Origin of the sequence: Ligilactobacillus sp. MP3, from assembly GCF_024436335.1 — a bacterium.
In the GTDB taxonomy this organism is placed as follows: domain Bacteria; phylum Bacillota; class Bacilli; order Lactobacillales; family Lactobacillaceae; genus Ligilactobacillus; species Ligilactobacillus salivarius.
Window position 1 is genome coordinate 229849 of sequence record NZ_JANFQI010000001.1, and the last position, 57671, is coordinate 287519.

Annotated in this window: 44 protein-coding genes and 3 pseudogenes (1 of these 47 running past the window's edge); 36 read left to right on the plus strand and 11 right to left on the minus strand. The window is 32.2% G+C overall.

Going from position 1 to position 57671, the window contains the following annotated elements; genetic code table 11:
- On the plus strand, positions 1-2390 hold the 3' portion of the coding sequence (ileS, locus tag NOU10_RS01155) for an isoleucine--tRNA ligase (RefSeq protein ID WP_255905801.1). It extends 406 nt beyond the left edge of the window; the window shows 2390 of its 2796 coding nt (coding positions 407-2796); its start codon lies beyond the left edge, outside the window; its stop codon occupies positions 2388-2390.
- Positions 2391-2466: 76 nt separating this feature from the next.
- On the opposite strand, the gene NOU10_RS01160 is transcribed toward ileS, so the two are convergent.
- Both NOU10_RS01160 and NOU10_RS01165 read right to left on the minus strand, forming a co-directional pair.
- A complete protein-coding gene (locus NOU10_RS01160) occupies positions 2467-3306 on the minus strand; it encodes a YitT family protein (protein ID WP_255905802.1) in 840 nt (279 codons plus the stop codon).
- 193 nt (positions 3307-3499) lie between these two features.
- Positions 3500-4486, minus strand: coding sequence for an ADP-ribosylglycohydrolase family protein (locus tag NOU10_RS01165; protein ID WP_003707562.1), 987 nt, complete (start codon positions 4484-4486; stop codon positions 3500-3502).
- Between the two features lie 152 nt (positions 4487-4638).
- Here NOU10_RS01165 and NOU10_RS01170 point away from each other — a divergent pair, with 152 nt between their 5' ends.
- From NOU10_RS01170 to NOU10_RS01180, 3 genes are all read left to right on the plus strand, one after another.
- Positions 4639-5109 (plus strand): hypothetical protein, encoded by a 471-nt coding sequence (locus NOU10_RS01170; protein ID WP_255905844.1) that lies wholly within the window; start codon positions 4639-4641, stop codon positions 5107-5109.
- Between the two features lie 151 nt (positions 5110-5260).
- On the plus strand, positions 5261-6040 hold the full coding sequence (locus tag NOU10_RS01175; protein ID WP_255905803.1) for a DUF4931 domain-containing protein: 780 nt from the start codon (positions 5261-5263) through the stop codon (positions 6038-6040).
- 8 nt (positions 6041-6048) lie between these two features.
- Positions 6049-6906, plus strand: a complete 858-nt coding sequence (locus NOU10_RS01180; protein ID WP_255905804.1) for a metallophosphoesterase — start codon at positions 6049-6051, stop codon at positions 6904-6906.
- Between the two features lie 65 nt (positions 6907-6971).
- Here NOU10_RS01180 and NOU10_RS01185 read toward each other — a convergent pair whose 3' ends face one another.
- The 3 genes from NOU10_RS01185 to NOU10_RS01195 form a co-directional block, all read right to left on the minus strand.
- Positions 6972-7622 carry a LysM domain-containing protein gene (locus NOU10_RS01185; RefSeq protein ID WP_255905805.1) on the minus strand — a complete coding sequence of 217 codons (651 nt, stop codon included), beginning with the start codon at positions 7620-7622 and terminating at the stop codon, positions 6972-6974.
- A gap of 605 nt (positions 7623-8227) precedes the next feature.
- Positions 8228-8554 (minus strand): rhodanese-like domain-containing protein, encoded by a 327-nt coding sequence (locus NOU10_RS01190; RefSeq protein WP_161022312.1) that lies wholly within the window; start codon positions 8552-8554, stop codon positions 8228-8230.
- 110 nt (positions 8555-8664) lie between these two features.
- The gene (locus NOU10_RS01195; RefSeq protein WP_255905806.1) at positions 8665-9666 is read right to left on the minus strand and encodes a LysM domain-containing protein; all 1002 of its coding nucleotides are present in this window, start codon (positions 9664-9666) and stop codon (positions 8665-8667) included.
- Positions 9667-9952: 286 nt separating this feature from the next.
- Between NOU10_RS01195 and asnA the strand changes: the two genes are divergently transcribed.
- The 5 genes from asnA to cydC all read left to right on the plus strand — a co-directional run bounded on the left by asnA (position 9953) and on the right by cydC (position 17157).
- Entirely contained in the window at positions 9953-10963 is a 1011-nt protein-coding gene (gene asnA, locus NOU10_RS01200; protein WP_160944367.1) for an aspartate--ammonia ligase, read from the plus strand.
- A gap of 281 nt (positions 10964-11244) precedes the next feature.
- Positions 11245-12663, plus strand: coding sequence for a cytochrome ubiquinol oxidase subunit I (locus tag NOU10_RS01205; protein ID WP_034997978.1), 1419 nt, complete (start codon positions 11245-11247; stop codon positions 12661-12663).
- Complete coding sequence (gene cydB, locus NOU10_RS01210; protein ID WP_193524409.1) at positions 12664-13680, plus strand: cytochrome d ubiquinol oxidase subunit II; 1017 nt, start codon at positions 12664-12666, stop codon at positions 13678-13680.
- On the plus strand, positions 13680-15404 hold the full coding sequence (cydD, locus tag NOU10_RS01215) for a thiol reductant ABC exporter subunit CydD (protein WP_255905807.1): 1725 nt from the start codon (positions 13680-13682) through the stop codon (positions 15402-15404). Before cydB ends, cydD begins: the two co-directional genes overlap by 1 nt.
- On the plus strand, positions 15397-17157 hold the full coding sequence (cydC, locus tag NOU10_RS01220) for a thiol reductant ABC exporter subunit CydC (protein WP_003706420.1): 1761 nt from the start codon (positions 15397-15399) through the stop codon (positions 17155-17157). The genes cydD and cydC overlap by 8 nt, the downstream gene beginning before the upstream one ends.
- Positions 17158-17197: 40 nt before the next feature.
- Here the strand turns inward: cydC and NOU10_RS01225 are convergent, their stop codons facing one another.
- On the minus strand, positions 17198-18184 hold the full coding sequence (locus tag NOU10_RS01225) for a polyprenyl synthetase family protein (protein WP_255905808.1): 987 nt from the start codon (positions 18182-18184) through the stop codon (positions 17198-17200).
- Positions 18185-18409: 225 nt separating this feature from the next.
- On the opposite strand from NOU10_RS01225, the gene NOU10_RS01230 reads away from it, so the two are divergent.
- The 16 genes and pseudogenes from NOU10_RS01230 (at position 18410) to NOU10_RS01305 (ending at position 39294) form a co-directional block, all read left to right on the plus strand.
- The gene (locus tag NOU10_RS01230; protein ID WP_069469205.1) at positions 18410-19315 is read left to right on the plus strand and encodes a prenyltransferase; all 906 of its coding nucleotides are present in this window, start codon (positions 18410-18412) and stop codon (positions 19313-19315) included.
- A 13-nt stretch (positions 19316-19328) separates the two neighbouring features.
- On the plus strand, positions 19329-20534 hold the full coding sequence (locus NOU10_RS01235; protein WP_003707584.1) for an NAD(P)/FAD-dependent oxidoreductase: 1206 nt from the start codon (positions 19329-19331) through the stop codon (positions 20532-20534).
- Positions 20535-20658: 124 nt separating this feature from the next.
- Positions 20659-21951 (plus strand): NCS2 family permease, encoded by a 1293-nt coding sequence (locus tag NOU10_RS01240; protein ID WP_255905809.1) that lies wholly within the window; start codon positions 20659-20661, stop codon positions 21949-21951.
- 352 nt (positions 21952-22303) lie between these two features.
- Positions 22304-23479, plus strand: a complete 1176-nt coding sequence (locus NOU10_RS01245; RefSeq protein ID WP_255905810.1) for a GGDEF domain-containing protein — start codon at positions 22304-22306, stop codon at positions 23477-23479.
- A complete protein-coding gene (locus NOU10_RS01250) occupies positions 23424-24479 on the plus strand; it encodes a glycoside hydrolase family 8 (RefSeq protein WP_255905811.1) in 1056 nt (351 codons plus the stop codon). The genes NOU10_RS01245 and NOU10_RS01250 overlap by 56 nt, the downstream gene beginning before the upstream one ends.
- 11 nt (positions 24480-24490) lie before the next feature.
- Positions 24491-25951 carry a hypothetical protein gene (locus NOU10_RS01255; protein WP_204770779.1) on the plus strand — a complete coding sequence of 487 codons (1461 nt, stop codon included), beginning with the start codon at positions 24491-24493 and terminating at the stop codon, positions 25949-25951.
- Positions 25948-27519 (plus strand): hypothetical protein, encoded by a 1572-nt coding sequence (locus NOU10_RS01260; RefSeq protein WP_255905812.1) that lies wholly within the window; start codon positions 25948-25950, stop codon positions 27517-27519. Before NOU10_RS01255 ends, NOU10_RS01260 begins: the two co-directional genes overlap by 4 nt.
- Before the next feature lie 8 nt (positions 27520-27527).
- The gene (locus NOU10_RS01265; RefSeq protein WP_003707595.1) at positions 27528-28775 is read left to right on the plus strand and encodes a glycosyltransferase; all 1248 of its coding nucleotides are present in this window, start codon (positions 27528-27530) and stop codon (positions 28773-28775) included.
- Between the two features lies 1 nt (position 28776).
- Entirely contained in the window at positions 28777-30849 is a 2073-nt protein-coding gene (locus tag NOU10_RS01270; protein WP_255819473.1) for a cellulose biosynthesis cyclic di-GMP-binding regulatory protein BcsB, read from the plus strand.
- The gene (locus NOU10_RS01275) at positions 30836-31696 is read left to right on the plus strand and encodes a GGDEF domain-containing protein (protein ID WP_255905813.1); all 861 of its coding nucleotides are present in this window, start codon (positions 30836-30838) and stop codon (positions 31694-31696) included. Before NOU10_RS01270 ends, NOU10_RS01275 begins: the two co-directional genes overlap by 14 nt.
- Before the next feature lie 100 nt (positions 31697-31796).
- Entirely contained in the window at positions 31797-32543 is a 747-nt protein-coding gene (locus NOU10_RS01280; RefSeq protein ID WP_255905814.1) for an EAL domain-containing protein, read from the plus strand.
- Between the two features lie 213 nt (positions 32544-32756).
- A complete protein-coding gene (locus tag NOU10_RS01285; RefSeq protein ID WP_255905815.1) occupies positions 32757-33179 on the plus strand; it encodes a (deoxy)nucleoside triphosphate pyrophosphohydrolase in 423 nt (140 codons plus the stop codon).
- A gap of 22 nt (positions 33180-33201) precedes the next feature.
- Positions 33202-36126, plus strand: coding sequence for a DUF3427 domain-containing protein (locus NOU10_RS01290; RefSeq protein ID WP_255905816.1), 2925 nt, complete (start codon positions 33202-33204; stop codon positions 36124-36126).
- 57 nt (positions 36127-36183) lie between these two features.
- Positions 36184-36273: pseudogene (locus NOU10_RS01295) on the plus strand (GNAT family N-acetyltransferase); the annotation flags it as partial.
- 184 nt (positions 36274-36457) lie between these two features.
- Positions 36458-38695 carry an alpha-galactosidase gene (locus NOU10_RS01300; protein WP_255905817.1) on the plus strand — a complete coding sequence of 746 codons (2238 nt, stop codon included), beginning with the start codon at positions 36458-36460 and terminating at the stop codon, positions 38693-38695.
- Positions 38688-39294 (plus strand): annotated as a pseudogene (locus NOU10_RS01305) (YitT family protein). The gene NOU10_RS01300 and the pseudogene NOU10_RS01305 overlap by 8 nt, the downstream one beginning before the upstream one ends.
- Before the next feature lie 29 nt (positions 39295-39323).
- Here the strand turns inward: NOU10_RS01305 and NOU10_RS01310 are convergent.
- The 3 genes from NOU10_RS01310 to NOU10_RS01320 all read right to left on the minus strand — a co-directional run bounded on the left by NOU10_RS01310 (position 39324) and on the right by NOU10_RS01320 (position 42566).
- Entirely contained in the window at positions 39324-40160 is an 837-nt protein-coding gene (locus NOU10_RS01310; RefSeq protein ID WP_081561506.1) for an AraC family transcriptional regulator, read from the minus strand.
- Between the two features lie 72 nt (positions 40161-40232).
- A complete protein-coding gene (locus NOU10_RS01315) occupies positions 40233-41129 on the minus strand; it encodes a hypothetical protein (protein WP_255905819.1) in 897 nt (298 codons plus the stop codon).
- Positions 41130-41141: 12 nt separating this feature from the next.
- Positions 41142-42566 carry a C69 family dipeptidase gene (locus NOU10_RS01320; RefSeq protein ID WP_081538048.1) on the minus strand — a complete coding sequence of 475 codons (1425 nt, stop codon included), beginning with the start codon at positions 42564-42566 and terminating at the stop codon, positions 41142-41144.
- A gap of 129 nt (positions 42567-42695) precedes the next feature.
- On the opposite strand from NOU10_RS01320, the gene NOU10_RS01325 reads away from it, so the two are divergent.
- From NOU10_RS01325 to NOU10_RS01335, 3 genes are all read left to right on the plus strand, one after another.
- Positions 42696-42887 (plus strand): 2-hydroxymuconate tautomerase, encoded by a 192-nt coding sequence (locus tag NOU10_RS01325; RefSeq protein ID WP_255905845.1) that lies wholly within the window; start codon positions 42696-42698, stop codon positions 42885-42887.
- Positions 42888-43031: 144 nt separating this feature from the next.
- On the plus strand, positions 43032-44324 hold the full coding sequence (gene lysA, locus NOU10_RS01330) for a diaminopimelate decarboxylase (RefSeq protein WP_255905820.1): 1293 nt from the start codon (positions 43032-43034) through the stop codon (positions 44322-44324).
- A gap of 20 nt (positions 44325-44344) precedes the next feature.
- Positions 44345-44872: a GNAT family N-acetyltransferase gene (locus tag NOU10_RS01335; protein ID WP_081509457.1), complete on the plus strand. Its 528-nt coding sequence runs from the start codon at positions 44345-44347 to the stop codon at positions 44870-44872.
- Positions 44873-44912: 40 nt separating this feature from the next.
- On the opposite strand, the gene NOU10_RS01340 is transcribed toward NOU10_RS01335, so the two are convergent.
- Entirely contained in the window at positions 44913-45722 is an 810-nt protein-coding gene (locus NOU10_RS01340) for a Cof-type HAD-IIB family hydrolase (RefSeq protein WP_003710274.1), read from the minus strand.
- Between the two features lie 147 nt (positions 45723-45869).
- Here NOU10_RS01340 and NOU10_RS01345 point away from each other — a divergent pair, with 147 nt between their 5' ends.
- From NOU10_RS01345 to NOU10_RS01380, 8 genes and pseudogenes are all read left to right on the plus strand, one after another.
- Positions 45870-46643: a prolyl oligopeptidase family serine peptidase gene (locus NOU10_RS01345; protein WP_255905821.1), complete on the plus strand. Its 774-nt coding sequence runs from the start codon at positions 45870-45872 to the stop codon at positions 46641-46643.
- An 8-nt stretch (positions 46644-46651) separates the two neighbouring features.
- Entirely contained in the window at positions 46652-47629 is a 978-nt protein-coding gene (locus tag NOU10_RS01350) for an ABC transporter permease (protein WP_193524276.1), read from the plus strand.
- An 8-nt stretch (positions 47630-47637) separates the two neighbouring features.
- On the plus strand, positions 47638-49008 hold the full coding sequence (locus NOU10_RS01355; RefSeq protein WP_255905822.1) for an RsmB/NOP family class I SAM-dependent RNA methyltransferase: 1371 nt from the start codon (positions 47638-47640) through the stop codon (positions 49006-49008).
- 15 nt (positions 49009-49023) lie between these two features.
- Entirely contained in the window at positions 49024-49539 is a 516-nt protein-coding gene (locus tag NOU10_RS01360; RefSeq protein ID WP_098034487.1) for a GNAT family N-acetyltransferase, read from the plus strand.
- Positions 49540-49991: 452 nt separating this feature from the next.
- A complete protein-coding gene (locus NOU10_RS01365; protein ID WP_255905823.1) occupies positions 49992-50837 on the plus strand; it encodes an SDR family oxidoreductase in 846 nt (281 codons plus the stop codon).
- Between the two features lie 62 nt (positions 50838-50899).
- The gene (locus NOU10_RS01370; RefSeq protein ID WP_255905824.1) at positions 50900-51361 is read left to right on the plus strand and encodes an Rrf2 family transcriptional regulator; all 462 of its coding nucleotides are present in this window, start codon (positions 50900-50902) and stop codon (positions 51359-51361) included.
- Positions 51342-51650: a CHY zinc finger protein gene (locus NOU10_RS01375; protein ID WP_147767886.1), complete on the plus strand. Its 309-nt coding sequence runs from the start codon at positions 51342-51344 to the stop codon at positions 51648-51650. The genes NOU10_RS01370 and NOU10_RS01375 overlap by 20 nt, the downstream gene beginning before the upstream one ends.
- A 527-nt stretch (positions 51651-52177) precedes the next feature.
- Positions 52178-56879 (plus strand): annotated as a pseudogene (locus tag NOU10_RS01380) (type ISP restriction/modification enzyme).
- Between the two features lie 64 nt (positions 56880-56943).
- On the opposite strand, the gene NOU10_RS01385 reads toward NOU10_RS01380, so the two are convergent.
- Positions 56944-57528: a hypothetical protein gene (locus NOU10_RS01385; RefSeq protein WP_255905825.1), complete on the minus strand. Its 585-nt coding sequence runs from the start codon at positions 57526-57528 to the stop codon at positions 56944-56946.
- Positions 57529-57671 lie beyond the last annotated feature (143 nt).

Here is a 57671-nt window from a genome sequence, read left to right on the forward strand (position 1 = left end):
GAAAAGACTTTAAGCGTTTAGGTGTTGCTGGTGAATGGGATAACCCATATTTAACGTTGAAACCAGAATATGAAGCACAACAAATTCGTGTCTTTGGTAAGATGGCAGAAAAGGGCTTAATTTATAAAGGTAAAAAGCCAGTATTTTGGTCATGGTCATCTGAATCAGCTCTTGCTGAAGCTGAAGTTGAATATCATGATGTAACATCACCATCTGCATTCTACGGTGAACAAGTTGTTGATGGTAAAGGTGTATTAGATGAAAATACATATATGGTTGTTTGGACTACAACACCATGGACTATTCCTGCTTCTGAAGGTATTACAATTGATGCTACATTCGACTACGCAGTTGTACAACATGACGATGATGAACGTAAGTATGTTTTAGCTGCTGATTTAGTAAATGCTGATGCTGAATTATTTGGTTGGAATGATGTTAAGATTGTAAAAACTGTTAAGGGTGCAGAATTAGAAAATGTTTTATGTCAACACCCATTCTATCCAGAAAGAAAACTTGTAACTATGTTAGGCGACTTCGTTACAACTGATGCTGGTACAGGTCTTGTCCATACAGCTCCTGGCTTTGGTGAAGATGACTTTAATATTGGTGTTAAGTATGGTTTGGATGTATATGTTCCTGTTGATGATAAGGGATATATGACAGAAGATACTGGTGAAGATTTTGCAGGTTTATTCTATGAAGACGCAAATGAAGTTTCTTTGAAGAAATTGGAAGAAGCTGGTGTACTTTTGAAACAAATGGATTACGAACATAGTTACCCATTTGACTGGCGTACAAAGAAACCTATTATCTTCCGTGCTACACCACAATGGTTTGCTTCTGTTGATAAGATTCGTGACCAAATTTTAGGTGCAATTAATGAAGTTCAATTTTTCCCAGATTGGGGTCAAAAACGTCTTTACAACATGATTCGTGATCGTGGTGACTGGGTAATTTCCCGTCAAAGAGTTTGGGGTGTTCCATTGCCAATCTTCTACGGTGAAGATGGTGAAGCTATCATGACTAAGGAAACAATCGAACATGTTGCAAAATTAGTTGAAGAACACGGCTCAAATATTTGGTTCCAACGTGAAGCTAAGGACTTGTTACCTGAAGGCTTTACAAGTGAACATTCTCCAAATGGTAAATTTACTAAGGAAACAGATATCATGGATGTTTGGTTCGATTCTGGTTCCTCACATCAAGGTGTATGTGCTGAACGTGATTACTTGACATACCCAGCTGATCTATACTTGGAAGGTTCTGACCAATACCGTGGTTGGTTCAACTCTAGTTTGATTACATCTGTTGCTTACTCTGGCCATGCACCATACAAGCAAATTCTTTCTCAAGGATTTACACTTGATGGTAAGGGACGTAAAATGAGTAAATCATTGGGTAACACAATTGTTCCTAGTGAAGTTATCGATAAGATGGGTGCTGAAATTATCCGTCTATGGGTATTGAGTGTTGATACATCTGCTGACGTTCGTGTATCTATGGAAAGTTTCCAACAAATCGCTGAAAGTTACCGTAAATTTAGAAACACAGTTCGTTTCTTACTTGCAAATACAACAGATTTTGATCCTGCTAAAGATGCTGTTGCTTTCGATGAAATGGAATCCATTGATAAATACATGACAGTTCTTGTAAACAAATTTACTAAGGAAATTCTAGATGCATATGCAAACTATGAATTTATGGAAATTTACAAGAAGTTAATTAACTTCATTACAACAGATCTTTCCGCATTCTATATGGACGTTGCTAAGGATGTTGTTTATATTGAAGCTCCTGATAGCAAGAAACGTCGTTCAATGCAAACAGTATTGTATGATGTAGTAGTACGTCTAACTAAGTTAATGACTCCAATTTTACCTCATACAACAGAAGAAATTTGGAAGTATTTGAAGGAAGACGAAGAATACGCACAATTATCCGAAATGCCTGAAGTTAAACATTTCAATAATGAAGAAAAACTCGTTGATTTATGGAATAGATTCATGAATTTACGTTCAGGTGTATTTAAAGCTCTTGAAGAAGCAAGAAATGAAAAATTAATCGGTAAGTCCTTCGAAGCACATGTAGACTTATATGTATCTAATGGTGTACAAGCTGATTTAGATGCATTAAATGCTAATGTTCGCCAAGCATTGATTGTTTCTGCATTAGATGTTCATCCATTATCTGAAGCACCAGAAAATGCTTTGAAGTTCAATGATGAATATGCTGTTGTAGTTGAACATGCTGAAGGTGAAGTTTGTCCTCGTTGTCGTATGATCAAGACAGATATCGGTAGTGATGCTGACTTACCAACACTATGTGCAAGTTGTGCTGAAATTGTTCGTGAAAACTATCCTGAAGCTTTAACAGAAGGTTTAGAATAATTTAATTAATAGTTAAAAGAGATTCAAAGATAAATTTTCTTTGAATCTCTTTTTTACATACAAAGGTATGAGAAAGCTATAATCCCCATTTACCACCATGAACTTTAGTTACATTAGATGTAACAATAAAAGCTTCTGGATCAATTTCATGAATTTTAGCAATTAAATAACCGTAATCTTGGCGATCTACGATTAATAAAATTTGTTGCTTTTGTGTTTGACTATAACCACCAACTACATCATAAAGAGTCAGACTACTATTATCTTTTAGAAGAGTTTCTTTAATTTCATCAAGCAAATCGTTACTTAAAATTTGAACTTGGTATTTTAAGTCAAAGCCTGCCTCGGAATAACGCATAACTAAGGCAGTTATAACTTGAGAAAAGGCTGCTAAAAAGAAAGCATTGGGTCCAGCAACAAATATATTCATAAAAATAACAAGTAAGTCGATAAACATTAATGTTAGGGCTGAATCCAGATAAAAGTATTTCTTCAAAATCATTGGTGGAACAGTTGTCCCTCCACTTGAAGCATTGATTCGATAAAGAAGTGAAACTCCGAAGCCCATCAAGCCACCACCAATAATAACAGCTAATAATTCATTATCAGTAACCTGGAAACTAGGAGTTAATTGCATAAATACAGGTAACAATAAACTACCTAAAGTAATATTTTTAACAACTTTTCTTTCTAAAAAAATCCAAGCTAAGCCAATCATAGCTAGATTACAGATTAAAACTGTTAAAGGTCGTTCTACATGCCAAACAGCCTCTACTAAGATGGCAATTCCAGTCGTTCCTCCGGCTGCGATATCAATTGGAGCATAAAAGAAGTTAATACTTAAAGTAATAATTTCTAGAGCAACTAGAAATACTAGCCAACGTCCCCAGCGATATCTACGTATATTTCTTGTCATCTAAACATCCTTTCGTTTGATAGTAGTTCAAACTATGATTTTATTATTATAATTATCATAACAATAAAGTTGATTTTATGTAAAGAAAGTAATAATAATAAGTAATATTTTTAGTATAATTTTATAAAAAAATTAAGATTATGGGGAGAAGAATATATATAATAATAGGATAAAAAATATATTTTATATGTTATCATGCATTGAATTTTTGACTTAATTTTTTACCAAGAGATATAATTACATCTCGTAATTCTAATTTATTTAGATAAGAAGCTGGAAGCCAGAGTGAGTTACTTTGTTGAACACCCACAATTTGTCCGGTTATTGAACCGGTTGAATCAGAATCTCCATCATGGTTAACAGAAATTTCGATAGCACGGCATGGATCTTTTTGATATTTCAAAGAACAATAGAGGGCAATAGCTAGTGTTTCTTCAGCAACCCATCCCTTTCCTAAGCGTTGAAAATTTATAAAATCGCTATCTGGTGTTTGACTTAAATTTGTTGCTAATTTAATTATTTCTGTAAAATCGGATAAATAATCCATAGTACTGAATTTTGACTTTATAAAATTAAGAGTATCTAATACAAGTTGGGGAGAAATATTAGATGTAAGTAAACGATGAATAAGTACTGCTAAATAAGCAGAAGAAAGACTACTTAGTGGATGACCATGAGTCAAAGCAGAGCTTTCAGCTCCAAGTTGAGCAATTATATTTTCATCTTCATCAATAAATCCAATTGGAGCTACACGCATAATACCACCACATCCTTTGCTATTATTAATTGGATGTTGTAAATTTCCTGGTTTTTGTTGTGCTAGTGTCATTAAGCAAGTCCTGCCTGGTTCACGAGAATTAAATAGTTCCTGAAAATCTACCAATTTACTAACAGGCTTATGGGTCATACTTTGTTTGTCAGTTTTCCATTGAGTTTCTAACCAATCTTGATAACAATCCCAAAGATTAGTCAGATAATTATCCGATATTAATAAGGCAGAAGCTGTAAATAGAGACATTTGTGTGTCATCTGAAATTAAAACTGGTTCAGAAAAATTAATAAAAGTGATGCCACTGGGATTATTTTGTTGAATTTCTCGATAGCTAGAAAATTCCACTGGGTATCCTAATGAATCGCCTAAAGCACCACCTAATAAGCAATTAGTAGGTTTATTTGTCATTTTTATCTTCCTCCAATAAATTTTAGATAAATATTAAAGTAAATGATGTTCAACTTTCAAGTCAGTATAGCATAAATTAGTTATAAAATTATGACAACTCTTATAAAATTAAGATATAATAGCTATAAATAGTAGGGAAGTGAATTAAGTTGATGAACAAAAAATTACCTTACATATATTTTAAAACAAAATCGTTTCATGTATATTTACGATTATGGAAATTAGATGATGAATGGATAGGAGTATCTTATAGTGTAAGAACTTATAATTCAGAAGAAATTTATCAAGGTGGAAGTCCCTTAAGTGATTGGTATCATGATGATCTAACAGTACTGTTAAATGGAATAGATGAATTAATGATAACGGATGAATATGCAAATACTTTTGAACCTTTAGATGATCCTTATTTGGATATAGTATTAAAAAGTAAATCTGGTAAAAAATATCTAAGAATTGACTTTTATTGGGATCCAACAGAGAGTAGAGATCATTTGTCAGTATATTTAAATAGTAAACAAATTGAAAATCTAAATATGTATCTCTCACTAGCAACTGGAAAAATAGCAAAAGATAATGATCAAATTAAGATATTGTATGATCAAGGTATTTTACAAGGAGATTAATTGAAAAATTTTATAAAATAATTTTCCAATCCTCTTTTTTGGTTCTTAATTAAAGATAGACTTATAATGATAGTATAAGGAAATTTTAGTATGAGAGTAGGGGATTTGTGCTAAAATAGTTAAAGTAATCATTATTAAGGACGTGAACTAATTGAGTAATGAAGAGCCATTAATTTTTCATTTACAAGTTGCACGTAAAAAGCCAGAAAATATCAGACACCCTAAAGGTTATTGCCCTTTCTGTGATAGAAAGAACTTAACTAATATATTAGATAAGGATGGAGATTGCATCTGGCTTGTAAATAAGTTTCGTACACTCCAAGATACAATGCAGACAATTATTATTGAATCTAAAGATCATCTTGGAGATCAAAGTAATTACAGTCAACTTGAAAATCGTAAAATTATTAAATATGTTTTAGAATGTTGGCAAAAGATGATTAATCAAAATAAGTATAAGAGTGTTTTGCTATATAAGAATTTTGGACCACGATCTGGTGGTAGTTTGAGGCATCCGCATTTTCAAATTGTAGGATTAGATAAAAAGGATGGATATGCTAATATTTCATCAAAAAACTTCCAGGGAGTAGATGTCGTTTCTAAAAATAATGTTCAACTTAACATTTCTTGCCATCCTTTAAAGGGATTTGTTGAGTTTAATGTTCAAATGTCACAAGATGGCGATGTTGCAACTTTTGCTGATTATATCCAATCAACTGTTAAATTTATTTTGAGCGATGACTTTTATCATGGACACTATGACTCCTATAATTTATTTTTCTATAATATAGATCAAAAAATTGAGTGTAAAATAATGCCACGTTATGTAGCTAGTCCATATTTCATAGGTTACCAAATTTCTCAGGTTAATAATGAGGAAAGTCTTATGCAAATTGCAGAAGCATTACAAAAAAGAATTTTAGCAGAGTAGGTGATTAAATGGGTGAAAGAATTGCCGTCTTTTCAGATGTGCACGGGAATACGACTGCATTAGAGGCAGTTTATCAAGATTCAATCAAACAAAAGGTTGATAAGTACTGGTTTTTAGGAGATTTATTTTCTCCTGGACCAGGTGCTCAGGACTTATGGGATCTATTTAAACAGATAAATCCTGAAATATGTATTCGTGGAAATTGGGATGATTTGTTTTTAAATGCTCTAAGAGGAGTAGTTGATACTGATAGAACAAGTTTAGTTTATATCTCTAAATTGGCACAAACATTGTCTGAAAGATTAGACGCTAATGAAGTAACGTCTACTATAAAAAAATGGCCTATAAGGGAAGAAACAAGGGTTAGAGATATTAGGATAGGATTGACACACAATTTACCTGATTTAAATTATGGACAGGCTTTATATCCTACTGAGAAACAGCGTAATTTCAATGAATTGTTTGATGGAAATCAAAATCTTGATTTAGCTATTTATGCCCATGTTCATCACCCACTAATGAGATATAGTAGCGATGAGCAATTCGTTTTAAATCCCGGGTCTGTAGGGCAGCCGTTTTTTGCATGGGATAAATTTCAAAAAGATATGCGTGCCGAATATTTGATTTTAGAAATTGATAAACATGGAATTCAAGAAACGAACTTTAGAAAAGTCTATTATGATAGAGATTTAGAATATAAGCGGGCTGAATTAGCTAATTTACCTTATTTAGACATTTATAAGTTACAACTTGTGACAGGAAAAGTACATACACATGATCATGAATTGATGAAGAAAATTAATGATGAACGTGGTTACTTAAAAGATGTAATAAAATTTAATGAAAAGGTACGAAAAAAAGGATAAAGAAAAAAGCAAGTAAATCTGACTAGAGCCAGAATTACTTGCTTTTGTTATATTATGGTCTTATTTTAGTACCAACCATGTGATTGCCAGAATTGTTGAGCAGCAACCCATGAACCATAACGTGATGTTACATATTGGTTAGCAACTCTTTCTTGGTTAGCAGCAGAGTAGTCACCATTTAAATATGATGCAGATAATTGATACTTGCCAATGTATTGACCATTAGTAGCTGTATAACTACCACCAGATTCCTTATTAGCAATCCATGCTTTAGCAGTTTCTTCACTTGAGCTACCAGAAGCTTGATAGTTGTAACCAGAGTTAGCAGCTTGAGTATTAGTATTAGCGTTATAGCTATAGTTATTATTGTTATTGTAGCTATAGCTAGGTGTTGTAGCTGCTTGGTAATTATAGTTATAAGTTTGAGCTGGTAATTGGTAGTTATTTGTTGTAGTACTTGTTGTAGTTGTATTAGCAGAAACTGTTGCTTGACCATTTTCACCTACTTCAAGTGTTTGACCAGCATAAATTAAGTTTACGTTTGCTAAGTTATTTAATTGTTGGATACTATCAACTGTTGTATTGTGCTCTTGAGCAATCTTAGAAACTGTGTCACCAGGTTGTACGGTAACTTGGTCCGCATTTGCTGCAATAGTTCCAACTGCGAGTAAACCTGCTGCGGCTGTAACTGACAATAAAGCTTTGTTGAATTTCATATAAAAAATATTCACTCCTGTAAATTAAATCTATTATTTGTGTATCTACTTAATTCGCCTGTTATGCGAATCAACGGTTAGAAGTATACGGAAAGAATATAACAGTGAAATTCCAGAAAGGTTACTAAAATCAGATTTAATGTAATAATTATTACAGTTTGTAGTATTCAGAAACATAAAATCGTCATTTTTTAATAAGAACATTGCTATAATAGCAATTCAAGAGTGGAAATTATATGACAAAAATCGGCTTTTTTTGTCAAGCATTTTGTTTATTAGAAAATATTTAATGATAAAAAGTAGGAATTTTTGCTAATTTTTCTTGAAAAACACTAGAATTTGGACAAAATACCTTTTTTTGTAAAATTACTGTTATTTTGAAATAAAAAATAGAAGGGCTTTTCCTTGTTTTTTTACCCTTAATAATAAAATAACATTTTATTTTTAACTAAAAAAGAAGATAATACATTGAAATTATTATTAAAATAGATTATTTTCGTAAGTTTTAAAATAAAAGCTCCCATAATTAGACGACAAATTTTAACTAGGGGAACTTCAGATAGAAATTTATGTAATAAAAAAGCAAGGACGAATCCTTGCCAAAATTATTTATCATGTTCTAGTTTACCAGTCCAACTATTTAAGCCACCTTTAACATTAATGGCTTTATATCCTTTGTTTCGCAAAATCTTAGCAGCTTCTTCACTACGTTTACCAGATTGACTGATAAGATATATTCTATTTTTCTTACTATTAGAATAGCTATCAATTTGAACTAAAGGATAATTTCTAACATTAGGTAGATGTGCAGTGTGGAATTCGGGTGGAGTTCGCACATCTAAAACTGTTATCGGAGTCTTTTTAGCTAATAATTCAGCTAATTTATCAGTTGTAATAGTAGGAGTCTTACTAAAAAAATTAGTAAAAAACATTTTTAATCACCTTTATAATTTGTATATCTAATAGACAATTTTAAGTTAAAATTGCAAAGAATACAATAAAAAAATAGGAAGATAAAAACTTCCTATATATAGTAATTATATTAATACCAGTTATTTGCTTCCCAATGAGCTTTAGCAGCAGTCCATGAACCGTAACGAGAAGCTACATATTCATTAGCAACTTTTTCTTGGTTTTCAGCAGAATAGTCACCATTTAAGTAAGTTGCAGTTAATTGATACTTACCATAGTAGATACCATTCTTAGCTGTGTAACTACCACCAGATTCCTTATTAGCAATCCATTCTCTAGCAGCATCTTCATCGCTAGAAGTAGAGCTAGTAGTAGTATTTTGAGTAGCTGTTGTAGTAGCAGCAGGTGTAGTACTTGCTGAAGAATAGTTAGAGTTAGTATTATCTACAATATTATTTACAGAACTAGTAGTATCTGTCCAAGTTGTAGTAGGAGTTTCAGCAGGTGTATTTTCTACATATGTTGTAGTAGCAGGTGCTTGAACTTCTGTTTGTGTTGTTGTAGTTTCTGTTTCTACAGGATCTGCTGTTTGATCAGTAGTATTTGTGGAAACTGTATCATTTGTTGTAGTAGCTGCTTGATCAGTATTTGTAGCATCAACTTGTGCTTCAGAAGTTGTAATATCGCTAGCAACATTAGTTTGAGCATCTTGAGTAGTTGTGTCTGCAGGAGTAGCTGTTTGGTCAACAGTAGTTGTAGTATCTTGAACTTGATCTGTTGCAGCAGGTACATTATTTTGAGCAGCACTATAATCAGTTTGAGTATAGTTAGCTTGTGCATCTGTATTTTGAGCGTAATTTTGTTGGTATTGGGAGGCAGTTTGATATGTAGTTGTAGTATAACTACCATCACCCATTTCAAGAGTTTGACCAACAAAGATCAAATCAACATTTTCAAGATTATTTAATTGTTGTACGTTATCAACGGTAGTAGCGTGGTCTAAAGCAAGTTGAGAAACAGTATCACCGGATTTTACAGTGATTTTGTCAGCTTTAGCACCATTAGCAGCTGCACCAGTTGCGATAATACCAGTAGCGGCAGTTAAGGATAATAAAGTCTTGTTTAATTTCATATACTAAGTTCACTCCAAATTAAATAGATTTTCTGTCTATACTTATATAGTATAACTAAAAATCGTTTACATTAAAATAGTAAAAATATTACTAAGATATTAATTTTTTGTAATCTTAGCTTTTTTTAATTATTTTTTTGAAAGGGGAGAAGAAATAATAAAGTTGGGTAAAGGTTGATAAATAGCTAATAGTAAGTAGAAATTTATTTTAAATAAAGTATTGTAATTTACTGATGCTTAGTGTAGTATTAATGACATATTAATTAATAGAAAAGAAGTGATTAGATTGGATTTAATTATTCCAAAGGATTATGATCCTAAATTATCAATCCGCGAAACCCAAGAAGCAATTCGTTATATTCGCGAAACATTCCAAGATGAATTTGGCAAGGAAATGGGCTTAAATCGTGTTTCAGCTCCAATGTATGTCGAAAAGAGTTCAGGGATTAATGATAATTTGAATGGATATGAAAAACCAGTATCTTTTACTATGAAAGACATGCCTGGCGAAACCATCGAAGTTGTCCATTCTTTGGCTAAATGGAAGCGTATGGCCTTGAAGAAATATGGCTTCGGCTTACATGAAGGTTTATATACTAATATGAACGCTATTCGCAAGGATGAAGATTTGGATAATTTCCATTCTAGTTACGTTGATCAATGGGATTGGGAAAAAGTCATTTCCAAAGATGAACGCAATGAAAAAACATTAAAAGAAACAGTTGAATTAATCTTTAAAGTTGTCAAGCATATGGAACACGAAGTATGGTACAAATTCCCTAATGCTGTTTACCATTTGCCTGATAAGATTCATTTTATAACTTCACAAGAATTGGAAGATAAATATCCAGAGTTAGAAGATGCTAAAGATCGTGAAAATGCCATCTGTAAAGAACTAGGTTGCGTTTTTGTAATGCAAATTGGTGATGTTCTAAAGAGTGGTAAGCGTCACGATGGTAGAGCTCCTGACTATGATGATTGGAAATTAAATGGTGACATTTTATTCTGGTATGAACCATTGCAATGTGCTTTAGAGTTATCAAGTATGGGGATCCGTGTTGATGAAGATTCTATGGTAGAGCAATTAAAGAAAACAGGCGATGAAGAACGCTTGAAGTTGCAATATCATAAGATGATTTTAAACAAAGAATTACCATATACTATTGGTGGAGGAATTGGGCAATCTCGTCTATGTATGTTGCTATTAGGTAAAGCACATGTTGGTGAAGTACAAGCAAGTATTTGGCCAGATGAAATGCTTAAAAAATGTGAAGAAAATGGCATTCACATTTTATAGTATTAAATAATAATTATCATTAGCTAAAGTTAATGTACATAATTTTAAATATGATACAAAATATTTTATTTGAAATACTAGTAATTATTTAATTACTAGTATTTTTTGTACATTTAAATGAATAATCTAAATTAATTAAAATTATATTGAAAACATTTTCAAATAAAAATGGTATAAAATATTGAAAACAATTAATAAAAAGGCTACAATAAAAAATGTAAAGAATTATTTAAGATTAGTGGTATACTGATTTTTTTAAATTTGAATGGAGGTTTATCGTTATGAGTATTTTAAGTTTGGCTCGTTTCCAATTTGCCATGACGACCATATTCCATTTCTTCTTCGTTCCATTTTCAATCGGAATGGTTTTTATGGTTGCATTGATGGAAACATGCTATGTTCGTACAAAGAACGAAGCTTATAAGAAAATGACAAAGTTCTGGGGGAATATTTTCTTGTTGAGCTTCGCTGTTGGTGTTGTAACCGGGCTTATTCAAGAGTTCCAATTTGGTATGAACTGGTCAGATTACTCTAGATTCATGGGGGATATCTTTGGTGCTCCACTTGCTATGGAAGCTTTACTATCTTTCTTCATTGAATCTACATTTATTGGTTTATGGATGTTTACTTGGGATAGAGTGAAACCAGGTTTGCACTTATTCTTTGTTTGGATGGTTGTAATTGGTACAATGACATCTGCTCTTTGGATTTTGACTGCTAACTCATTTATGCAACATCCAGTAGGTTACACAATCCGTAATGGACGTGCTGAAATGACAAGCTTTTCTGCTCTATTAAGAAACCCACAAGTTTGGTATGAATGGGGACACGTTATTTCTGGTGCTATCATGATGGGTGGTGTAGTTGTAGCTGGTATGGCTGCATTTAGACTTTTGAAGAGAAAGTCTCTATCTGAAGTAAGTAAGGATATTTTCAAACGTTCAATGCGTTTAGGTATGATCGTAAGTTTACTAGGTTCCTTATCTGTAATGGGTGTAGGTGACCTTCAAATGAAAGACTTACTTCACACACAACCAATGAAATTTAGCGCAATGGAAGCATTGTACAAAGATACTGGTAAATCAGCAGGTTGGACAGTTGTCGGAATTGCTGATACCAAGAATCATAAGACAAATTATACAATTGAAATTCCAGGTATGTTGAGTGTTCTTTCCTATGGTAAGACAACTGGTTCAGTTAAAGGTATGGACACAATCAACAAAGAATTACAAGCAAAATACGGAACTAAGAATAATTACTACGTTCCAGTTAACACATTATTCTGGAGTTTCCGTGTAATGGCAGGTTTTGGTGCTTTAACATTCCTTGTATCTGCTTTAGGATTGTTCTTCACACGTAAGAAGAAGGCAAGCTTATTTAATACTAATTGGATGTTGTGGGTTGTAGCTTTAATGACATTTACACCATTCTTGGCAAATACATGTGGTTGGTTAATTACAGAATTGGGTCGTTATCCATGGACTGTATACGGATTATTTACAATCGCACAAAGTGTATCACCAAGTGTTTCTGCAACGTCATTATTGATTTCAAATATCTTGTATTTTGCAATTTTTACAATTTTAGCTATTGTAATGGTTGGCTTTGTAGTTAAGGAACTTCGTAAAGGACCTGATGAAGCAAGTGAGCCAGAATTTGCTAAACATGGCTTAGATCCTTTTGATAAGGAGGCGTTTTAGATGACTGCTTTACAATTTTTATGGTTCATTTTAATTGGAGTATTATTTGCAGGTTTCTTCTTCCTTGATGGATTTGATTATGGTGTAGGAATGGCAACTAAGACTTTAGCACAAAATGATGCTGAAAGAACCCAATTAATTAGAACAATTGGACCAGTTTGGGATGGAAATGAAGTTTGGCTCATCACTGCTGGTGGGGCAATGTTTGCTTCTTTCCCTTACTGGTATGCATCCTTATTCTCAGGATACTACTTAATTTTATTAATTATCCTATTAGGTTTAATTATTCGTGGAGTATCATTTGAATTTAGACATCATGCTGAAGGTGCTAAGAAGAAAACATGGGATTGGACTTTAGCAATCGGTAGTTTCATCGTACCATTCTTTTTTGGTATTTTATTCATCAGTATGGTTCAAGGCATGCCAATTGATGCTAATGGTAATATGCATGCTGGTTTCTTTGATTACATCAATGTCTTTTCAGTTGTTGGTGGTGTAGCTTTAACTTTATTAGTTTACTTACATGGTTTGAACTACATTGCATTGAAGACAGAAGGTGCTATCAGAGATAGAGCTAAGAACTATGCTCAATTCTTATATTGGGTACTATATGTAGGTTTGGTTGTATTTGCACTATTGTTAATTTTCCAAACAGACTTCTTGAAAGTACATCCAATTAGCACATTAGCTATTTTAGTTGTAATTGTACTTTTAACTGTTTTAGCACATGTATCAGTATTTAAAGGTAAGGAAATTAATTCTTTCATTTATAGTGGATTGACTTTAGTAGCTTTAGTGGCATTACTATTCTCAGGTTTATTCCCACGTTTGATGATTTCCTCTATCAGTGCTAAATACAATTTAGTAATTTCAACAGCATCTTCAACACCTTATACTTTGAAGATCATGACAATTGCAACATTCTGTCTTTTACCTTTTGTATTGGCATACACAATTTGGGCATACTACATCTTCAGAAGAAGAATTAAAATGCCTACTATAACGGAGGGTGAATAATGTTTGATAAGGGTTTATTAACCCTGACAGACATTAAAAAAACTATGAGAGGGCTTGTAGGACTTTATATCCTACAAGCTTTTCTTATAGTTGGTCAAGCTGTCAGTCTAGGGTTAGTGATTACACATTTATGGAATGGAAAACCACTTAAGGAACAATTTATTTATATTATTGGTTTTATAATTTCTTTTGCTGGAAGAGAAGGGCTACAATGGTGGAGCAATCGCTGGTTAGACGATTATGCACGTGTAGAAGCAAAGAAATTACGTAAAACTTTATTAGAAAAAGTCTTCATTTTAGGTCCAGAATTGGTACAGAAACAAGGAACTGGACACATGGTCACTTTGACTTTAGATGGTATTTCTGAAGTTGAAGATTATATTCAACTAACACTTAGCAAAATGATTAGTATGATGATTGTGCCAATTGTAGTTTTAGCGATGGCCTTTTATCTGGATTGGGTATCAGGAGTAATCTTATTCTTCATCTATCCTTTAATTGTATTGTTTATGATTATTTTAGGATATGCAGCTAAGGCTAAGGCAGATAAACAATTTGTTTCTTTTCAACGTTTATCCAATCATTTTATTGATTCTTTACGAGGAATTGATACATTAAAATACTTTGGTTTAAGTAAACGATACGCCAACAGTATTTATAAGACAAGTGAACGTTTTAGAAAGACTACAATGAGTGTATTACGCGTTGCAATTCTTTCAACATTTGCGTTAGACTTTTTTACAACTTTATCAATCGCGGTAGTAGCTGTATTTTTGGGATTACGTTTGATCAATGGTGAAATTACATTATTTCCAGCTTTAACAGTATTGATTTTATCGCCGGAATACTTTTTACCAATTAGAGCATTCGCTAATGATTATCATGCAACTTTAAATGGGAAAAATTCCTTCCACTCAATTCAAGAAATTATCAATAGTGCTGAAGTTAAAGAAAGTAAGTTAGAGCTTCATCAATGGCAACCTACAGATAGTTTGAAACTAGATAATATTGAGTTTACTTATGATGATAATGCAGAGCCAGTTAAGTTTAATACAGAGTTTACAGGCTATCAAAAAGTTGGAATTATTGGAATGAGTGGGGCTGGTAAGACAACTCTAATTAATTTGTTAAGCGGCTTTTTACCTTTGAAAAATGGAAAATTTGAAATTCAAGGTAAAGAAACTACTGATTTAAATGAAGATGCATGGCGAAATCAAATTATCTATATTCCACAAAGTCCATATATCTTTGATAATACTTTGCGTTACAATATTGCTTTCTATACACCTGATGCTAGCGATGAAGAAATTATTAAAGCAATTAAAGCAGTAGGATTGGAAGATTTATTAGAAGAACTTCCAGATAAACTTGATACATTAATTGGTAATGGGCAAAGAACTTTAAGTGGTGGACAAGCTCAACGAATTGCTTTAGCTAGAGCATTTTTAGATAAGCAAAGAAAAGTATTGATTTTTGATGAACCAACAGCTCACTTAGATATTGAGACTGAATTGGAATTAAAGGAAAGAATGTTACCTTTAATGAAGGATAGATTGGTAATTTTTGCTACACATCGTCTACATTGGATGAAAGATATGGATAAAATCGTCGTCTTAAAGGATGGAAAAATTGCCGAAGAAGGACAATATGATGAATTGTTAGCTCATCAAGCATATTTCTATGAATTATTAAATCGAGCAAAAGGTGGTGAAAAGAATGTTTAAGAAAATTCCATTATTACAAGAATTGAAAAAAGATACTTGGGTTAAGCCTTTCTTAAAAAAATACAAGAAAACTTTGGTACTAGCAATTTTCTTAGGAATTTTAACATTCTTTTGTGCAGGAGCCTTGATGTTTAATTCTGGTTATCTAATTAGTCGTTCAGCTACACGTCCAGAAAATATTTTGCTAGTTTATGTTCCAATTGTTTTGACACGTGCATTTGGTGTAGGTAGACCGGTATTCCATTATCTTGAAAGATTAACAAGTCATAACTGGGTTTTTAAAATGACTTCTGATTTACGTGTTAAGTTGTATAAGGCTTTGGAAAAAGATGCGGTATTCTTTAAGAGTAAGTATCAACTCGGCGATGTTTTAGGATTATTATCAGAAGATATTAATCACATCCAAAATTTATATTTAAGAACCATTTTCCCAACCTTTGTTGCATGGGGACTTTATGTATTTGTTGTTATTGGAGTTGGTATTTTTTCAATTTGGATGGGACTTTTGATGCTATTAATGATAGGTATTATGTTAGTAGCATTTCCAATTTGGTCAGTTATCGTAAATGGTGCTAGACAAGAATATGAAAAGAAAATAAAGAATGAATTATACCTAGACTTAACTGATAATATTGTTGGGATTACAGATTGGATTTTTGCTCAACGTGGTCGTGATTACGTTAAGCTACATGAACAAAATGAGGAAAAATTGATGGATGTTCAAGAAAAACTACATCATTTTGATCAAATCAGAGATTATCTCTTACAGTTAGTATTTATGTTGGTAGTTGTGAGTCTTATTTTATGGGGCGGTACATACCTAGGTGGCAGTAATGGAGTATATACAGGTCTAGCTAACTGGATTGCTGCTTTTGTTTTGTGTCTTTTCCCTGTGGTTGATGCATTTGCAGTAATTCCAGCTGCTTCACAAGAAACTAATGTATATAAGGATTCTTTAGTTAGATTAAATAGACTACAAGATAATTCATTTGAAGAAGAAAAATCAGAAATTAAATTAATTGCACCTTATGATATTAAATTAGATAATGTGCATTTTAGATATGAAAATGGTAGTCGTGAAATCCTTAAGGGTATTAACTTAGATATATCTTCTGGCGATAAGTTAGCAATTTTAGGTCGAAGTGGTTCAGGTAAAAGTACGTTAGCTAACTTGATTAGAGGGGATAGAGTTGCTACTGAAGGTGCGATTACTATAAATGGTATTGACGTAAGCAAAGTTGGCGATCAAATTTCCAATTATATTGGAGTAATACATCAGACTCCATATTTATTTAATACTACTATTTTAAATAATCTTAGAATCGGAAATGAAGAGGCTACTATCGAGCAAGTATGGCAAGTGCTGGAACGTGTAGGCTTGAAAGATATGGTTAAAGCTTTACCACAAGGACTGGAAACAATGGTGGACGAAGCCGGAATGCGTTTTTCTGGTGGTGAAAGACATCGAATGGCATTGGCAAGAATTTTGTTAAAAGATGCTCCAATTATCATTTTAGATGAACCAACTGTGGGCTTAGATCCATTAACTGAACAAGAAGTAATTTCAATTTTTAATCGTGAATTGAAAGATAAAACTTTAATTTGGATAACTCATCACTTACAAGGTGTTGAAGCAATGGATCAAGTTATCTTTATTGAAGATGGAACTATTGAAATGCAGGGTAGTCCTGATTATTTGAGAAAAACAAACGAACGTTATCAAAAGCTTAAAGCAATTGATGAAGGACGATAAAATAAAAGTCATCATTCTAAAAAATTAGAGTGATGACTTTTTAATTTGTACGTTTTAATAAGACTTTAGTAAGTTTAGCAAGTTTCTTTTTAGCTGTAGAATCAGGTAATTTATTGATATCAATAAGTGCTTTATTAGTAAATTTAGCAGCTAAATCTTTAGCTTTTTCTACACCACCTAATTCAACGACTAAAGCTTGGATACGTTGAATTTCAGGTAAAGTTAGGTCTTGCTTTTTAGCTAATAAAGTATGTAATTCTTCCGAGTCTTCGTTGAGGACCAATAATAATGGCAAAGAATAAACACCAGTAGCTAAATCTTCAAGAGTAGGTTTGTTTAGCCTTGAAGCATCAGAGTAGTCAAGAATATCATCTAAAATTTGAAAACTAATACCAATATTTTGACCAATTCTAGTAGCTAAACTGACAGTTTGAGGAGAAGCACCACCAAAATATGCTCCTTCAGCACTTGCTAATCTAAAAAGATAAGCAGTTTTTCCATTTACATTACGCAAATAATTTAAGAAAGTCTGTTGAGTATTATAGCGATGTTTCATTTGATTTAATTCACCTAATAAAATTTTCTTCATGGTTCTTGAATTGATTTTGAAAAAAGGTGTATCCAAAACATTATCAGTAATTAAATCGAAGAATACAGTAAATAGGTAATCACCAGCATAGACAGCAATATCTTTACCAAATTGACTTTGAATACTAACTTCACCACGTCGTTTAGGAGAATCGTCAATGATGTCATCATGAATAAGTGTGGACATATGTAAAACTTCAAGTGAAGTAGCTATATCAATGAGTTTTTTATCGTCTACACGATTTTGTGAGTCTGCTGTTAATTTGGTAAATAGTAAGAAAAAGGCTGGACGTAAAAATTTACCGCCATTGCTTGCCATTCTGGATAGAGCTGCTTGCAAGTCTGGATAATCAACAGAAATTTTAGCTTGAAGATTATATTTAACTTTTTCGATATCTTTTGCTAGTTCAGGGTACTGTAACCATAAATTAAATGTCATTTTCTCACCTCCTTAATGACAGTTTATGTTTCTATTTTACCCTAAAATAGCTTGTTCAACTACTTTGAATTAAAATTTATTTTGAAATTCATGAGTAAATGTAAAAGAACAAAATAATTTTGCTAAATATGAATTTTTTGAGAGAATATGGTAACCAATTACATAAGAATATGGTAATATATTATATAGAAGGTAATATATTTTATTTTACTAGGAGGCAGAGTTTTGTCTTTAAAAGTCTTCCTAGAACTTGTTGAAATCAAAGCTAAGACAGCAAGTATCTTGCCATTTTTGATAGGAATTTGCTTTAGTTATTATTACTATAACTCAGTTCATTTAGGACTATCAGTGGTATTTTTTATTGCGATGCTTTTATTTAATATGGCAGTTGATGCATTGGATAATTACAATGACTATCATCATGCAGTTGATAAACTAGAATATAAGCGTAAAACGAATATTATTGGGAGAGAAGGACTTTCTCCTAGATTGGTATTTGTAATTTTAGCCGTTATGACAGTGATTGCTGCGATTATGGGATTGTATTTAGTATATGTGACAGGTTTGCCATTACTTTGGATGGGGTTGTTTTGCTTTGCTGTGGGAATTTTCTATTCCTCAGGTCCACGTCCTTTATCTAGTTTACCTTTAGGAGAATTTTTCTCCGGTATTACAATGGGTTTTGTAATAAGCTTAATCTGTGTTTATCTTAATTCATACCAAATATTTTCATGGCATTGGGAGAATCTAGCTAAGGTATTTTTGATTTCTTTACCAAATATTTTATGGATCTCTAATCTAATGTTAGCTAATAATATTTGTGATTATGACGAGGATGAAAGAAATAATCGACATACAATTGTTCATTTTATTGGTGTGAAAAATGCTTTATTTGCATTTAGCTTGAAGAATGTTTTAGCATTTGCTGCAATTATTCTATCTTTTTATCTCAAGCTAGCACCGTGGACGAGTTTGTTAGCTTTGTTGGCAATACCATTTGTATATAAACAAGATAGGATGTTGATGAAAGAACAAGTTAAATCCAAAACATTTAAGTGTGCAGTTAAGATTTTAGCTTTTGGTTCATTTATACAAGTTCTAACCTATTCTATTGGATTATTATTTTTGTAGGAGGTTTTAAACCATGAAAGAAGTTTTAGTTTTAGGTGCTGGCTATGCAGGCTTAAAAGCAGTTAGAAATCTTCAAAAAGAAGTAGGGGACAACGCTCATATTACTTTAGTTGATATGAATGATTATCATTATGAAGCTACAGAATTGCACGAAGTTGCTGCAGGTTCTGTAGACAAGAGCAAGATTACATATCCAATTAAAGATGTTTTGAATAACAAGGTTAAATTTATTCAAGATGAAGTAGTTAAAGTAGATGCTGATAAGAAGACTGTTGAATTGAAGAATTCAGGTCAATTACGCTATGACTACTGTGTATTAGCTTTAGGTTTTGTATCTGAAACATTTGGCATTAAAGGTGCTTTAGATAATGCTTTACAAATGACAGATATTGACCAAGCTGTTGCTATTCATGAACACATCGTTGAAACTATGAAGAAGTATCGTGAAACACAAGACAAGGAATACTTGAACATTGTTGTTTGTGGTGCTGGTTTCACAGGTATCGAATTAGCAGGTGCTTTAGTTGATGAACGTCCAAAATATGCTAAGCTTGCAGGTGTAGACGAATCTGAAATTTCTATCACAATTGTTGAAGCTGCAACTAAGTTATTACCAATGTTTAGTGAAAATCTTGCAAACTACGGTGTATCATTAGTTAAGAGTTTAGGTGTTAAGATCATGACAGGTTGCATGATTAAGGAAATCCAAGATGGTCGTGTAATGTACGCAACACAAGATAACGAAGAACTTCAAGCAGTTCCAGGTAAGACAATTATTTGGACAACTGGTGTTAGTGGTAGTCCCGTTATGGGTGAATCTGGTTTCAAGGAACGTCGTGGTCGTGTAATTGTTAATGATAACTTACTTGATCCAGATCATGATGATTTATACATCATTGGTGACGTATCTGCTCTTATGGATAAGGCAACAGATCGTCCATACCCAACAACAGCTCAAATTGCTACACGTATGGGTGCTTATGTTGGACATGCAATTGCTCAACGTTTGAAGGGGGAAGTTCCAGAACCATTTAGTTACAACTCCTTAGGTACAGTTGCTTCTGTTGGTAACACACATGCCTTTGGTCTTGTAGGTAAGAAAGAATACAAAGGTTTCCCAGCTTCATTCGTCAAGAAGATGATTATGAACAAATCATTAGCTGATATTGGTGGGGCAAAAGAATTATTTGCTAAGGGTCGTTTTGATCTATATCACTAGAATTAATGACAAGAGAGCTATCTCACTTAGGTGAGGTGGCTCTTTTTTATGGGCTATCCCTTGACTATGAAACATATTTCCGCTACATTAAAATAGTTGCACTTTTAAGAGAAAGGGCGAAAGTATGGAAAATAAAATAAAAAGATCTTGGCAACCCAAGAAAACACCAATTCAGAAGGAAATTTTAGTAGGGATTACAGGATTCTTTGCAATCTCTTATATTATTATTGTTAATCCGATAATTTTAACTGATGCAGGAATTCCAGCTAATTTAAGTGTCTTTGCAACAATTTTTTCTTCATTTATAGGTTCATTAATAATGGGTATTTGGGCTGATGCGCCAATTATCATTACTCCAGGAATGGGGGTTAATGCATTTTTTACCTATACTTTAGTTGTAGGGATGGATTTAACTTGGGAACAAGCTGTTGCGATCTCAATAATTAGTAGCTTTTTATACATGGTAATAGCGTTTACTCCAATTAGTGAGTATTTAGCACAAAAGATACCACAAAATTTAAAGATAGGGATAACAGCTGGAATTGGAATGTTCCTAGTAGTTTTAGGATTAGAAAAAGCTGGCATTGTTAAGTCAGGTGGCAGTCGATCTTTACTAGCTATGGGTAACTTATTAGCACCTGAAGTTATCCTATCCTTATTAGGAATAATGTTAACTTTGATCTTATTTTTACGTAGAGTTCCAGGTGATTTTATAATAGGAATAATTGTGATTAGTATTTTAGGGAATATCATCGGAGTGAAGGGCTCGAACGTACCTAATATTAGATTGACCGAGATTAGTAAGTACAGTGAAATTGTTGCTCAAGGTGATTTTAGTCAGCTATTTACGTTAAAATTTTTAATAGCAATCTTTTCTATGACAATGATCTTAGTTTTTGAATCGATGGGGATTTTAGAAGGGTTACTGCCAGTTAAATCACAGTTCAAAAAGGCATTTCAAGCAAGTTCAATTGCAGCTTTTCTTTCAGGATTTTTAGGAACTAGTCCAACAGTAGCAGCAGCTGAAAGTGCTTCTGGTATTCAAAGTGGTGGTCGTAGAGGGGTAATGGCAATTACTTCAGGGGTATTGTTTTTAGCAGCAATTTTCTTGATTCCATTATTATCATTTATACCTGAATCAGCGATTGCACCAGTAATAATTATTACAGGAGCCATTATGATGCAACAATTAAGATTTGTGAAATTTGCTGATTTTAGTGAATGGTTCCCAACATTCTTAATTTTAGTTTTAATTCCTTTAACTAGTTCGATATCAACAGGTCTAGCTTTTGGATTCATCGTGTATCCGATCTGTAAATTAGTAGTAGGAAATTATAAAGATGTTTCTAAAGTCATGTATGTTTTAAGTTTCTTATTTTTGATTCAACTTATTTGTGAATCTATCATAGGACAGTAGATTAACGTTTGCGTGAGTACGCAGACGCTTTTTTTATAGAAAAATATAAATTTTAGATGATATAAAAATAGTATTTTTATCATAATTAACATTATAAAATATTAGAAAATTTACGGATATACGTAAATATATTTCGATTACTTACTTTAATAACATAAATTATTTATAATGATATTATTATATAATGTTCAGAAAAATTGGTAAAAATCCTAGGAAATAATTATTAATGCTTATTATATCGCTAAAAAATGATGATTGACAATTAAAGCAAATATTTATATTATTTAATAGTACGAGTAATAATTTGAAAATGAAAGATAATTTATTTTAGTATTTAGGTGGTGAAATACTATTGTACAAGGCGATTATTTTGTCTTTAGTGATGCCTCTGGTGATAGTTAGCTTATTATACAGTCAGTGGACTTTTTATAAAAATTATATTGAGGAACGTTTAAGTAAGGTTCAAAGTTATATTGCTGTATTACTAACCTTTTGCTTATATCAATTCTTTATTATAGAATTTTGTCGCTCCACAATTGATGGCTTGTATTATCAATATTCAATGGCGATTTTGAACTTTTATTTATCAAATTACATGCGTGAAAAGTATTTAGGACATGTAATGTTAGCGTTTGCGCCATTATTTGATAATTTCTTTCTATATACTATCAACGATATTCCTGCGGCAGCGATGTTCAATTTTGCTTGGGAAGGTGCACTATTAATCATTGTATGTGAAATCTTCATTAGAATTGAAGCACTGCCATTGATCTACCGATGTATATTAGAATTCCTAATTGTTAATCAAATTCCACCATTGGTTTATTTTGTGTTACCTGGTAAATATCATGCGATGAGTGCAACATATTTTACATTTGCATCAATAATAGATGTAACTTTAGGGACGTTGTTAATGTTTGCTGTGGCAAATGTTTACGTTAACTTCTTAACTAAGCAATATGAAGAATTGAGAATGGCAAGATATGATGGATCTCATGATGGATTAACAAACTTGTTAAATTATAATTCATTTCATAGTCATATGAATGAATTATCACAAAAAAGTAGTAAACATCAAATAATATGCATCTTGGATATTGATGATTTCAAAAAGCTTAATGATACCTATGGTCATCTTGAGGGTAATGATGTATTAGTTTATTTTACTAAACGTTTATTTACTGAAGTTAAGGCTCATTTCGGTGAGTTAGCTTCAGTATATCGTTTTGGTGGAGAAGAATTTTGTATTTCTGTACATGGAGTAACAGTTGAAGATTGTCTAGAGATGATAGATAAACTAGCTGAAGAATTACGAACTAAAGATTATGTAACAGCAACCGGTGATAAAATTACAGTCACATTTTCTGGAGGAATTGCCCTAGGATGTGATAAGAAAGATATCAAAACTGTTTTAAGAGAGGCCGATAGAGCACTCTATTACAGTAAACGACATAAAAAGGGGAGTGTAACCTGTGCTAAAGATTTGGAAAAGAAGTCTACTGATACTGATATGCCTCTTAGCTACTAATTTTTCAAATTTAGTTAAGGCAGATACAGTTACTTCTAGTGATGCACTGGTTCATTTCATAGATAATAAGCTAACAGGAAAATATGGAATATATACTAATTATTTAGTAAAAATAGGCAATGATGATACTTTAGCAACAGGTCATCAATATTTAAGTGAATCATCTGGATATTATCTGCAATATTTAGCTGAAACAAAGCAAAATAAAAAGTTTAGAGCATTTTATGCGTTAACGAAGAAAACTTTTTATCGCCAAGGAGTATTCTTATATCGTTTTGATGCCAAACATCCAGATAAATATCAAGTTAATGCAACAGTGGATGATTTGCGTATTATATCTGCATTAGTGACTTATGATAAAGTTAATCACACAAAAAAGTACCAGTCTGAAGTTAAAGATCTATACAAGAAATTAAGTGTAAGAGTGAAACAAGCAGGCTTATTGACTGATATGTATAGTCTTGATAGTAAGACACATAATCAGTTGGTTACTTTGTGCTACCAAGATTTATCTGTTTTGAAGAAATTAGATTCAAGGAGTTATCACAAAGCTTTACGAGTAGTGGAAGAGGGTAAAATTAGTCGTGAAGTGCCATTATATTATCAAAGTTATAACTTAAAGGATAAAAAATATGCTAAAGATAAGTTGGTAACTCCTCAGCTTTTAATAACATTTTTACATTTAGCTGAGATAGATAAGTTACCTAAAGATAGTTTGAATTGGGTAAAACAAAAAGTAGACACACAAACTTTATACAATGCTTATTCTGTTACAGGAAAGGCAGAAGATAAGTCTACTTCAGCAGCTAATTATGCAATTGCGATGATGATAGGGAATGCAGTTCATGATGACCAATTGTATGATGCTGCAAAAAAAGTTTTACTATCGATGCAAGTTACAGATAAGAAATCTGAAATTTACGGAAGTTTTGGAGATAGTAAGACTAAACAGGTATATTCATTTAATGAATTAAATGCTTTAGTAGCATTAAATCAATAGGAATGTGAGTAATGATAGAAAAATTTAGGAAAAATATTTCTCCGCCCCTATTAGCCTGTGTTTTAGCAGCAGTGATAGTGGGGTATTTGTTATTTGTATCTCCAATTAATGGATATGCAGATAACGGGGATTTTGCCAGGGTAATTTATATCAATGGAATCTACCCATTAGATACGAAGAATTACCAGTATACAACTTATTTAACGCAACATTATGGTTTATTTAAATACTACAATGAACATATTGCGATGTTGTTTTCTTCGCAAGGTATTTTTGTAAAAACAGCAGTATTATTAAATAAGTTATTCTACAGCAAAACAGTGTTTGATATTAGGTTTATGGGATTAGTTTATTACGTCTTTTATTTAGGGGCAATTTACTTACTAACTCTAGCTGTGACAAACTCAAACAAGCGAAAAAATGTAGATTATGTAATAGCGTTAATTGTAGTTTTTATGTTTGCTGATTCATCGCTGACATTATATTTTAACTCTTTTTTCGCTGAACCAGTTATGATAATAGCAATGATGTATATTACAGCTTCCTTATTATTACTGATGAAAAAACATTTTGCTCGTAGTTGGTATATGCTAGCAGTGTATTTTTTAGCATCATTAGCATTGGTAACTGTTAAACAGCAAAATGCACCATTAGCATTGAGTTTAGTTGTGGTTACGATCGGAATTTATTTTGTATATAGAAACAAACTTTATAGATTAATAATTCCGATTTCTTGTTTAATCTTGCTGGGATCAGGGATTGCGACTTATGTAATGATTACAGATCAATTCAGTAATATTAATAGTTACCAATCAATGACTCGAGGAGTAATGTTAAAAGAACAAGATCCTGGTAATTCTCTAGAAAAAGGTGGAATATCTCGTCAATATGGATTGTTGAAAGGAGATATTTATACTCAAACTTATGCCGCAACATCTATTAAATCCAAAAACATAACCAAGGACTTTATTCCAAAATATAATTTTGCTTGGATTTTGAAATATTATCTAACACATGAACAACAATTTAATGAAATGTTAGACGTAGCTGCACGCGATGGCTACCTGGTACAAATTAAAGCGGTCGGTGATTTTACTAAAAAATCTGGTGCAAAGCCGCATCAACAAGTACAATACTTTACTTTATATGGAGCGATGATGAAAGCTTTCTTTCCTAAAAAGTTTGCTTTCTATATGACATTATGTGTAGTTTTAGTTGCTTTATATATAGTAATTTTTGTTATTAGCGTAAAAAGTAATGAAATGGAATCTGCAATTAAAGTTTTTATGGTAATTGGATATACAACAATGGTAATAGGGACCTTTATTACAGCGGTTGTTGGTGACGGTGATGCTGATTTAGCCAAGCATTTATTGATGGTACCTTTATCATTAAACTTAATTTTCTTGCAGATAATTTCAGATGTCTTACATCATAATTTTTGGCATCCTTTGAGGGAGGGTGAATATTGAAAAGATATTTATTATTAATTTGTTTGTCAATCCTCAGCATCTTGAGTATACATATTCCAGTACAGGCGGATGATAACCGACCAGTTTTGTTAGTGTATGATAGTGAAAATGTCTATTATAACGGTTCTAAAAAAATCGATTCTGTGCAAAGAATGTTAACGGCAGACGGATTAAAGGTAAAAACAGTTATGTTAGAAAATTACCGAAGTGGAGAATTGAGCGACAACAAATATCGGGGAGTAGTAACTCTGATTAATTGGCAGGAAGCTGATTTAAGTAATGATAGCTTTACACATGATAGAGCTAAATTCTCAGGTACTAAATTGCATATTGGGCCTAATTTACAAGATGATGAATTAGAAGGATTACATGCAAAAAAAGGTATGATTATTAAGCAGCAGTTAACACTGTCAGATGATGGAATAACAGAACAGATACCATATACTAATCGAATGGAATATTTGGTAGACGTTGCTGGTAGTGACAAATATGGTGTTTTGAATACGCAAAATGTAGGAAATCAAAAAACTTTACCATATGGGGTCAAAGTAGATAGTAATGCCTTCCTACCATTTTGGAATACTAGTGGTTTAGCAATTAATTGTGAAGAGAAATTAATTGCTGATTTGTTTAATACGAAGACAGATAGTAGGCCATTATTAGTAATTAATAATGTTACACCAACAAGTAATCTAGAATATCTTGATAAGTTAGTTGATGATTTATATCGTAATAATATTCCTTTTGCAGTCAGTGCAACTAATGTCGAAGGTAATACCAATCAATTTGCTTATAAGAAATATATGTATTCTTTAAGAATGATTGAATTGAAAAATGGAATTATTTTTATGCGAGTACCATATTTATATTCCTATACTGGCAAAGAAATTAATGCGCAGAATTTAAAGGCAACAATGAGTGAACGTCTGCAATTAATGGTAAGAAGTGGTGTTTATCCAACTGGTTTATCTACGCCTAATCATTGGAATCAGGATGCAGTTTTAGGAAAAGTCGGATTAAAATCAGCTTCTAATGTTTTGCTACTGCCAGATCCTAAAACATATCCAAAAGTTAAGCAAACGGATTATAGTCAAGAATTTGATAAGGCATATTATGTAATGTCTTTAAAAGATTTGGATAAGGCTAAAACGACGGTATCTTTGACTAAAGCAAATAATTTAAATTACACTTTACCGACAGCCTTGAATATAAAAATGCCACGAACATTGTCGGAATTACGTAAGGTTGAGAAGAGTGTCTCGAGATCAGAATTAAATTGGGAAAATCCAGCTGCAGAAGATAATTCAAGAGAAATGAATTTTGCAAAAATGAAGTTGGAATACCATGCTGGAACGTATTTTGTTAATGGTAATGAACAAAATATTAGTGATACTGCTCCAGTTCAAAAGAAACATAAACACAAAGAATACCAAGAAACTGGTTTGAATTTGATCTTATCTTATCAAGGTAAATTCTTAACAGTCTTCATTTTAGTAACTTTGATAGGCTTTGTCTTACTTATTTATAAAGGTCGCAAAGTTTATTGGGATAAATTTAAAAGAAAGTAGGAAAGTAGTTGTCATTACTTGATATATTATTATTTATCAGTATTTTTTCAATTTGGACAATTTTAGCGGTTAATGTTGTCTTGATTTTTGCTGGTTATATGAATTATTTAACAATGAAAGTTCATGATAAATTACCAGCAGATGCACCATTTGTAACAATTATGGTTCCTGCACATAATGAAGGTATTGTAATTGTTAGAACGGTAAAATCATTGCTAGCATTGGATTATCCTCAAGATAAATATGAAATTATTGTAATTAATGATAATTCATCTGACAATTCAGCCGAGCTTTTAGCACAAGTGCAAAGTAAGTATCCCAACCGAAATCTTAAAATTATCAATACTGATAATATAACTGGGGGAAAAGGAAAGTCTAATGCTTTAAATATTGGCTTAAAAGAGGCCAAAGGATCTATTATCGCAGTTTATGATGCTGATAATACTCCTGAAAAACAGGCATTACGTATTTTAGTATCTGAATTATTAGCTGATGATAAAGCTGGAGCAGTAATTGGAAAATTCAGAACACGTAATAAGAATGCTAGCTTATTAACACGATTTATTAATATTGAGACTTTGTCATTTCAATGGATGGCACAAGCAGGTAGAAAAAAACTATTTAATTTATGTACAATACCAGGAACTAATTTTGTTATTCGTCGTAGTTTACTGGAGAAAATTGGTGGTTGGGACGTAAAAGCCCTAGCTGAAGATACAGAAATAAGTTTTAGAACTTATTTAATGGGTTATCACATTAATTTTCAACCGGCAGCTGTTACCTGGGAACAAGAGCCACAAACTTTTGTGGTTTGGTTTAGACAAAGAACGAGATGGGTTAAAGGTAATATTTATGTGATTTTAAAAAATTTGAAATTACTATTTAATCCTAAGAGTAAGGCTATTCGCTTTGATTTGATATACTTTTTATCAATTTATTTTCTATTAATGACATCTTTAGTTATTTCAGATACGGTTTTTGTTTTATCAGTATCTGGATTAGTTCATACATCAATTAATGGTTTTAGTAATTGGTTATGGTTCTTTGCGGTTATCTTATTTGTATTAGGAACTTTTATAACTATTACAACGGAAAAGGGTGAGATGACGCTCCAAAATTTATTGATCATTGTTTTGATGTATCTAGTCTATAGTCAAATGTGGTTAATAGTAGCCTTTTATGGCATGATCATGTATGTTCAAGAACAAATTTTTCATAAAAAAGCTAAATGGTATAAAACACAGAGGTATGAATAGAATGAAGAAAAAATTATTCATTACGATTTTATCAATGTTAGTTTTGATAATTTCGTGGTGTACACAAGTTAAGGCAGATGACATGAAGAGTTATACGCAACCATTTCAAAATTCAACACAAACTCTTTCAGGAAAATCTGTATCAGATAATACATATTTTACAAAAATTGATTACTGGGATGTTAAGAAAGCAACTTTAAACTTGAGTTACCAAGTTTCACAAATTGCTGATGATCAAACATCTGACATTACAGTATCAATTAATGGGGTTAAATTTTACTCATTTAGACCTGAAATAAAAGATGGTGTTCAAACTAAGCAAATTGATATTCCTCTAAATTTAATTAAAGGGGCAAATAATCTTAAAATTTACGGACAAATTTTAAATAAGTCTGACAAATCAACGGTTAGTGTACAGACACCTGCTAATTGGTTAACAATTTATGAAGAGTCAAATGTTAACTTCCAATATAATTTAAAGCAACCAGATTATTATTTGAAGTCTTTCTATAATCATTTTTCAGGGGCAGATACTATTTCATTTGGACAATCTGTTATTGCAGTTCCTCAACAACCTAGTGATGCTGAATTGTCAGCTGCAACTTATGCTTTAACAGGGGTAACTAGAACAATCGCAACAGATACAGACAAGGTTAGAATCTTGCCATACAATGATGGTAGAGTTAAGGACGCGGATTATCGCGTTATTATCGCTAAATATGATAATTTACCTAAGAATTATAAGAGTAAGTTCTCGGTAGATAAATTGAAAAATCGTGGTTGTTTAAGATTAGTGTATAGTAAGAATAAATACACATTGATAATAACAGCTTTAGATGATGAAATGTTGCAAAAAGCAACTCGTTTTATGGCTAATACAGAATTGATGACAGAAACTAAAAAGCCAGTTAAGTATGTAAGCTCTAAGACAGCAACTTATATGTCAAGCTTACATTACGATGACAGTTACCAATTGACTAATCAAGGAGCAACTTTAACTGGAAGTGGACATCACGAAGAAACATTCTTTGTTGCTTTACCAGCTAGTCAAAGCAACTCCTATGGTAGTAAGGTAAAATTGAGTTTGAAGTATTCAAAAAACTTGAATTTTAACAACTCTTTAGCAACTGTATATATCAATAACCGCAACATTGGCAGCTATAAGTTAACTAAAGATAATGCTGATAATGATGAGCTAACCTTCAATATTCCTAATAATATGAAAATAGGTAGTGGTTTTTCTGTCAGAGTAGCTTTTGATTTAGAACCAAGTCAAATTACTAAGTCAGATAATAGTGAAACACCTTGGGCAGCAATCAATACTAACTCAAAGATTTTTGTTAAGTCTATTGAAAAGAACGACATCCTATTTTCAAATTATCCAAGTTTATTCATTAGAAACAATACTTATAGTAACTTAGCAGTTGTTAAGCCTAGAAAGATGACAACAAATGATTTTGAAGCATTATCTAATATTTTCAATTTGATTGGTATCTATGCTAAGAGCAATACTGGAAAAATTGAATTCTATAGTCAACAACCTGATGATGAAACATTAAAGAACAGTAATGTAATCGTATTGGGAACACCTAGTCAAAATTCTATGATTAAGAACTTAAATGACAAACTTTATTTCCAATATAATAAAAAATATACAAGCTTTATCTCTAATGAAAAATTGAGTATCGAATATGATTATGGTAAGACAATGGGTACAGCTCAATTATTGCGCTCTCCTTACAATGATAAGAGAGGTATGTTAGTTGTAACAGGTATTACATCTAAAGACGTTTATCTAGCATCAACACAAATTAATTATCAAAAGACCATTGTTGAACATGGTGGCGATGCAATTGTGGTGGATAATGATAATAATATTTATAATTATCGTTTCAAGAAGAAAGCTGATTTAGATAAAAAGGTATCTTTGAAGCAAACAATTCACAAAAATACCAAGTTGATCATTTACTTAGTAATTGCTTTAATCTTTGTTGCTTTGCTAGCTGCAGCAATCTTTATGGTTTTATGGAAAAATAATCTGTTAAGAAAGGATAAAAATAATGAGAAGAAATAAGAATTATAGTTTAAATACTGATATTTATATTATCTCGTTGTTAGTTTGTTCAATCATGACAGCTATTTTCGTTGGAATTTCATCTAATTTGATGATTTTGAATTGTGTTTTCTTAGCAATTACTTGTTTCTTAGTATTGATTACTTATTTTCTCGGCCTATTAGCTGGATTAATCTTTAATTTACTGTTTGTCTTTATTCAGGGAAGTTATGTTTTATATGCAGATGTGGTCTTAGGAAAAGAACTAGATTTATGGTTAATTGTTTGGATTTTCTTACCATTGATTTGGTCATTATTAGTAAGCTTTATAACACGAAATCTTCAAAAACTACAAGAAGAAAATCTAAGTCTTAGAGAAAGTAATGCACGTAATCTGGGATATAATAGTGAAACAGACTTGCGTACCATGAGATCTTATCGTCAAGACGCAGAAGTATTTATTGAAACTCATAAACGTTTTGATATTCCTGTTTCAACGGGAATAATTTCAATTCGTTACTTCCATCAAATTATGAATATTTTAACTGAAGAACAACAACATCATTTGATCAAAAGATTATCAGATATTTTATCTGAGAGTTTTAGAAATAATGACATTGTTTACAGTATTGATGGTGTAGGTGGTGTACCTCAATGGGGAGTTCTATTATTCGCGGATTATGATGGAGCGATGGTAGCGATGGATAGAATTAAGCAAAGAGTAACTACTTTACTGCGTGAAGATAAGGAATTAGGAAAGTATGATATTCAAATATCTATTGGAGTTGTTGAATACAATGAAGATAAGATAAAGAGTGTCAGCCAATTTATTGACTCTGCTCAGCATGTACTTCAATACGACGTTTAGTTATATAAGTTGAATTGTATATTGAAATTATTTACATAATGATAATATAAGTATATAATTTAGATAGTGGGATTAGATTTGACTAGAGGGGGGAGATGGAATGAATTCTACTTTAAACATAGCACCGGATAATCTAACTTTAGCATTTCAACCTATAGTCAGAATAGTTAATGAAGATACATTTGAAATATCTGATTACGAGGTATTGTTGCGGTCGAAGGACAAGAAGAGTTTCCCTGCTGCAATATTTGAAAAGATTGTAAATAATGAAAGTTGTAATCAAATGTTTTGGGAATGGTTTACTCTTGAAATAAAGAAAGTTTTAACAGACAAAAAAGTTAGAGTAGATATAAATATTGATCCACATCAATTTTTGTATCAATCAACCTGGGATTTTTTGGATAAAATGGTTGAGTACAACCAGCAAATTACAATTGAAATTACAGAGCGTGTATCGCAAGAATTAAACTTGAAAAAGGGTTTAATTGATACAGTTAAGCATATAAAAGATTTAGGCTATCGTGTAGCTTTAGATGATATTAGTTCTGGACAATATAGTTTTAAAGTTGTTCAAGAAAATATCAAAGGTATTGATAGGGTTAAGTTATCCTTGTTGATTTTTAATGACGATAGCACAGACTCGAAGACGAAAAATTTCTTCATTATGTCTTGGATAAATTTTGCTAAGGCCAATAATGTTGAATTAGTAATTGAAGGTATTGAAGATGATGTTGCAGCTAAGGAAATGCTGTGCCATAATATTAAGCTACAACAAGGTTTTTTCTGGCAAGTACCCCAAGATTATATAAGTCCTAAAGAAGTACATAATTTTAAAGAATTTGAATAAGTAACAGAAAGAAACAAGAAAATAGTTTCTAAATGAAAATATAAATTCGACTCTTAGTTTTGTGAATGCAAGATTGAGAGTCGAATTTTTTATTTTTGTAATGTATATGTATGGTAACTAATGGTAGAGAGCAAAAATTAATCCTAGTATTAACTTTTTAAAATAAAGCTGGTATTCTTAGAATAGATTAATAATTGGATTAGGAGAAAGTTTATGAAGAATATTTATGTTGTTGGAGCTGCGCTAATAGAAGATGGTAAATTATTAGTTACTAAGAGAAATAGTGATCGTATATTAGGAGATTTATGGGAATTTCCTGGTGGCAAAATTGAACAAGGTGAGCTACCGCAAGAAAGTCTTAAGCGTGAGTTAAAAGAAGAGTTTAATGATGAGATTATTGTAGGAGAAAAAGTTACCGAAACAGCAAGCTATGAATATGAATTTGGAACAGTACATTTGACAGTTTATTATGCTAAATTTTTGTCAAAGAATTTCGATTTAATTGCCCATAGTGAGGTAAAATGGATTGATCCGGCAGAAGTTTCAAAATTAACTTGGGCTCCAGCAGATATTCCTGCTGCTAAAGTAATAAGTAAAATAAATTTAAATGGGGTAAAATTCGATGTAGTCGACTAACCAAAAAATAAAGAATGCAATTTTGAATTCTTTTTTGGACAAAAATACATTTGAACAAAATGATGAATATGCTGCCAAATTAATTGCTAATACCAAAGATGAAACAATGTATAATCGTATCTTGGATGAAGTTCAACATTGTAAATCTTTTACATTTGCGGTGGCTTTTATTGAGAGTGGTATTCTTAATTCTTTAAAGACAGTTTTGAAAGATCTGAATGTTCAAGGAAGAATATTGACATCTACATATCTATACTTTAATAAACCTCAGATGTTTAGAGAATTATTAAAGCTACCAAATGTTGAAATAAGAGTCTATGAACAGAATCATGGTAAATTTCATGCGAAAGGCTATCTATTTCAACATGAAGGTTATCAGTCTGCGCTAGTGGGAAGTTCTAATTTTACTGCTGGTGCTTTAAAAGTAAATAAGGAATGGAATTTACTTTTTACTTCTCATAATAACGGAAAACTCACAGAAGACATAGCTTCAGAAATAGAGGAACAATGGAAAGGAGCTAGCAAATTATCTCCTGAGTGGATTGATGAGTATGAGAAAAAATACAAGATTCAAAATAAACCTGCGATAAAAGTTGTTTCTCAATCGGTAGATGAAGATAACAGTAATTACTCTATAATTAAACCAAATAAGATGCAAAAAGAGGCATTGAAAAATCTACAAAAACTAAGACTTTTGAGAGAAACAAAAGGTCTGATCATCTCTGCAACAGGAACTGGGAAAACATATTTAGCTGCGTTAGATGTAAAAAATTATAACCCTAAACGCTTTTTATTTGTAGCTCATAGAGAACAAATACTAAAGAAATCCTTAGATAGTTTCCATAAAGTACTAGGTGGAGATAAAAAGACAAATTATGGAATATTATCTGGAAATACTAAAAATACTGATGCAAAATATTTATTTGCAACAGTTCAAACTTTGAGTAAAGCTGAAAATTTGAACCAGTTTAAAAGAGATGAATTTGATTATATTTTAATTGATGAAGCTCACCATGTTGGAAGTAAAATATATGGGAAATTACTAGACTATTTTACTCCAGATTTCTTGTTAGGAATGACAGCCACACCTGAACGAAGTGATGATAAGAATATTTATGAATTATTTGACTATAATGTTCCTTATGAGATTAGATTACAAGAAGCATTGGAAGAAGAAATGTTAGTACCCTTTCACTATATAGGTGTATCTGATTATACATATAACGGCGAAGTTATTGATGATAATACTAATTTGAAATATCTAGTTAGTGAAGAACGAGTAAAATATGTTGTGGAACAAAGCAAGTATTATGGCTATGATGGCGATGTACTACATGGCTTAGTTTTCGTTAGTAGAAAAGAAGAAGCAGATGAAATTGCTAAGTTACTAACCAAAAATGGATATCCATCACAAATGTTAAGTGGTGAAGATAGTCAAGAACAACGTGAACAAGCTATTGAAAAACTAAAAAATGGAGAATTAACATATCTAGTTACAGTAGATATTTTTAATGAAGGGATAGATATTCCTTTTATAAATCAGGTAATTATGATGAGAAAAACAGAATCTGTAATAGTATTTGTTCAACAATTAGGTCGAGGTTTAAGAAAAGCTCAAGGAAAAGAATATTTAACGGTTATAGATTTCATTGGTAACTACAAGAATAATTATTTGATACCAGTAGCGCTGACAGGTGACCAATCTAGGACACGTGAAGGCATTAGAGAACACGTTGAAACTGGACAAATAGAAGGTTTATCGACAATTAATTTTGAATTAGTTGCCAAAAAGCGAATTTTGAAACAGTTGAGAGGAAAGAAAAATCTCTTTACTTTAGAGATAAAAAAGGATTATCAAGAATTAAAGAGACGTTTGAATAAAACACCATTGATAGCCGATTTTATAAAGAATAACATGGTTGCTTCACAAGCTATTTTGTCTATTTTGAATAAAAAAGGTAATTATAATGATTTTCTTCTTAAGGTTGATAAAGACGCTGCTTATTCATGGGAAAATGATTATTTAGATAAGACCCTTACTTTTATTACATCAGAATTTTTAAGTGGAAAAAGAATACACGAATTATTGTTATTGCAAAAACTTTTAGACAATGGTGTGAGTTCTAGATCAGAGTTGGAAAAACTAGTAGTTGATAATGGAAGTTACTGTAATGATGATGTATTGAATAGTGTGGAAAGAATTCTAACTCTAGAGTATTACAAACCTAAAAGTTATGATGAGAAGAACGATAAAGAGAAAAATAAAACAGAATTCGCTAAATTAGGTGGGCAAGCATTAATTGAAATCAGTAATAATAAAGAATATCGTTTCAATAAAGAAATCTCTAAATCATTGGAAAATAATCATGGCTTTAAAAATCTCTTTGTAGATGTTATCAAGGCTGGGTTATTAAATGCTCGTAAATATGATAAGGAAAATATCTTTACGATAGAAAAAAGATATACTAGATCAGATGTTAACAGATTATTGAATTGGCAGAGAAAAATACCAGCTCAAAGTATAGGGGGATATTTCATTGAAAATGGGTATTGTCCAATCTTTGTAACTTATGTGAAGAGTAATGATATAGATGATTCTATTAAGTATGAAGATAGATTTATATCTAATAGCAAAATTCATTGTTATACAAAAAATGGAAGGAAATTAGGACAAGGTGAAACATTAAAGATGTTTGCTGGAGTTAGTGAAGGGAACCCCAAATTAACATATTTACTTTTCGTAAAGAGATCAGATGCTGAAGATGATGATGAGTTTGTTTACTTAGGAACAAGTAAAGTAATAAGCAATTCTTTGAGACAAGAATACAGAAAAATAGATAAAAAAGGTAAGTTAGTAAATACACCCATCGTTTCATACGATCTTAAGTTAGATACTCCAATCTCACTTACAAGATATAGAATGCTGACTGAAGGAAGTAATGAGTAAACAAAGAAAAAATGTAGAAGAATTTAGTTGCTAATGAATAAAATTTACAAGCAAATTTTCTATGAGCACATGGAATTTAAGGTGTATGAAAGATCTGAAATAGATGAGCAAGGGAAGCCTTATCCAATCTTATTCATGAAATTATAATTTAGTACCTCATAATTGTTAGGTAAAACTGACAGTTATGAGGTGTTTTTATTATAAAAATGAATTTTGAGCAATGAAATGAGTACGCTTTTTGCAGTTTCTAAGTCGCAAATAGCGGAACATTTAGATGTAAGATTCGTTATATTTAAAGTGGTTAGAAGATATAAGTCAGGAGGAAATTAGTATGCCAATTACATATAACGAACAAAGCAGAGAGTTTCACTTGTATAATAACAAAATTAGTTACTTAATTAAAATTTTAGCTAATGAACAGCTAGGACAATTATATTTTGGAAAGCGTATTCCTAATAGAAAAAATCATGACTATTTAGTAGAGAATACATATCGACCAGTTACTTCCTATGTTTTTGATGATGACTATTCATTTTCATTAGGAAACGTAAAACAAGAATATCCAGCTTATGGTACGACAGATCAACGACGTCCAGCACTTGATATAAAACAACCTAATGGCAGTCGAATTACTGATTTTAAATATGTTTCTCATAAAATTTATGCTGGAAAGAGAAAATTAACGGGGTTGCCAGCAACTTATGTAGAAAATGAAAGTGAAGCAACTACACTTGAAATAAATTTGTATGATGAATTAATTAAAGTTACATTGTGCTTACAATATACTATTTTTGAAAATAGTGCTGCAATTGCTAGAAGTGTGAAGTTTAGTAATGATAGCGATCAGAAATATCAATTAAAAACAGCACTAAGTTTAAATTTAGATTTGCCCGATGCTAATTATGAATGGTTACAATTTTCAGGTGCTTGGGGTCGAGAAAGACACTTACATAAGACACCTTTACGTCCAGGAATTCAAGCAATAAATAGTGCTAGAGGTGCTTCAAGTCATATGCAGAATCCTTTTGTTATCCTAAAAAGACCATTTACGACAGAAGAACAAGGTGAAGCTTTAGGGGTTAGTTTTGTATATAGTGGTAACTTTTTAGCCCAAGCAGAAGTAGATGAATATTCAGTAACTCGTTTACAAATTGGAATAGATCCATTCCAGTTCAGTTGGTGTTTAAAGCCAAATGAAACATTCCAAACACCAGAAGCAATTTTAGCTTATACTAGCGAAGGATTAAACCAACTTAGCCAGACTTTCCAAAAATTGTATACGACGAGGTTAGCTCGAGGATATTGGAGAGATAAAGAACGTCCAATTTTGATTAATAATTGGGAAGCTACTTATTTTGATTTTACTGAAGAAAAGCTATTATCAATCGCAAAGAAGGCAAAAGAATTGGGAATTGAATTATTTGTATTAGATGATGGTTGGTTTGGAGAGAGAACAAAAGAAACAGCAGGTTTAGGTGATTGGTACGTTAATCGAAATCGATTAAAAAATGGAATTTCAGGTTTATCAAGGAAAATTCATGACTTGGGAATGATGTTTGGTTTATGGCTTGAGCCGGAAATGGTCAATAAAGATAGTGATCTCTATCGAAAACACCCAGACTACATTATTGAAACACCTAAACGACACGCTTCACATGGTAGAAAACAATACGTTTTAGATTTTTCAAGGAAAGAAGTAGTTGATAATATTTATGAGCAGTTAGTTAAGATTTTAGATGAAGATGAAATAGATTATATTAAATGGGATATGAATCGTAATATTACTGAATGTTATTCAATAGCTTATCCTCCAGAACAACAAGGAGAAATCATACATCGCTACATTTTAGGTGTCTATAATTTATATGAACGTTTAATTGAACGCTATCCCAAAATTCTATTTGAATCTTGTGCAAGTGGTGGTGGGAGATTTGATGCTGGAATGTTATATTATGCTCCACAAGCTTGGACGAGTGATGATAGCGATGCAATTGAGCGTTTAAAAATTCAGTATGGAACGAGTTTTGGATATCCGCAAAGTATGATGGGAGCACATGTTTCAGCTTCACCTAATGAACAACTCGGACGAAATACACCATTGAAGATAAGGGGAGATGTTGCCTTCTTTGGAGCTTTTGGATATGAACTTGATTTAGATAAATTAAGTTCAATAGAGTTAGCAAGTATTAAGAAACAAATCGAACTTATGAAAAAATATCGTAGTATATTCCAATATGGCACTTTTTATCGCTTAAAGAGTCCTTTTGAAGGAAATATTGTATCTTGGATGGTTGTATCTGAAGATAAATCACAAGCAATAGTGGGATACTATAAGATTTTAAATGATGTAAATTGTGAATACAGACGATTATACTTGCCAGGATTAGAAGCAGATACTCTATATAATGTCCAAGAAGAATTAGGTTCATACTTAGGTAATTTTACTGGTGACGAGTTAGCTAATATAGGTTTGGTTACAACAGATGCCTCTGCTGGTCAAAATCAAGAAACAACTGATTTTTATAGTAAACTATTTATTTTAGAAAGGTGTGGGGAATTAAGTGACTAGACTGACAAAAAAACGCATAATGGCAATATCTGGAACAACTTTATGTGGTTGTTCTGTGGGAATTTTACAAGATTCATCTTTAGGCTTGGATCCATTTAGTTGCTTTGTTACGGGAATTGCCAATATTTTTGGCAGTAGTTATGGAACTTTATTACTTAATAGTAACTTCTATTTTATTGCTTGTTGTAATCTTCTTAAAAAGAAATTATCTTGGCTACACCACACTGGCTAATCTACTGTTAACAGGAATAATAGCTGACTATGCATTAGCTTTTTTGAATGGTTTTGTAAAAGCTCCAACATATTTAATTCGAATTATACTATTACTGTCAGGGTTAGGATTAATGTGTTTAGCAGCTTCGCTATATTTTACAGCAGCATTAGGTGTATCAGCATATGACGCAATTGCTTTAATATTTGCAGATAAATATAGATCACTACCTTTTAAATATCATAGAATTATAACAGATGGTTTTTGCGTAACAATAGGTTTAATTTTTGGGGCTACTGTAGGAATAGGAACCTTAATTACAGCTTTCTTTATGGGACCTATGATTCAGTGGTTTAATAATCATGTTTCTGAGCCACTGTTAAGATAGTAAAAAAGAGTTTCTAGCATTAATGAAAATCATAATGTTAGAAGCTCTTTTTGTTGTAGTCTAAAGTCACTAGGTGTTAAACCATAGGTAGCTTTAAAAGTTCTTGCCAGGGAGTCAACTCGCTGGTAGCCACATCTTTGAGAAATTTCAAGCAAAGAAAGATTTGTTGATTCAATTAAATGTCGTGCTTGTGTAATTTTATAATTTTTCAAATAGGTTTGAAGTGTCATTCCTGTTACTTTCTTAAATCTCTTACCCAGATAACTTCTATCTAGTCCGATCATTTGTGCCAATGAAGCAGCTGAGATGTTAGGAAAGTTTTTATTAATTAAAGAAATAGCTTTCTCAACATAAACATCAGAAATAGAAGTGGTTGACTCACGAGATATAATTGTAGCATTGGAAATAATACTCAAAAATTCCAGCAAATAACTAAGATTGAGTAATTTCTTTGTTGTTGAATTAACTGACTTTAATAACAATAAATTAACTAACTCAATTAAACGTTTGGGATCATTTAAACTGAAAATTGGTTCACGTTGATTTAGTGGAATTCGCTGCATAAGTTGATCAGCAAAATTACCAGAAAAGCCAACCCATACATAAGACCAAGGTGTATTTTTATCGGCAATATAGGTTGTTTCTTGTCCTGGTTCAATTAGAAAACCTTGTCCGGCATGTAATTTGTAGATTGATTGATCAGTTTTAAATGTTCCAGAACCAGCTAAGATGTAGTGGATAAGGTAATATGGTCTAACTGCTGGTCCATACTTATGTCCACTCAACGTATCTGAGCGTCCTACATTTGCTAGTTGTAATTGATCACTTGGAACTGAAATAAAGTTTAATGAAACTGCTTTTTCCATTTAATCACCACGATTAATCATAGCATAAAATAATAAAAAAGACCGAGAAAATTCTCAGTCTAGTTTAAAGCATTAAACAAAATATACTTGTTTAGCTGCGACATATTTCAAAATTTCTTTTAGCTCAGCTTCAGTTGGATAAGCAAAATTTTTCGTGAAATCAATCTTACCATCTTTTGTTAATAATGGAGAACTAATGACTAGATCTGCAGAAGTATACGGTTGAAATTCACGTTGGATTAAAATTTTATCCATTGTAGAAGAAGAACTTTCCTTAAAGTCAAGTTGTTTGAAATAAGAAATTAACTCAGCATAGCCAGGTAGCCACTTAATTTGATAATCTAGACGATGTGCTAAATCGTCAATTTTTACCAATTGTTCAGGATCAAAAGGAGTCATTTCCAAATAAATTTGAGTACTATCTGCTTGTTCTAAAGTTTTCTCAATATTTTTTAACTGGCCAGTTTTAGAGAGATAATTATCACTATCATCGCGATCTTGATAACCTAAAATCAAGTAGTCTAATTTTTGTTGAGAAAAGAACTTTTTCCAAGCTTTAATACGTTTTTTGTGGATTCCATGAATATCAAATTTAGCAACATAGCCTAATTTTTGATGATCATGTTCCAAATAGAGAGCTATTGATCCCCATAAACCATCATCGTTATTGAGTGCAGTAATTTTCAAATCAGCAACGGGCACAGCGAATCCATAAGGAAGAACCTTTAGATCTAAATTTAAATTAGCTATTAGTTCAAATTTAGTTAATTTTTGTAATAGTAAAAATAAATTTTGAGATACAAATGTTTTTGCGGGTAAAGTTGCTTGCTGCAAATAAGCTAAGTTATCAGCTGATAAGTGACTAATAATTACAAATTTCTCTTTAGGACTATCAACATTAATATAATTGTCGAAAAAGATAATTGTTTCATCAGTTTCAACAAATTTGTTTTCAAAATTATATTCCATAATATGACCTCATTAAAGATTGACATCAACTTTAAATGATAATGGAGATAGGGCGGTTGAAGCTGTAATTAGTTTAGCTATCAACTCATTGTATTTATCAAGACCAATTTGTTGGCAAGCAATACTTTCTGTTGTTAGATAATCTCTTAGTTCTTGACCAGAAAGCGTAAGAGCTTTAGCGTCAATTTCATGAACTTTATTGTTAAGTAAGATTGCAACTTCTTTTTGAGTATCTTTTAGCATTTTGCCAAATTCTTTGTAATGTGCATCAACTAGGACGCCAGCTAATTTATATACCCAATAAGCAGATTTGTCATCATAAGTTTCACTACCAACTTTGTATGCAGGGTGGACATCAGTAGCTGCAGGATAGAATGGAATATAAGAACTTTGAGCAGTTACACCCATTGCTAACCATTGAATACCACGTACATCAACAGGCATACCACTTCTGATTTGTAGAATATGTGATTCTTGAGTGGCAGCCAAACTAATAGGACGGAACTTATGACCATCAGCATTATCATTGTTTAATGGATCATATGGTGTATTTTGGTAGTGAGAACCTAATACATAGGCAATATCATCTAAATGGAGTAAACGATTAGCTTTACGGATGAAAGGTAATTCTTCACTCATTGGATCTTGATCATTATCACCAGAAAGGTATTTTTGACCGTACCATACACGAGGAGTGCTATAAATTTCATCGCTATATTCATGTGTACCAAAGACATTACGGAAGTTAAAATTATCAAAATCAACTTCAAAATGATTTTGGTATACAAATTGTACAATACCCTTGGAATACATGAAATTATCAGGATCGTCAAGATCGACTTTTTGGATAGCTAATTGATTAGCTACTACTGCATAGCAATCATCTGGAATACGTTGTGCAACCCAATGATGACCACTACCACTTTCAAAGTACCAAACTTCATCTTCATCAGAGAAGAGGACACCGTTTGTTTCACTAGTACCATATTTTTCAATAATGCTTCCTAGACGTGCAACACCCTCACGTGCAGACTTAATATATGGAAGAACAACGGTCACCATTGCTTCTTCACTAATACCATTTTCAACGAGTGGATCAGCACCAAGTACACGTGGATTGGAGTAGGCACTTTCAGTAGCACTCATTGCTACACCATATTCATTAATTCCATCTTCTTCGAATAAACCAAACTTATCAGTCCATTCAGGAGTAGCAGAGTATCTGAATCTAACCTTAGGAAGTGGCATTGTAAACTTGTTATCGTTTGATACAAAAACTTGCTCTTCTTCGAATTCTTTATGCTCATGAACAGTAAGATGTTTAGGCCAAGCAGTTTTAGCATCTTCATTACGAGCGATGATAGTTGAATTGTCGGCCATTGCTTTTTTCCCAACTAAAATGCTAGTACAAGCAGATAATTTTTTTTGAATTTTCACAATTTTCGCCCCTTGTATAAATATTATTACTGTATTAATTCTAACATATCGCAAGAATGGATAAAAATAATTTGAAAAGTAATAGCTTTTTTGATTTAATTAAGTTAGTTAATTAAGAAAAGAGGGACTATTATGCCATTAGTACATATTGAATTAATTGAAGGTCGTTCAGAAGAACAATTAAAGAATTTAGTAAAAGATGTTACAGATGCAGTTACTAAGAATACAGGTGCTCCAGCAGAACACGTACATGTTGTTTTAAATGAAATGAAGAAAAATCGCTATAGTGTAGCTGGTGTGCTAAAGAGTGAAGAAAAATAATTAATAATTATAAAAGAGATTGACTATTAAAAGTTAGTCTTTTTTTATTGTCATTAAAATTAAGTGGGAAAAAGATTATCAATATGTTAGAATTAATAAAAATACATCTTGTGCAATTAGTTGAAAGGGGAATTAACTATAATTATGAAAAGAGAAATTCCAGTAAATAGTGAAGGACATTACACAATTGGGGGACTTGACTCTTTAGAACTAGCTAAAAAATTTGGCACACCTACAATTGTTTATGATGTTGCTAAAATCAAAGAACAAATTGCAAAGTTTAAAGCAGGTTTTGAAGAAGAAAATGTTAAATATCACATTTCTTATGCTAGTAAAGCTTTTTCAAGTTTAGCAATGTATGACTTGGTGGCTAAGAGTGGTATTGGAAGCGATGTTGTTTCTGGTGGAGAACTTTATGCAGCTTTAAAAGGTGGAATGGATCCACAAGAGTTGGAATTTCATGGTAATAATAAATCCCGTGCTGAATTAGAAATGGCAGTTGATAGCAATGTTGGTTATATAATTGTTGATAATTTTTATGAAATTGATTTATTAAATGAAGTACTTACAGAAAAGAATAAGACAGCTGATATCCTATTGCGTTTAGCACCAGGTATCCATGCTGAAACTCATGAATATATCTCAACAGGTCAAGCTAAATCTAAATTTGGTTTTGACTTACAAAGTGGACAAGCAAGTGAAGCATTAGAAAAAACATTGGCTAACCCTCGTTTTAAAGTACTAGGTGTCCACAGTCATATTGGTTCACAAATCTTTGCAACTGCTGGTTTTGTAGAAGCAGCTAAGAAATTGATGGACTTCTTAAGTGCTTGGAAGGAAAAATATGATTTTACAGCTGAAGTACTTAACCTTGGTGGTGGTTTTGGAATTAGGTATACTGATCAAGACGACCCATTAGATGTAAAAGACTTTGTTAAGATCATTGTAGAAGCAGTCAAAGAAAAGAGTAAGGAATTAAACTATCCAATGCCGGCTATCTGGATTGAACCAGGTCGTTCAGTTGTTGGTGAAGCTGGTGTAAGTTTATACACAGTTGGTTCACGTAAAGATGTTGAAGGTGTTGGAAGTTTTGTCGCAGTTGATGGTGGTATGGGTGACAATATTCGCCCAGCCTTATATGGTGCTGAATATGATGCTGTTTTAGCTAAAGATCCTAATGCACCAATCGCTCAAAATGCCTCAATTGTAGGTAAGTTCTGTGAATCTGGAGATATCTTGATTAAAGATTATGATTTTCCTAAGACAGAACCCGGTGATGTGATTGTGATGTTTTCAACAGGTGCTTATGGCTATGTTATGGCAAGTAACTATAATCGCAATCCACGTCCAGCAATCGTCTTTGTTGAAGATGGTAAAGCACGTTTAGTTGTAAAGCGTGAAAGTTATGAAGATATGATTCGCAACGAAATTCTTTAATTAGCTAGGAAGTGAGCAAGGTGGTAGTTGAACTAAAAAAGTTAGATATGAACCATTCACTTGAATTTTGGAAGTTAGCTTTTTCCGATCCTAAAGCAGAGTGGCGAAATTGGAACGGACCGTATTTTGATAATCACTATCCAACTAGAAAAGATTGGATAGCTGGTGGGGAACTTGATTATCTTGAAAGTGATATGCGAAAGGTAATCTATGTTGATGGTAAAATGGTTGGTTCAGTTTCTGCTTATTATGATGATGGGTATTTAAAACGTTGGTTAGAAGTTGGTTTAGCGATTTATGATGAGCGGAAGTGGGGTCAAGGGATTGGACGCCAGGCCCTGGAACTTTGGATTGATGAATTATTTCAACGAATTTCACTACCACATATTGGACTCACAACCTGGTCTGGAAATCAGCGTATGATGAAGTTGGCTGATAGACTGGGTCTAAAATGTGAAGGACGAATAAGAAAAGTCAGATACTGGCAAAATACTTATTATGATTCTGTTAAATACGGTGTTTTGCGTGAAGAATGGGAAAATAGATAAGAAAAAACGATTTCTAGTAATATAGAAATCGTTTTTTGCATTATGCTAATTTTAAGTAATTTTCAAGATATCTTGCTAGGCCATCATGTTCATTATCATATTCAGTGATATCGTTAGCAAGCGATTTTAGCTTATCAGTTCCATTTTGCATAACGACACCCCAACCAGCATAGTCAATCATAGAAGCATCATTATGTTCATCGCCAAAAGCAATGATATTCTTTTTATCAATATTGTATGTCTTAGCTAAGAAATCAACACCTTTAGCTTTATTGACACCTTTAGGGGAAAGTTCAAGAATCGGATTCTTACCACCCCAAACACCAACTGTAATCTTATCGCCAAAGTTAGCTTTTAAGGTTTCAACAATATTAGGTAATTTGTGTTCATCAACTAACATAGTCATCGCAGAAGGATCTTTTTGCAAGTTAATGGCATTTAAGACTTCATTTGCTTTCAAAGTTGCTGGGAAGAAATCTGGAATAATATTATTAGGTTGATCAGCTAAAGCATAATTTTTACTTTCAGCAGCGACAATCTTGATTCCAAGTTTTTCTTTTTCAGCTACTAAATCAAGTGCGATATCTTTAGAAAAAGTTTCAATGTATTCTTTATCCCAATTTTTATGTGGAATATGTCCTAAAGCACCGTTGAAATTAATCATCGGAGTAGGAATATTCAATTCATCGTAAAAGTTTTCAGAAATACGATTAGGACGACCAGTCACGATTGAAACGATATGGCCAGCTTGGGCAGCTTTTTGTAAAACTTCTTTAGTATATGATGAAATTTTAGATTCGTTATTTAAAGTTGTTCCGTCTAAGTCAATCGCAATTAACTTTCTTTCCAAATTATTCACGTCCTTAATCTTAATTTTTACCTGTAATAAAAACAGTAACGTTTTAAATTTAACATAAAGCTGTTAGAAATACTAGAGAGAAGTAAAGAGTTCGTTGTATAATTAATTCATTATATAGTAAGAAAAGAGGCGGAGTTCATGATTTCTATTATTACAAAAGAAATTAATGATTTACCAATCCTAGAAATTTGCGATAGTGAGAAATTAGGTGAAGAATTACCACTTGTCTTTTTCTATCATGGTTGGACTGGATGTAAAGAAAGAGTTTTAACTCAAGGTTATGAGATTGCTAAAAAAGGATTTAGAGTAATTTTACCAGATGCTTTATATCATGGAGATCGTCAAGAGGGCGATGTAAAAGGGTATGTTCTTGAATTTTGGAAAATTGTCTTAAATTCAGTTAAGGAATTTCCAACTTTGGTTGATTACTATCGTGAAAATGTTGGAATTAAAGATGGTTTTGTAGGAGTTAGTGGTTTATCAATGGGCGGGATAACGACTAACGCTTTAATGACAACATATCCATGGATAAATGCAGGAGTTTGCTTAATGGGTAGTCCTAAACCAGTTAAATTTGCGAAGAAATTAGTTGCTGATGCGGCTACACAAGTTAAAGGAATGCCTGATACTGAAGTTGATAAGCAAATTTCAGCTTTAGAACCATTTGATTTATCCTTGAATTTAGAAAAATTAGCTAGTCGTCCGCTTCACTTTTGGCATGGTACAGCAGATAAAATGGTACCTTACCAAGATACGGTGGACTTTTATCGCGAAAACATAGGTAAAAGTTATACAGAAAATGTTACTTTAACCACAACGGAGAATGCGGGTCATAAAGTCAGCCAAGAAACAACTTTAGAAATGGCAAATAAATTTGATCAATATTATCAAAAGTTTGTTGGTAAGAGGTAAGCAGGAATATGAGAATATTTAGAAATAAGTTGTTGATCATTTTATATGTCTGCTTATTAGCTTTTTGTAGTGTTTGGGTGTTCTTTAAGATTCAAGAACGCGATATTGTTAATCAATTGAACAATCATAACCTTTCACAAAACGCCTATGAAGTAGTGATGAAAGGAACAACTTCTTTGGAAGATATTAATAATAAGATTTCTAACTCTAGCAAAATTGATGATGTTCAAGTTCATTATCAAGATAAGAAGAATAGTAATCTAACTTATTTCTTTGGAAAAGGTGATTACAGCACTACACCAATGGTTTCTGGCAGCTTTTTTGCTGATAATGACTTTAATTCAGAAGTTACAGTAGCTTTAGTAGGAAAGAATATTGCTAAAAAACTATACAAACCTAAAGATCAAGATTATTTAAAAATAAACTCAGGTTATTTGCCAGTATTAGGAGTTATGGGAGAAAAACGAAGCTCTTCAAGTTTAGATGATCAGATTTTTATTTCAGGTGCAATTTCAACTTTAAAGACTTTAACAAGTAACGATTATCGAATTGTGATAGATTCTGAAAAACCTTTAGATGCAAAAGTTATTAAACATGTCTTAGGTGCCAAAGAAGTTAAGACAATGTTTACTAACTTATTGGGTATTCCTAAGGGTGTATGGTTAACTTCCTTAGTTCGTAAATTAGTTGCGCTATTGTTTATTTTTGTAGCTTTCTTGGCAGAAGCAATTTTATGGGGTGTATCTTACAAGAGAAGATATGTTATCAAACGTGCAACGGTTAATCGTGCCACTTTCCAAGAATGGCAAGTCTTTACAATTTTAGCACTTGTAGGAATGAGTGCAGGGACAATTTTAGGCTTAATATATTTTACGCTATATAGTTATACTGGAACTATCATTTTTAACTCCTTAATGTTAATAACGGGAAGTATCGTTTGTTACTTAACAATTTATGATAGGATAAAAAAACAAGTAAAGGAATAGATTAGAGAATGGATTTACCTAAAGATTTTATTGAGAAATATCAAAATTTATTAGGAGATGAAGCTGAAGATTTTTTGGCTAGTTTGGATGAAAAAAGTGTGATAGGTTTTCGTTTAAATCCTTTAAAACGTCATTATAAAGATGTAGATTATGATTTAACTGCTAGTGTTCCTTTCGCTCAAGATGGATTTATTGGTAAAGTAAGTGGACGTTCACTTGAACATCAAGCAGGCTATGTGTATAGTCAAGATTTAAGTGCGATGTATGTAGCAGCGGTAGCTAATGCACAACCAGGGGATAAGGTGTTGGATTTGTGTGCAGCACCTGGAGGAAAATCTACGCAACTTGCTGAACAACTCAATAATCAAGGGTTATTGGTAAGTAATGAAATTAATACTAAACGTGCTAAAATCCTGGCAGAAAACATGGAACGTATAGGTGCCAAGAATGTAATTATCACCAATGAATCGCCAGATAACCTTGCAAAAGTATTCAAGGGATATTTTGATAAGATTGTAGTTGATGCCCCTTGTTCTGGTGAGGGAATGTTTCGTAAGGATCATAGTGCAGTTAAGTATTGGCACAAGGACTATCCTGCTGAATGTGCTCATCGCCAAAAATTAATTTTAGAAGAAGCGATGAAAATGCTCAAAACAGGGGGAGAGTTAGTTTACTCAACTTGTACATTTGCTCCAGAAGAAGACGAGCAAATTGTAGCTTGGTTACTAGAAAACTATGATTTAACTTTAGAACCAATTACTAAATATGATGGCATGGATAGTGGTCGCCCAGAATTTGCAGATGGCAATGAAGACTTAACAAAGACAATTCGTTTAATGCCACATCATTTTGAGGGCGAGGGACAATTTTTAGCTAAGTTAAAATTTAATGGTGAAGCTGCAAGCGTAGCTAAAAAGAAGTCTAAGAAGAAAAAGAAAAGTAAAACTATTTCAACTGATGAGTTGGACTTATGGCACAAATTTGTAGCCGATTTTTCAAGTCAGGAATTGAACTTTGCTGATCAAGATTTACGTATTAATGGCGACTATCTTTACTATTACAATAAAAATTGGTTAGATATAAATAAGTTGAAATATGTTCGACCAGGTTTGATGTTGGGGACTTTCAAGAAGAATCGCTTTGAACCTAGCTATGCCTTGGCTTTAGCAGTACAAGAAGTGGCTGAAGAAAATGTAATTGAGTTAACCAAAGATCAATGGACAGAGTATGTAGCTGGTAATACTATCTTTTTGAGTGGCAATACTAGAAAAAACGGTTGGTATTTACTACGTTGTGAAGAAAAGAATTTTGCATTTGGTAAATTAGTTAATGGAACTATAAAGAATTTTTTCCCTAAAGGATTAAGATTTCAAGCTTAAGGGAGGAAGACTACTATGAGTATCAAAGAAATAAGCAATAGCGTAGAAGACATTGAAGCATTACAAGCGATATCTAAGCAAACTTTTACTGAAACATTTGGTAGTCAAAATACTGCTGAAGATTTGGCGAAGTTTCTTAGTGAAGAATATGCTTTTGATAAGTTAAAAGCTGAAGTGGAAAATCCAGAATCATTTTATTATTTTTGCTACTTCAATGATGAGCTTGCAGGATACTTAAAGTTAAATATCGGTTCGGCACAAACAGAATCAGATTATCCTGAAGCATTGGAAATTCAAAGAATATATGTGTTACAGAAATATCAAGGACAAAAAATGGGTCTATCAATGATGCAACATGCTATAGCAGTAGCGAAAAAAATAAAGAAATCGCAAGTTTGGTTAGGTGTTTGGGAAAAGAATTTAAAGGCTCAAGCATTCTATCGAAAATCTGGTTTTGAAAAAGTTGGATCACATGACTTTGTTTTAGGTGATGATATACAAACGGATTATATATTGGTGAAGGAATTATGAAAAATTTAAACTTTTAATGCGTTCTTCGTATTTAATTGTATTATTAGAAATATTCTACTATCTAAGGATAGCTCCCCAAGTAGTCGGAACACATTTTGTTGGTGACAACAGTCCTGATAGTTTCGGAAGTAAATACCAACTTTTTTTCTGGGAATTATTGATATTAATTTTAGGTGAAAGTATTATTTTTGTAGAAAAAACTGGCGTATAAAAAATAGGTTAGATAATCTACTGAAACTTTTGCCAAGAGAATATAGATTATTAATAATACCGGTAGTTATCATTATTCTTGCCGGTTTTGTGATGTACCAGCAAGTAAGTATATAAGATGTAATAAGAAGTGATTATGACGAATGTTGTAATTAACTTCTTATTTTTAGTTGTTGACATTAAAACAACATGGTAGTATATTATAGTTGTTAATTATAAAACAACATGTTAGGAGAGATATTATGAAATATGGTATTACAGCAGCAACAGGTCATTTTGGTCAAGTTGCAGTTAAGGAATTAGTGGGTTTAGTAGGAGCAGACAATGTTGTCGCAATTGCACGTAACTTAGAAAAAGCTAAGCAATTACTTCCTGATGATATTGAAGTTCGTCAAGGTGATTATGATGATAAGAATAGTTTAGTTTCAGCTTTTGAAGGACTAGATAAGGTATTATTTATTTCGTCTCAACCGGGTGGTAAAATTTCCCGTCTAGAACAACATAGAAATGTAGTAGATGCTTTGAAAGAAGCAAAAGTAAAATTTGTGGCATATACAAGTTTCCCACATGCTGATCAAGCTAAGTCTGCATTAGCTAGTGATCACACTGCAACTGAAAAATTAATTGTAGAAAGTGGTATTAAACATTCATTCTTGCGTAATAACTGGTATTTAGAAAATGAAGTTGGTTTCTTAAATGGGGAAGATATTGTTTATGCTGCCGGTAATGGCAAAGTAGGCTGGTCATTAGAACGTGAATATGCAGAAGGTGCAGTGAAGGTACTTGTTAGCGATACAACAAAAGATGTCTATGAATTTGCTGGTGCCAGCAGAAGTTATGAAGATTTAGCTAAGGCAGTCGGCGAAGTCTATGGTAAGGAAATCGCAGTAACAAATGTTGCTAGTGACGACTACAAGACAGGTTTAGAAAAAGCTGGTTTAGATGAAAATACAATTGGTTTCATTTTGATGATTCAAGATTTAATCAAGCAAGGTGAACTTACAGAAGAAACTTCTGACTTAGAAGATGTATTAGGTCATGAATTGAAGGCTTTACCTGAAGCAATTAAAGAAGTCATTGGTCGTTAATTTGTTGAGTATTAACTATACCTTTGTTAAAATGAAGAAAGTTAGATTTGAGAGGTATAGCGATGAAACATTCATATAAACTAAGCGATGCAATTCATATTTTGACATATGTTGATATATACAGAAATGGTGATCTGAGCAGTGCTAGAATTGCGGCAAGTATTGAAGCAAATGCTAGTGTTGTGAGAAATTTAATGTCGAAATTAAAAAAAGCAGGGCTGTTGAATAATCAGCCAGGGGTAGCTAAAGCAAGTTTAGCAAAACCAGCAAGTGAAATTTCTGTTTTAGATGTTTATCGTGCAATTACATCAACTGCCAGTCTACTGCATGTTGATCCTAAGACTAATCCTAATTGTGTGGTAGGTGCCAATATACAAGATACATTGAATAATGTATATCAGAGAGTGCAGAATGCTGCAGAGTTAGAGATGAGCCAGATTAGTATTCAAGATGTAATTGATGGAGTGCTAGAGAGCGAAAGATTGAAACGGAAAGCTGGTGGCGATGGTGCAAAACTTGATTAAGGGTATTGACCTAGATGCTGCCGGACGCTGCAAACATTACCACAAAGATGTAGATATTGCAGCCTTGAAGTGTAGTCGATGCAACGAATACTATGCTTGTTATCAATGCCATGATAGTTTAGAGGATCATAAATTTGTAGCAAGCAATAAAGAAGATTATCCTGTAATGTGTGGGGTATGCCATCAGTTGTTAACTTTTGATGAATATGCAAGTGGAGCATGTCCTAATTGTCATCATGGGTTTAATCCGCGATGTAAATTGCATTATGGAATATATTTTGAGGATTAAGATTATTTTTAGTTGATTAGAAGTTGATTATTGCTTTTAATTAGACTTAAATGCTAGATACAATAATTATAAAGATAGCTTAAAATCATGTTATGAAAAACAGGGGTTTTAGGCTATTTTTTGTGCTTTCGTCTAAAAATTTGTTAGAGTCTATAGTCTGAACATAATTTGGTAAAAGTTGTTTAAATTAGGGAGTCATAAAATTAAGAAGAGCTAGTCAAATAGTTAAAGCAGATTATGAATTTTTATTCATGCATTTAGACGGAAAACAGCTGCAAAAATTAGGTAAATTAGTTGCAGATAAAAAGTTAGATTTGATAAAGAATTCGCCTTTAGTGATCTACAAGCAGCTTGTGATTATGTAGCAACTGGCCACGCTAATGGAAAGACTATTATAGACGTAGCGAGATAACAGTAGAATCTAGTGCAAAATTATTTTTTGTATTAAGTTATTTTAAAGTATAATGTTATATTGGAGGTTTATTACATATGTAAAAATCTTATCTATATTGTGAGAGGTGTTAGGTATGAGTACATTTAATGAATTGGTTAATCAAATAGATGATCAGTTAACCAATCAAAGGGACAGAGGTACAGCTTTTGAGAAGTTAGCTGTGGCTTACTTAAAAAATGAACCGGCATTTAAAAATAAATACAGTAATGTCTGGATGTTAAATGAGGTCCCTGATGAATTTCAAATTTCAAAACAAGATACTGGAGTTGACATTGTTGCCCAAGATCGAGTAACAGGAAAGTTAACTGCTGTTCAAGCCAAGTATTATAAAGGAAAAGTAGGCAAAGATACAATTAATTCTTTTATTGCCGAAACTGGAAAAGAATATTATACAGATGGAATGATTATTTCATCTACTGATGATTGGAATAAAAATGCAAAAAAGGCAACAGAAGAATTATCAAAAGATATTGCAATTATAGGGTTATCTCAATTACAAAATGCTAACTTTGATTGGCAACTATTTGATTTTGATTCTTACAAGAAAGATTTAACATATAAAGCTAAAAAATTACGTGATTATCAAAAAGAAGCTATCTCTAATGCTTTGGCTTATTTTAAAGATCATAGTCGTGGAAAATTAATAATGGCTCCTGGAACTGGTAAGACGTTTACTAGTTTAAAGATAGCTGAAGCATTAATGAATGAAAGTGGGGGGGGGTACCTATAACATACTGTATTTAGTACCTAGTATTCAACTCCTCTCACAAACACTCTTTAACTGGAATTCTGATAAATCTGGTGACTTATCAATGATTTCTTTTTCTGTTGTTTCTGATAGAAAAGCAACAAAGAAGAAATCAGGAGAAGATGATTTAAGTGCGAAAGATATAGGTTTTCCTGCTACAACTAATGTAGACGAACTTATGGCGAATTATGTTAATATTAAAAAACAATCACAAAAAACAATGACAGTTGTTTTTTCGACATATCAATCAATTGATGTCATTTCTAAAGCACAGAAGCAAGGGTATCCTGAATTTGATCTAATTATTTCTGATGAAGCACATAGAACAACTGGAGCAAGTCAAATGGGCGATGCTAGTGTATTTACTAAGGTACATGATAATGATATTGTCAAAGGTAAACTACGCTTGTATCAAACTGCCACACCAAAAGTTTATGGCCCTGAAGCTAAGAAAAAAGCTGATGATAATAGTATGGTTATCTCATCGATGGATGATGAAACTAAATATGGAACAGAAATTTTTCGTTTAGGATTTGGGGATGCTGTTTCTCGTGGCTATTTGACTGACTATAAAGTTTCTGTATTAGCTGTTAGTGAAACCTTTGTTAATAAAGAAATGCAAAAAGTGATGGCGTCTAGTACAAGTGAGCTAAAAACATCTGATATTGGTAAAATTATCGGTGTCTGGAATGCTATGGTTAAAAGAAATGGTATTACCGGAGAAATTGATGGAGCCCCTATGAAACGTGCCATTGCTTTTACTGATACTATTGCACATTCTAAACAGATTGCTAAAGAATTCAACTATGTAATTAATGATTATCTTGGCGCACAAGCTGAAGATAGTTTTACTGTTGATGTTCATCATGTTGATGGTGGACTTAATGCGCTTCAAAAGAAAACAGAACTTGATTGGTTAGCTAGTGATATAGCTGATAATGAAGCTAGATTATTATCAAATGTTCGTTTCTTAACAGAAGGAATTGACGTGCCTAATCTTGATGCGGTTATTTTCCTATCTCCTAAAAAATCTCAAGTTGATATTGTACAAGCTGTTGGTCGTATTATGCGTAAATTTGAAGGTAAGGAATATGGATATATTATTATTCCTATCGTTATTGATACTAATTCAGATCCAGCAGATGTTCTTGATAGTAATGATAAATATAAAGAAGTATGGCAAGTATTAAATGCTCTACGTTCTACTGATGAACGTTTTGATGCTGAGATTAATAAGCTAGAGCTTAATAAAAAGAAAAGTGGACGTATTAATATTATTGGTACAAATACTTCTCCAGATCAACCAATTACAGAAGATGATGGAAAAGATATTGAAAATGGAGAAGGTAATCAACCTGTTCAACTAGAATTGAATTTAGAAGAAATGGCTGGTTTAGAAAAAGCTTTCTATGGTCGAATTGTCCAAAAAGTTGGTGATCGTCGCTATCTTGAAGATTGGTCTAAAGACGTTGCTGAGATTGCTAAACGTCATATTACTAAGATTAATGATTTGATTGATAGTCAACCAGGAGCAAAACAAGCTTTTGATGTATTTTTAACAAGTTTACAGCATAACATTAATTCATCAGTTGATAAGAAACAAGCTATTGAAATGTTAGCTCAACATCTTATTACTCAACCAATTTTTGAAGCTTTATTTGAAGGATATAGCTTTGTCAAGGATAATCCTGTATCTCATGCGATGAACGATGTTGTTTCAGCCTTTTCAGTCTTTGGATTTGATAAGGAACAAAAAGAGCTAGCACCATTCTATGAATCTGTAAAACTGAGAGCATCAGGAATTGATAATGCTGAAGCTAAGCAAAAGATAATTATTACACTTTATGATAAATTCTTTAAAACTGGTTTTAAGGAAACGACAGAACAGTTAGGTATTGTATTTACACCAGTTGAAGTAGTCGACTTTATTATTAAATCAGTTGATTATGCTTTAAATAAGTATTTTGGAAAACATCTTTCAAGTAAAAATGTACATATTTTGGATCCATTTACAGGGACTGGTACATTTATGACAAGAACGCTCCAATATTTCAAGCAGCAAATGGATAATGGAGAGATTACGTTTGAAGATATTCTTCACAAGTATAATCATGAATTACATGCTAATGAAATTGTATTATTGAGTTATTACATTGCTTCAATCAATATCGAAGCAGTTTTTGATGAAGTAAATGGTCCTGAACGTGGCTATGAACCATTTGAAGGAATTGTTTTGACGGATACTTTTGAAAGTACTGAACGTGAAAATTCATTTATGGATGAGTTATTAGGCGAAAATAATAAACGATTGAAGAAACAACAGGAACAGCCGATTACGGCTATTATCAGTAATCCACCATACTCTGCAGGACAAAAGAACGCCAATGATGACAATCAGAATATACGATATGAAAAATTAGAAGAAAGTATTCAAAAGACTTATGCTAATAATAGCAAAGCCAACTTAAGTAAAGGTACTTATGACAGTTATGTTAAAGCTTTTAGATGGGCAACTGACCGATTAACTAATAAGGGTGTAATAGGATTCGTAACTAATGGGAGTTTTCTAGATAATAAAAGTACTGATGGCTTAAGAGCATCTTTATATGAAGATTTTAATCATCTTTATATTTTTAATTTACGTGGAAATGCACGTACTAGTGGCGAACAAAGACGTAAGGAGAAAGATAATGTATTTGGACAAGGTACAAGAACAACAATTACAATTAGTATTTTAGTTAAAGATGGTACTGATGATCATGAAATTCATTATCATGACATTGGGGATTACTTAACTAGAAAAGCTAAATTGAACACTATTAAAGAATTTAGTTCAATTAATGGTATCGACTGGGATAAGATTACTCCTGATGATAACAATGATTGGATTAATCAACGTGATCCTAATTATCAAAAATATATAAGTATTGTTGGTGATGAGGAATCTCCGTTTTTATCAAATGCTGTAGGAGTAAGTACTGCTCGTGACAGTTGGGTGTCAGGTTTTTCAAAAGATGAAACAGTTAAAAATACTGAATTTATGGTAGATAATTATAATGATGCTTTGAAAAATAAAAAATCAGATGCCCCTAAGATTGACGATACAAAAATAAAGTGGACACGAGATTTAAAGAAGATGTATAAAAATTCTCAATACATAAAATTAGACAGCCATAATATTAGGTTGGAAATGTATCGACCATTTACTAAGAAATGGTTATATTATGATAAACAAGTAATTGAAAGTCCTGGACAATTTTCTACTAAATGGGGAGTAAGTAATTTAGCACTTATTACAACTGGTAGAAGTGCAAATAAGGGCTTTTCAACTTTACTAACTAGTGAGATACCAAGCATGGACTTATTAGAAAAAACTCAAAGCTTTATGCGATATGATAATTCGAATAATGAGAGCTTGTTACAAGGTAACAGTAATATGAATGAATTGTTTGCTGATAAATTAGGACTATCTATAGATAATACTTTTGCTTATGTTTATGGATTACTCAATTCAAAAGAATATCAAGCAAAATACACGAATGACTTAAAAAAAGATTTAGCAAGAATTCCAATTGTTAAGGATAAAGAAAAGTATGTAGAAATTGGTAAGAAATTGATGGATTTACACCTTAATTATGAAGAAGTACCAATGTACGAAGATATAGATATTGAAAGTAAAGATAACCCAAGTTATGAAGTTAAGAAGATGGAGTTTGATAAAATCAAAAATATTGAGACAAACAAAAAAGAAAAGGATAGATCTACAATTATCTTCAACACAGATATTACAATTAAGAATATTCCTGAAAAAGCTTACGAATATGTGGTTAATGGTAAATCTGCTATTGAATGGATTATGGATCAATACCAAATTAAAACAGATAAGAAGTCAGGTATCACAGATGATCCAAACGATTTTAGTGATGATCCCAAATATATTTTTAATCTCTTATTACGAATTATCAATGTTTCAGTTCAAACTGTTGATTTAGTTAATAGTTTACCTAAATTGGAAATAATAGAGTAAACATTTGCACAATAAAAAGCAAGTAATCGATTTGTATTTAAACAAATAAATTACTTGCTTATTTTTATTCTTCTACAGCAGTAGTAGGTTGTTCAGGAACATTGTCACCAGCATTGTCAGAATTGCCGGAATCATTGCTGGCACCTCCATTATCTGAAGGAGCAGGATTTGAATCAGTTGGAGTGCTTGCTCCACTACCAGATCCACTGCCACTACCTCCACCTTGAGGAGCAGTATACCCACCGCCATAGTAGTAACTAGATGCTGGTGCTTGATATGTTGTAGTATTACCTTGACTTGTATTTTGTTGATTTGATGATGTATCTTGTGTATCATCGCTTGATGAAACTGAACTTGAGTCAGTTGATTCAGATACACTTGAACTTACAGAACTACTTTGCTCAGAACTGCTAGAACTTTCCTTTTTCTTTTTCTTCTTTTTATGTTTTTTCTTTTTAGCAGCTTCAGCCTTATCATGTGCTTCTTTTTTAGCTTCTTTTTTAGCTTTTTTAATGCTTTCTGCTTTTCGAGAACTTGCTTTATAAGAAAATAAACTTTCATTAGAGGATTTACTTGATGATGTTATTGAACAAGCTCCTAGCGTCATTAATGTAAGCACAGAAAGGACAAAAATGCTTATTTTTCTCATTTATGTATACCTTCTTTTTTAGTACAGCTTTTAGCGACATCAGATTGCTGGTCGAAATATCTCATGTTCAATACTATCTTATAATATTAAAACGGTCAACATCAAGAATAGTAGTAATTTAGCAAATATTTTTGTTACATTTT

What these genes read in the sequence shown, in the direction of transcription:
- NOU10_RS01160 (WP_255905802.1), bottom strand. Translation starts at nt 3,306, where the DNA reads ATGACAAGAAATATACGTAGATATCGCTGGGGACGTTGGCTAGTATTT.
- cydB (WP_193524409.1), top strand. Translation starts at nt 12,664, where the DNA reads ATGACTGCTTTACAATTTTTATGGTTCATTTTAATTGGAGTATTATTT.
- NOU10_RS01270 (WP_255819473.1), top strand. Translation starts at nt 28,777, where the DNA reads ATGAAGAAAAAATTATTCATTACGATTTTATCAATGTTAGTTTTGATA.
- cydC (WP_003706420.1), top strand. Translation starts at nt 15,397, where the DNA reads ATGTTTAAGAAAATTCCATTATTACAAGAATTGAAAAAAGATACTTGG.
- NOU10_RS01240 (WP_255905809.1), top strand. Translation starts at nt 20,659, where the DNA reads ATGGAAAATAAAATAAAAAGATCTTGGCAACCCAAGAAAACACCAATT.
- NOU10_RS01165 (WP_003707562.1), bottom strand. Translation starts at nt 4,486, where the DNA reads ATGACAAATAAACCTACTAATTGCTTATTAGGTGGTGCTTTAGGCGAT.
- NOU10_RS01385 (WP_255905825.1), bottom strand. Translation starts at nt 57,528, where the DNA reads ATGAGAAAAATAAGCATTTTTGTCCTTTCTGTGCTTACATTAATGACG.
- NOU10_RS01275 (WP_255905813.1), top strand. Translation starts at nt 30,836, where the DNA reads ATGAGAAGAAATAAGAATTATAGTTTAAATACTGATATTTATATTATC.
- NOU10_RS01355 (WP_255905822.1), top strand. Translation starts at nt 47,638, where the DNA reads ATGGATTTACCTAAAGATTTTATTGAGAAATATCAAAATTTATTAGGA.
- NOU10_RS01315 (WP_255905819.1), bottom strand. Translation starts at nt 41,129, where the DNA reads ATGGAATATAATTTTGAAAACAAATTTGTTGAAACTGATGAAACAATT.
- NOU10_RS01255 (WP_204770779.1), top strand. Translation starts at nt 24,491, where the DNA reads ATGATAGAAAAATTTAGGAAAAATATTTCTCCGCCCCTATTAGCCTGT.
- NOU10_RS01365 (WP_255905823.1), top strand. Translation starts at nt 49,992, where the DNA reads ATGAAATATGGTATTACAGCAGCAACAGGTCATTTTGGTCAAGTTGCA.
- NOU10_RS01225 (WP_255905808.1), bottom strand. Translation starts at nt 18,184, where the DNA reads ATGACATTTAATTTATGGTTACAGTACCCTGAACTAGCAAAAGATATC.
- cydD (WP_255905807.1), top strand. Translation starts at nt 13,680, where the DNA reads ATGTTTGATAAGGGTTTATTAACCCTGACAGACATTAAAAAAACTATG.
- NOU10_RS01360 (WP_098034487.1), top strand. Translation starts at nt 49,024, where the DNA reads ATGAGTATCAAAGAAATAAGCAATAGCGTAGAAGACATTGAAGCATTA.
- NOU10_RS01350 (WP_193524276.1), top strand. Translation starts at nt 46,652, where the DNA reads ATGAGAATATTTAGAAATAAGTTGTTGATCATTTTATATGTCTGCTTA.
- NOU10_RS01190 (WP_161022312.1), bottom strand. Translation starts at nt 8,554, where the DNA reads ATGTTTTTTACTAATTTTTTTAGTAAGACTCCTACTATTACAACTGAT.
- NOU10_RS01195 (WP_255905806.1), bottom strand. Translation starts at nt 9,666, where the DNA reads ATGAAATTAAACAAGACTTTATTATCCTTAACTGCCGCTACTGGTATT.
- NOU10_RS01370 (WP_255905824.1), top strand. Translation starts at nt 50,900, where the DNA reads ATGAAACATTCATATAAACTAAGCGATGCAATTCATATTTTGACATAT.
- NOU10_RS01205 (WP_034997978.1), top strand. Translation starts at nt 11,245, where the DNA reads ATGAGTATTTTAAGTTTGGCTCGTTTCCAATTTGCCATGACGACCATA.
- NOU10_RS01235 (WP_003707584.1), top strand. Translation starts at nt 19,329, where the DNA reads ATGAAAGAAGTTTTAGTTTTAGGTGCTGGCTATGCAGGCTTAAAAGCA.
- NOU10_RS01280 (WP_255905814.1), top strand. Translation starts at nt 31,797, where the DNA reads ATGAATTCTACTTTAAACATAGCACCGGATAATCTAACTTTAGCATTT.
- NOU10_RS01300 (WP_255905817.1), top strand. Translation starts at nt 36,458, where the DNA reads ATGCCAATTACATATAACGAACAAAGCAGAGAGTTTCACTTGTATAAT.
- NOU10_RS01285 (WP_255905815.1), top strand. Translation starts at nt 32,757, where the DNA reads ATGAAGAATATTTATGTTGTTGGAGCTGCGCTAATAGAAGATGGTAAA.
- NOU10_RS01180 (WP_255905804.1), top strand. Translation starts at nt 6,049, where the DNA reads ATGGGTGAAAGAATTGCCGTCTTTTCAGATGTGCACGGGAATACGACT.
- NOU10_RS01375 (WP_147767886.1), top strand. Translation starts at nt 51,342, where the DNA reads ATGGTGCAAAACTTGATTAAGGGTATTGACCTAGATGCTGCCGGACGC.
- NOU10_RS01310 (WP_081561506.1), bottom strand. Translation starts at nt 40,160, where the DNA reads ATGGAAAAAGCAGTTTCATTAAACTTTATTTCAGTTCCAAGTGATCAA.
- NOU10_RS01345 (WP_255905821.1), top strand. Translation starts at nt 45,870, where the DNA reads ATGATTTCTATTATTACAAAAGAAATTAATGATTTACCAATCCTAGAA.
- NOU10_RS01185 (WP_255905805.1), bottom strand. Translation starts at nt 7,622, where the DNA reads ATGAAATTCAACAAAGCTTTATTGTCAGTTACAGCCGCAGCAGGTTTA.
- lysA (WP_255905820.1), top strand. Translation starts at nt 43,032, where the DNA reads ATGAAAAGAGAAATTCCAGTAAATAGTGAAGGACATTACACAATTGGG.
- NOU10_RS01170 (WP_255905844.1), top strand. Translation starts at nt 4,639, where the DNA reads ATGAACAAAAAATTACCTTACATATATTTTAAAACAAAATCGTTTCAT.